General features: G+C 68.1%; 52 protein-coding genes and 1 pseudogene (1 of these 53 running past the window's edge). 24 read left to right on the top strand and 29 right to left on the bottom strand.

Features of this window, described 5'->3' with window-relative positions; genetic code table 11:
* Positions 1 to 554: 554 nt before the first annotated feature.
* On the bottom strand, positions 555 to 2,039 hold the full coding sequence (gene cysS, locus H9Q09_RS18515) for a cysteine--tRNA ligase (RefSeq protein ID WP_187392247.1): 1,485 nt from the start codon (positions 2,037 to 2,039) through the stop codon (positions 555 to 557).
* Between the two features lie 339 nt (positions 2,040 to 2,378).
* Between cysS and H9Q09_RS18510 the strand changes: the two genes are divergently transcribed.
* A complete protein-coding gene (locus H9Q09_RS18510; RefSeq protein ID WP_187392246.1) occupies positions 2,379 to 2,567 on the top strand; it encodes a hypothetical protein in 189 nt (62 codons plus the stop codon).
* Between the two features lie 17 nt (positions 2,568 to 2,584).
* Here the strand turns inward: H9Q09_RS18510 and H9Q09_RS18505 are convergent, their stop codons facing one another.
* From H9Q09_RS18505 to H9Q09_RS18495, 3 genes are read right to left on the bottom strand one after another with little or no spacing between them, the layout of a single operon-like run.
* The gene (locus tag H9Q09_RS18505) at positions 2,585 to 3,205 is read right to left on the bottom strand and encodes a LysE/ArgO family amino acid transporter (RefSeq protein ID WP_187392245.1); all 621 of its coding nucleotides are present in this window, start codon (positions 3,203 to 3,205) and stop codon (positions 2,585 to 2,587) included.
* 38 nt (positions 3,206 to 3,243) lie between these two features.
* A complete protein-coding gene (locus H9Q09_RS18500; RefSeq protein WP_187392244.1) occupies positions 3,244 to 4,281 on the bottom strand; it encodes a M42 family metallopeptidase in 1,038 nt (345 codons plus the stop codon).
* Between the two features lie 24 nt (positions 4,282 to 4,305).
* Positions 4,306 to 5,055 (bottom strand): SOS response-associated peptidase, encoded by a 750-nt coding sequence (locus H9Q09_RS18495; protein ID WP_187392243.1) that lies wholly within the window; start codon positions 5,053 to 5,055, stop codon positions 4,306 to 4,308.
* A gap of 83 nt (positions 5,056 to 5,138) precedes the next feature.
* Between H9Q09_RS18495 and H9Q09_RS18490 the strand changes: the two genes are divergently transcribed.
* The 4 genes from H9Q09_RS18490 (at position 5,139) to H9Q09_RS18475 (ending at position 7,469) form a co-directional block, all read left to right on the top strand.
* A complete protein-coding gene (locus tag H9Q09_RS18490; protein WP_187392242.1) occupies positions 5,139 to 5,567 on the top strand; it encodes an NUDIX domain-containing protein in 429 nt (142 codons plus the stop codon).
* Between the two features lie 121 nt (positions 5,568 to 5,688).
* A complete protein-coding gene (locus H9Q09_RS18485) occupies positions 5,689 to 6,126 on the top strand; it encodes a TIGR02301 family protein (RefSeq protein ID WP_187392241.1) in 438 nt (145 codons plus the stop codon).
* 104 nt (positions 6,127 to 6,230) lie between these two features.
* Complete coding sequence (locus H9Q09_RS18480) at positions 6,231 to 6,491, top strand: hypothetical protein (RefSeq protein ID WP_035694394.1); 261 nt, start codon at positions 6,231 to 6,233, stop codon at positions 6,489 to 6,491.
* A gap of 66 nt (positions 6,492 to 6,557) precedes the next feature.
* Entirely contained in the window at positions 6,558 to 7,469 is a 912-nt protein-coding gene (locus H9Q09_RS18475) for a hypothetical protein (protein WP_187392240.1), read from the top strand.
* Between the two features lie 4 nt (positions 7,470 to 7,473).
* Here H9Q09_RS18475 and H9Q09_RS18470 read toward each other — a convergent pair whose 3' ends face one another.
* Positions 7,474 to 8,031, bottom strand: a complete 558-nt coding sequence (locus tag H9Q09_RS18470; protein WP_187392239.1) for an ankyrin repeat domain-containing protein — start codon at positions 8,029 to 8,031, stop codon at positions 7,474 to 7,476.
* 95 nt (positions 8,032 to 8,126) lie between these two features.
* Positions 8,127 to 9,491, bottom strand: coding sequence for a dihydroorotase (locus H9Q09_RS18465; protein ID WP_187392238.1), 1,365 nt, complete (start codon positions 9,489 to 9,491; stop codon positions 8,127 to 8,129).
* Positions 9,492 to 9,565: 74 nt separating this feature from the next.
* Between H9Q09_RS18465 and H9Q09_RS18460 the strand changes: the two genes are divergently transcribed.
* From H9Q09_RS18460 to H9Q09_RS18450, 3 genes are read left to right on the top strand one after another with little or no spacing between them, the layout of a single operon-like run.
* The gene (locus H9Q09_RS18460; protein WP_187392237.1) at positions 9,566 to 10,432 is read left to right on the top strand and encodes a folate-binding protein YgfZ; all 867 of its coding nucleotides are present in this window, start codon (positions 9,566 to 9,568) and stop codon (positions 10,430 to 10,432) included.
* The gene (locus tag H9Q09_RS18455) at positions 10,429 to 11,082 is read left to right on the top strand and encodes an HD family hydrolase (RefSeq protein WP_187392236.1); all 654 of its coding nucleotides are present in this window, start codon (positions 10,429 to 10,431) and stop codon (positions 11,080 to 11,082) included. The genes H9Q09_RS18460 and H9Q09_RS18455 overlap by 4 nt, the downstream gene beginning before the upstream one ends.
* Positions 11,083 to 11,114: 32 nt before the next feature.
* Positions 11,115 to 11,630 carry a tyrosine protein phosphatase gene (locus H9Q09_RS18450; RefSeq protein WP_187392235.1) on the top strand — a complete coding sequence of 172 codons (516 nt, stop codon included), beginning with the start codon at positions 11,115 to 11,117 and terminating at the stop codon, positions 11,628 to 11,630.
* 15 nt (positions 11,631 to 11,645) lie between these two features.
* On the opposite strand, the gene panB is transcribed toward H9Q09_RS18450, so the two are convergent.
* Together panB and panC are read right to left on the bottom strand one after the other, a co-directional pair.
* Positions 11,646 to 12,464, bottom strand: a complete 819-nt coding sequence (panB, locus tag H9Q09_RS18445) for a 3-methyl-2-oxobutanoate hydroxymethyltransferase (RefSeq protein WP_187392234.1) — start codon at positions 12,462 to 12,464, stop codon at positions 11,646 to 11,648.
* Positions 12,461 to 13,342, bottom strand: coding sequence for a pantoate--beta-alanine ligase (gene panC / locus H9Q09_RS18440; protein ID WP_187392233.1), 882 nt, complete (start codon positions 13,340 to 13,342; stop codon positions 12,461 to 12,463). Before panC ends, panB begins: the two co-directional genes overlap by 4 nt.
* 204 nt (positions 13,343 to 13,546) lie before the next feature.
* Between panC and H9Q09_RS18435 the strand changes: the two genes are divergently transcribed.
* Positions 13,547 to 14,773 carry an MFS transporter gene (locus H9Q09_RS18435; RefSeq protein ID WP_187392257.1) on the top strand — a complete coding sequence of 409 codons (1,227 nt, stop codon included), beginning with the start codon at positions 13,547 to 13,549 and terminating at the stop codon, positions 14,771 to 14,773.
* Positions 14,774 to 14,792: 19 nt separating this feature from the next.
* On the opposite strand, the gene recO is transcribed toward H9Q09_RS18435, so the two are convergent.
* The 8 genes from recO to rpoZ all read right to left on the bottom strand — a co-directional run bounded on the left by recO (position 14,793) and on the right by rpoZ (position 22,174).
* Positions 14,793 to 15,524, bottom strand: a complete 732-nt coding sequence (recO, locus tag H9Q09_RS18430; RefSeq protein ID WP_187392232.1) for a DNA repair protein RecO — start codon at positions 15,522 to 15,524, stop codon at positions 14,793 to 14,795.
* 65 nt (positions 15,525 to 15,589) lie between these two features.
* Positions 15,590 to 16,525 carry a GTPase Era gene (era, locus tag H9Q09_RS18425; protein WP_187392256.1) on the bottom strand — a complete coding sequence of 312 codons (936 nt, stop codon included), beginning with the start codon at positions 16,523 to 16,525 and terminating at the stop codon, positions 15,590 to 15,592.
* A 23-nt stretch (positions 16,526 to 16,548) separates the two neighbouring features.
* A complete protein-coding gene (gene rnc, locus H9Q09_RS18420) occupies positions 16,549 to 17,271 on the bottom strand; it encodes a ribonuclease III (RefSeq protein ID WP_029702499.1) in 723 nt (240 codons plus the stop codon).
* On the bottom strand, positions 17,259 to 17,993 hold the full coding sequence (gene lepB, locus H9Q09_RS18415; protein WP_187392231.1) for a signal peptidase I: 735 nt from the start codon (positions 17,991 to 17,993) through the stop codon (positions 17,259 to 17,261). The genes rnc and lepB overlap by 13 nt, the downstream gene beginning before the upstream one ends.
* Positions 17,994 to 18,099: 106 nt before the next feature.
* A complete protein-coding gene (locus tag H9Q09_RS18410) occupies positions 18,100 to 18,702 on the bottom strand; it encodes a DUF2062 domain-containing protein (RefSeq protein ID WP_024348679.1) in 603 nt (200 codons plus the stop codon).
* 103 nt (positions 18,703 to 18,805) lie between these two features.
* Positions 18,806 to 19,384: an orotate phosphoribosyltransferase gene (gene pyrE / locus H9Q09_RS18405; protein ID WP_187392230.1), complete on the bottom strand. Its 579-nt coding sequence runs from the start codon at positions 19,382 to 19,384 to the stop codon at positions 18,806 to 18,808.
* A gap of 57 nt (positions 19,385 to 19,441) precedes the next feature.
* Complete coding sequence (locus H9Q09_RS18400) at positions 19,442 to 21,658, bottom strand: bifunctional (p)ppGpp synthetase/guanosine-3',5'-bis(diphosphate) 3'-pyrophosphohydrolase (protein WP_187392255.1); 2,217 nt, start codon at positions 21,656 to 21,658, stop codon at positions 19,442 to 19,444.
* A gap of 111 nt (positions 21,659 to 21,769) precedes the next feature.
* Positions 21,770 to 22,174: a DNA-directed RNA polymerase subunit omega gene (gene rpoZ / locus H9Q09_RS18395; protein ID WP_187392229.1), complete on the bottom strand. Its 405-nt coding sequence runs from the start codon at positions 22,172 to 22,174 to the stop codon at positions 21,770 to 21,772.
* 271 nt (positions 22,175 to 22,445) lie between these two features.
* Here rpoZ and H9Q09_RS18390 point away from each other — a divergent pair, with 271 nt between their 5' ends.
* Both H9Q09_RS18390 and H9Q09_RS18385 read left to right on the top strand, forming a co-directional pair.
* The gene (locus tag H9Q09_RS18390) at positions 22,446 to 23,051 is read left to right on the top strand and encodes an NYN domain-containing protein (protein WP_187392228.1); all 606 of its coding nucleotides are present in this window, start codon (positions 22,446 to 22,448) and stop codon (positions 23,049 to 23,051) included.
* A 46-nt stretch (positions 23,052 to 23,097) separates the two neighbouring features.
* A complete protein-coding gene (locus H9Q09_RS18385) occupies positions 23,098 to 23,769 on the top strand; it encodes a uracil-DNA glycosylase (protein WP_187392227.1) in 672 nt (223 codons plus the stop codon).
* Positions 23,770 to 23,772: 3 nt separating this feature from the next.
* Here the strand turns inward: H9Q09_RS18385 and H9Q09_RS18380 are convergent, their stop codons facing one another.
* From H9Q09_RS18380 to dapA, 3 genes are all read right to left on the bottom strand, one after another.
* Positions 23,773 to 24,333 carry a peroxiredoxin gene (locus tag H9Q09_RS18380; RefSeq protein WP_187392226.1) on the bottom strand — a complete coding sequence of 187 codons (561 nt, stop codon included), beginning with the start codon at positions 24,331 to 24,333 and terminating at the stop codon, positions 23,773 to 23,775.
* 16 nt (positions 24,334 to 24,349) lie between these two features.
* A complete protein-coding gene (gene smpB, locus H9Q09_RS18375; RefSeq protein WP_009208946.1) occupies positions 24,350 to 24,823 on the bottom strand; it encodes an SsrA-binding protein SmpB in 474 nt (157 codons plus the stop codon).
* A gap of 89 nt (positions 24,824 to 24,912) precedes the next feature.
* Positions 24,913 to 25,794: a 4-hydroxy-tetrahydrodipicolinate synthase gene (gene dapA, locus H9Q09_RS18370; RefSeq protein WP_187392225.1), complete on the bottom strand. Its 882-nt coding sequence runs from the start codon at positions 25,792 to 25,794 to the stop codon at positions 24,913 to 24,915.
* 427 nt (positions 25,795 to 26,221) lie between these two features.
* Between dapA and H9Q09_RS18365 the strand changes: the two genes are divergently transcribed.
* The gene (locus H9Q09_RS18365) at positions 26,222 to 28,348 is read left to right on the top strand and encodes a lytic transglycosylase domain-containing protein (protein ID WP_187392254.1); all 2,127 of its coding nucleotides are present in this window, start codon (positions 26,222 to 26,224) and stop codon (positions 28,346 to 28,348) included.
* Between the two features lie 41 nt (positions 28,349 to 28,389).
* On the opposite strand, the gene H9Q09_RS18360 is transcribed toward H9Q09_RS18365, so the two are convergent.
* The 4 genes from H9Q09_RS18360 to H9Q09_RS18345 form a co-directional block, all read right to left on the bottom strand.
* The gene (locus H9Q09_RS18360; RefSeq protein ID WP_187392224.1) at positions 28,390 to 29,361 is read right to left on the bottom strand and encodes a hypothetical protein; all 972 of its coding nucleotides are present in this window, start codon (positions 29,359 to 29,361) and stop codon (positions 28,390 to 28,392) included.
* Between the two features lie 476 nt (positions 29,362 to 29,837).
* The gene (locus H9Q09_RS18355) at positions 29,838 to 31,067 is read right to left on the bottom strand and encodes a porin (RefSeq protein ID WP_024348687.1); all 1,230 of its coding nucleotides are present in this window, start codon (positions 31,065 to 31,067) and stop codon (positions 29,838 to 29,840) included.
* Between the two features lie 398 nt (positions 31,068 to 31,465).
* A complete protein-coding gene (locus H9Q09_RS18350) occupies positions 31,466 to 34,114 on the bottom strand; it encodes an AAA family ATPase (RefSeq protein WP_187392223.1) in 2,649 nt (882 codons plus the stop codon).
* A gap of 3 nt (positions 34,115 to 34,117) precedes the next feature.
* Positions 34,118 to 35,266 carry a DNA repair exonuclease gene (locus H9Q09_RS18345; RefSeq protein ID WP_210315421.1) on the bottom strand — a complete coding sequence of 383 codons (1,149 nt, stop codon included), beginning with the start codon at positions 35,264 to 35,266 and terminating at the stop codon, positions 34,118 to 34,120.
* 224 nt (positions 35,267 to 35,490) lie between these two features.
* Here H9Q09_RS18345 and H9Q09_RS18340 point away from each other — a divergent pair, with 224 nt between their 5' ends.
* The 4 genes from H9Q09_RS18340 to H9Q09_RS18325 all read left to right on the top strand — a co-directional run bounded on the left by H9Q09_RS18340 (position 35,491) and on the right by H9Q09_RS18325 (position 40,933).
* Positions 35,491 to 36,456: a Ku protein gene (locus H9Q09_RS18340; protein ID WP_187392222.1), complete on the top strand. Its 966-nt coding sequence runs from the start codon at positions 35,491 to 35,493 to the stop codon at positions 36,454 to 36,456.
* 12 nt (positions 36,457 to 36,468) lie between these two features.
* Positions 36,469 to 39,099, top strand: coding sequence for a DNA ligase D (gene ligD / locus H9Q09_RS18335; protein ID WP_187392221.1), 2,631 nt, complete (start codon positions 36,469 to 36,471; stop codon positions 39,097 to 39,099).
* A 73-nt stretch (positions 39,100 to 39,172) separates the two neighbouring features.
* Positions 39,173 to 39,730 carry a gamma carbonic anhydrase family protein gene (locus H9Q09_RS18330; RefSeq protein WP_187392220.1) on the top strand — a complete coding sequence of 186 codons (558 nt, stop codon included), beginning with the start codon at positions 39,173 to 39,175 and terminating at the stop codon, positions 39,728 to 39,730.
* Positions 39,731 to 39,820: 90 nt separating this feature from the next.
* Positions 39,821 to 40,933 (top strand): pyridoxal phosphate-dependent aminotransferase, encoded by a 1,113-nt coding sequence (locus tag H9Q09_RS18325; RefSeq protein WP_187392219.1) that lies wholly within the window; start codon positions 39,821 to 39,823, stop codon positions 40,931 to 40,933.
* A 67-nt stretch (positions 40,934 to 41,000) separates the two neighbouring features.
* Here the strand turns inward: H9Q09_RS18325 and H9Q09_RS18320 are convergent, their stop codons facing one another.
* Complete coding sequence (locus H9Q09_RS18320; protein ID WP_187392218.1) at positions 41,001 to 41,273, bottom strand: hypothetical protein; 273 nt, start codon at positions 41,271 to 41,273, stop codon at positions 41,001 to 41,003.
* Positions 41,274 to 41,665: 392 nt separating this feature from the next.
* Between H9Q09_RS18320 and H9Q09_RS18315 the strand changes: the two genes are divergently transcribed.
* From H9Q09_RS18315 to H9Q09_RS18295, 5 genes are all read left to right on the top strand, one after another.
* Positions 41,666 to 42,010 (top strand): DUF2147 domain-containing protein, encoded by a 345-nt coding sequence (locus tag H9Q09_RS18315; protein WP_187392217.1) that lies wholly within the window; start codon positions 41,666 to 41,668, stop codon positions 42,008 to 42,010.
* 165 nt (positions 42,011 to 42,175) lie between these two features.
* Positions 42,176 to 42,517 (top strand): DUF2147 domain-containing protein, encoded by a 342-nt coding sequence (locus tag H9Q09_RS18310; protein ID WP_187392216.1) that lies wholly within the window; start codon positions 42,176 to 42,178, stop codon positions 42,515 to 42,517.
* 162 nt (positions 42,518 to 42,679) lie between these two features.
* Positions 42,680 to 42,868: a hypothetical protein gene (locus tag H9Q09_RS18305; RefSeq protein WP_024348697.1), complete on the top strand. Its 189-nt coding sequence runs from the start codon at positions 42,680 to 42,682 to the stop codon at positions 42,866 to 42,868.
* Positions 42,869 to 42,913: 45 nt separating this feature from the next.
* Positions 42,914 to 44,416, top strand: coding sequence for an AMP nucleosidase (locus H9Q09_RS18300; protein ID WP_024348698.1), 1,503 nt, complete (start codon positions 42,914 to 42,916; stop codon positions 44,414 to 44,416).
* Between the two features lie 5 nt (positions 44,417 to 44,421).
* On the top strand, positions 44,422 to 45,465 hold the full coding sequence (locus H9Q09_RS18295; protein WP_187392215.1) for an endonuclease/exonuclease/phosphatase family protein: 1,044 nt from the start codon (positions 44,422 to 44,424) through the stop codon (positions 45,463 to 45,465).
* A gap of 123 nt (positions 45,466 to 45,588) precedes the next feature.
* On the opposite strand, the gene H9Q09_RS18290 is transcribed toward H9Q09_RS18295, so the two are convergent.
* Positions 45,589 to 45,984, bottom strand: a complete 396-nt coding sequence (locus tag H9Q09_RS18290) for a lysozyme inhibitor LprI family protein (RefSeq protein ID WP_187392214.1) — start codon at positions 45,982 to 45,984, stop codon at positions 45,589 to 45,591.
* Positions 45,985 to 46,043: 59 nt separating this feature from the next.
* Positions 46,044 to 47,717, bottom strand: a complete 1,674-nt coding sequence (locus H9Q09_RS18285; RefSeq protein WP_187392213.1) for an electron transfer flavoprotein-ubiquinone oxidoreductase — start codon at positions 47,715 to 47,717, stop codon at positions 46,044 to 46,046.
* Positions 47,718 to 47,948: 231 nt separating this feature from the next.
* Here H9Q09_RS18285 and H9Q09_RS18280 point away from each other — a divergent pair, with 231 nt between their 5' ends.
* From H9Q09_RS18280 to H9Q09_RS18270, 3 genes are all read left to right on the top strand, one after another.
* On the top strand, positions 47,949 to 48,278 hold the full coding sequence (locus H9Q09_RS18280; RefSeq protein WP_040325405.1) for a multidrug efflux SMR transporter: 330 nt from the start codon (positions 47,949 to 47,951) through the stop codon (positions 48,276 to 48,278).
* Positions 48,279 to 48,321: 43 nt separating this feature from the next.
* Complete coding sequence (locus tag H9Q09_RS18275; RefSeq protein WP_348646329.1) at positions 48,322 to 49,236, top strand: uracil-DNA glycosylase family protein; 915 nt, start codon at positions 48,322 to 48,324, stop codon at positions 49,234 to 49,236.
* 121 nt (positions 49,237 to 49,357) lie between these two features.
* Positions 49,358 to 50,815: an MFS transporter gene (locus H9Q09_RS18270; protein WP_187392211.1), complete on the top strand. Its 1,458-nt coding sequence runs from the start codon at positions 49,358 to 49,360 to the stop codon at positions 50,813 to 50,815.
* Between the two features lie 161 nt (positions 50,816 to 50,976).
* On the opposite strand, the pseudogene H9Q09_RS18265 reads toward H9Q09_RS18270, so the two are convergent.
* From H9Q09_RS18265 to H9Q09_RS18255, 3 genes and pseudogenes are all read right to left on the bottom strand, one after another.
* Positions 50,977 to 52,961: pseudogene (locus H9Q09_RS18265) on the bottom strand (PhoX family phosphatase).
* A gap of 142 nt (positions 52,962 to 53,103) precedes the next feature.
* Positions 53,104 to 54,054, bottom strand: coding sequence for a DMT family transporter (locus tag H9Q09_RS18260; protein ID WP_050767453.1), 951 nt, complete (start codon positions 54,052 to 54,054; stop codon positions 53,104 to 53,106).
* Between the two features lie 110 nt (positions 54,055 to 54,164).
* Positions 54,165 to 54,874 carry the end of a xanthine dehydrogenase family protein molybdopterin-binding subunit gene (locus tag H9Q09_RS18255; RefSeq protein WP_187392210.1) on the bottom strand. Its footprint extends 1,588 nt past the window's final position, so only the last 710 of its 2,298 coding nucleotides appear in the window; its start codon lies off the right edge, out of view; the stop codon is at positions 54,165 to 54,167.

Raw genomic sequence — 54,874 nt, 5'->3', positions numbered from 1 at the left:
TGACGAAAGGCGGGCGGCGAACCTTGCTCGGGCACGGTCTCCAACGACCAAGGATGACACGGTGCGCTGCCCGCCGATCAGCCTCTCCAATTGCAAGAGGCCGTCAACAGACAAGGATGACGCCGTGGGTGGGGTGAGTGTCGTGGATGGATGGCGGGCGTTGATGGGGTATGCGCAGTGGATGGGTGGCAGACGTGATCGTGGCGCTTGAATGGATAACCGACGCAGTCGCCAGCACGGCACTCCCAGCAACCCGCACCCTCACCACAAAGCGCGCCCGACCTCCCAGCTGCGTCATCCTCGGGCTCCGACCCGAGAACCCATGCCAAACCGCTCCCACCGCCGCCACGGCAACGGGCGCCCCTCCCCGACGGCGGCGATGTGGCGATGCGGAGGAATGGGTCCTCGGGTCAAGCCCGAGGATGACGCCGTGGGTGGGGTGAGTGTCGTGGAGGGATGGCAAGCGGGAATGATGGCGCCTTGAATAGATGGCCAGCGCAGTCGTCAGCTAGCGGGTCCCTGCACCCCAGGCGCCGCGCCGCCCCCCGCCGCTGCTAGCGCTTCATCTCCCAGGTGGTGGTGCGTTCGCCGGTGTCGGGGTCCTTGCCGTCCTTGAGCTGGATGCCCTCGGCGAGCAGGTCGTCGCGGATGCGGTCGGCCTCGGCGAAGTTCTTCGCCCGCAGGAGATCGAGGCGCTCGGCGATCCGGGCGGCGATGGCATCGGCCGGCACCGGCGCGGCCAGGTCCGACGTCGCGGCGAGATAGCCGGCCACGTCGATCCCGATCAGGTCGAGGCCGGCGCGCAGCGCGGCCGGGTCGCCCTTGCGCAGCGCGTGCAGTTCGGCGATGGCGGCGGCACTCGCCAGATCGTCGGACAGGGCGGCGAGGAAGCGCTCGCTCGGCGCGGAGGGCGCGACGTCTGCCACGGCCCGCGCCCAGCCGGCCAGCGCCTCCTCGGCCTCCTCCAGACGCTTCACCGAGAAGTCGATCGGCTCGCGATACTGGGTCATCAGCATGGCCAGCCGCAGCACGGCACCCGGCCAGGACCGCCGGCCGAACCTGTCCGTGTGCAGGAGGTCGTGGATGGTGACGAAATTGCCGTCCGACTTCGACATCTTGCGGCCCTCCAGCTGGAGGTAGCCATTGTGCATCCAGAGCTGCGCCATCGCCGCGGTGCCATGGGCGCAGCGGGACTGGGCGATCTCGTTCTCGTGATGCGGGAAGATCAGGTCGAGCCCGCCGCCATGAATGTCGAAGGTCTGGCCGAGAAAGGCCTCGCTCATCGCCGAGCATTCGATATGCCAGCCGGGACGGCCCTTCGGCGTGCCGGTGCGGCCCGCCGCTTCCCAGGCCTCGCGGCCCCAGGGCGCTTCCCAGCCGGGCTCGCCGCGTGACGACAGCTTCCACAGGACGAAGTCGCCCGCATTGCGCTTGTGGCCTTCGACCGCGATGCGCGCGCCGGCCCGCTGCTCGTCCAGCCTGCGGTTCGACAGCTGGCCGTAATCGGCCATCGAGGTGACGTCGAACAGCACCTCGCCGCCCGCCTCGTAGGCATGGCCCTTCTCGATCAGCGTAGCGATCATCGACACCATGTCGTGGCCGTCGCTGCGCCCGGTGACGAAATCGGTCGCCCGCGGCTCGTGATCGGGCGGCAGGCAGCCGAGCGCCGCGACGTCGGCATGGAACTGGTCGGCGGTCGCCTGTGTGACCTTCGCGATCGCCGCGTTCAGCGGCAGGTCCGGATAGTCCCGCGCCGCCCGCCGGTTGATCTTGTCGTCGACGTCCGTGATGTTGCGCACATAGGTGACGTGATCGGCGCCGTAGAGATGGCGCAGCAGCCGGTAGAGCACGTCGAAGACGATCACCGGCCGGGCATTGCCGATATGGGCGTAGTCGTAGACGGTCGGCCCGCACACATACATGCGCACATGCCGGTCGGCCTCGGCCTTCCCCGGATCCTGCCAGTCGAGCGGCCGGAACTCCTCCTTGGCGCGCTTCATGGTGTTCCAGAGCGTCAGCCCCCGAAAGCCGTCGTCCATCACTCGTCCCCGGTCGTCTGCATGGTTGCGGAGGCTCTCGCTAACGCCATTCGGCCCGGCTGACAAATCGCGGCGGAGACCCGCGCCGACGGACCCCACGATTCATGACATTCGGACATGCGGCTTGATCGAAAACGGAGGGCGAAATTTTCATTCGCAAAGCGTACCAAACTGGAAATATTTCAATCGCCTGGAACCCTTTCACTGTATCGCGATTGCCACTGCATGCCCCAAACGAAGGTGGCGCACCGAGGTTGTGATTTCGGTTTAGAATTTGCCGCTAATCTGGCGCAATCGGGGTCATTGGTTGCGGTCCCATCCAGCCGACGAGACATGGCAATGAGCAGCAGCAACAGTATCGAATTTCGTTCCAAGAGCGAGCGTGAGCGCGACATCCATCTGGAGCGCAATTACCGCGAGATCGGCAATCGCGCGATTGCCGCGGCGAGCCAGTCCTGCTGCAAGCAGAAGCGCGTCGAGACGCGCCGGGACAGCTATGCCGGCGCCGACCTGACCGCCGCCCACTAGGGCGACGGACGCGGACCTCAGAAATCCGCGCTCATCAGCAGCGTGATGGACAGAAGCGCCATCACCGCGGCGATCGAAACATCCAGGATCCGCCATGCGGCGGGTCTGACGAAGACGGGCGCAAGCAGCCGCGCACCGTAGCCCAGCGCCACGAACCACACCGCCGAGGCGATCATCGCCCCGCCGGCATAGGCCGTGCGCGCGCTCGCCTCGCCATAGCGGGCCGACAGGCTGCCCAGCAGCACCACCGTGTCCAGATAGACATGCGGGTTGAGGAAGGTCAGCCCGAGCACCACGCCGATCGCGGCCCGCCGGCTCATCAGCCGTGCGCCACGGACCGCCATCGCGTCCGGATGGAACGCCCGGCGCAGCGCCAGCACCGCATAGACGGCCAGGAAGGCCGCGCCGCCCAGCGTCACCAGCCGCACGATCTCCGGCGCACCGGTGATCAGCGTGCCGAGCCCGGCGACACCGGCGGCGATCAGCGCCGCATCCGCCAGCGTGCAGACCAGTACCACCGCCAGCACGTGATTGCTCGCCAGCCCGCGCTCGAGCACGAAGGCGTTCTGCGCCCCGATCGCCACGATCAGGCCGAGACCCAGCGCAAAGCCCCGCGCCCCGGCCGCAAGCAGTTCCATTCAGCTATCCGTCACCGATCGAGAGCAGGAGAACCGCCTCAATGGGCGGCGATGAACGCGGTCAGGATCTCGCGCGCGGCGAGAAGGTCGCGCTTGTCGATCATCTCGGCCACCGTGTGGATGTAGCGCGTGCCGACGGCGATGCCGACCGCCCGCGCTCCCGAGGCCGCCTGCTGGACGGCGGCGCCGTCCTGTCCGCCGCGGGCGAGGATGGTGCGCTGGAAGGCGATGTCCTTGGAGCGCGCCAGCGCCTCGATCTCGCGCACGAGATCGATGTCGGCGATGAAGGACCCATCCTTCAGATGCAGGCCGAAGCCCTTGCCCTGCACCGTCGTGCGGTCCTTCTCCGGCACGCCCGGCGTGTCGCAGGCGAGCGTCGTGTCGACGCCGATGCCGATGTCCGGCTGCACGCCGAAGGCCGCCGTCTTGGCGCCGCGCAGGCCGACTTCCTCCTGGGCGGTGAAGGCGACCGTCAGTTCGCAATCATGGGTCTCGCCCGCCTCGACCAGCTTGCGCACGGCTTCCAGGCCGAGCCAGCAGGCGATGCGGTTGTCCAGCGCCTTGGAAACGATCTTCTCGCCCATCTCCTCGAAGGGCTCGTTCATCACCACGAAGTCGCCGACCTGCACCATGTCCTTGGTCGCCGCCCCATGGCCGATGTCGACGAAGAACTCGTTCGGCTCCGGCATCTTCTTGCGCTCTTCGGCCGACTGGATGTGGATCGGCTTCCCCTCGGCGTTCATCACGCCCTTGAAGTCGCCGTCGTCGGTGCAGACGAGGACGCGGCGCGAGAACAGATTGCGCGGATCGAAGCCGCCGACCGGGTCGACGTGGATGAAGCCCTTGTCGGTGATGTGGCTGACGAGGAAGCCGATCTCGTCCATGTGGCAGAGCAGCATGACCTTCTTCGGGGTCTCGCCCTTGCCCTTGCGGGTGCAGATCAGCGAGCCGAGCGTATCGACGCGGATCTCGTCGAACAGGCCCTCCGCCTCCTTGGTGATCAGGTCGCGCACGCGGTGTTCGCGGCCGGGCACGCCGGGGGTTTCGCACAGACGCTTCAGAAGATCGGTGTTCACGGGGCTATCGTCCTGTTGGAAATGTCAGAAGAGCGAGGGCTGGATCGGGCCGTCGGCCGCGCCGTCGTCCGGCTCGGACGCGGTCTCCACCGGCAACTGGATATCGGGGCCGGTATTGGCAACCTTGTTGACCTCGTCCGACACCCGCACCGGCTCGAAGAAATCGTCGTTCGCCGCGGTGAGAATGTCGCCGACCGAGGCGGGATCGTGGGTGCGGCAGTCCAGCCAGCGGTCGTGATCCTGCGGCGCCACGACGACCGGCATCCGGTGGTGGATCGGCGCGATGCCGGGATTGGCGGCCGTGGTCAGGATGGCGGCGGTGTCGATCTCGCTGCCGTCCGGCGCCAGATAGGTCTCCATCAGCCCGGCAAAGGCGAAGGGCCGGCCATCGGCGGGACGCAGGAAATACGGCTCGGACTTGGCCTTGCCCTGCCGGCGCCATTCGTAGAAGCCGGTCGCCGGCACGAGGCATCGCCGGTAGCGCATGGCGCCGCGAAAGGCGTTCTTCTCGCTCGCGGTCTCGGCGCGGGCGTTGATCAGCAGCGGAAACGCCTTCACATCCTTGACCCAGGACGGGATCAGGCCCCATCGCACGATCAGCGCCGTGCGGTTCGGCAGATTCGCGCCGGGCCGCTCGGGCTGGCCGCCGATGGCGATCAGGATCGGCTGGGTCGGCGCGATGTTGTAACGTGGCGGAAACGGATCGAGCTCCGCCAGCGCCAGCAGCGCGGCGACGTCGTCCGGGGGTGCCGTGAGAGTGAAACGTCCGCACATGCGGGTTGTTGAGCCGCAGCGCCGGCGTCCTGTCAAGCGGGTCGCGGCCGATCCGGCAGGCGGAGCGAAGAGAACCCTTGCCCATGTCAGAGACCAGCCCCCGCCCGCTTCTCGGAGTCTCCTGCGGCCTCGTCGCCGAGGGCCGCCTGCTTCTCGTCGAACGCGGCCGGCCGCCCTTTGCCGGCAAGCTCAGCCTGCCCGGCGGCAAGCTGCGCTTCGGCGAAGCGGTCGCGGCCGCCGCGCGGCGCGAACTGGCCGAGGAAACCGGTGCGGTGGCGGACGATCTCGCCTTCGTCACGCTGCACGAGGCGATCGATCCGGATTTCCACGCGGTGATCGCGGTCTTCGGCGGACAGCTGTCGGCCGGCAGCGAGCTGGCGGCGGCCGACGACGCGGCGGCACTGCACTGGCTGCCCCTCGCCGACATCGAGGCCGCCGACGCGGCGGGCCGCACGACGCCCGGTCTTTACGATGTCGCACGGAAGGTCCTCGCCACCTGCGCGGAAAACTGACACACCGGGGCAACGAACGGCGCGCGATTCCTGTTGCCCGAAAGGCGCAGGCCCAGGAGATAAGCGGCCGGGCATCGGACCGATCGTTGCAATTGTCTTAACGAAGGACGAAACATCGGCCATGCGTCGAATGATGATAGCCGCGACGGCCGCACTGGTGGTCTCTTTCGCCGGTTCCGTGGCGGGCGATCACCGGGCGCTGGCCCAGGAGAGCGCCCCGGCGGAGACCGCGCCGGAAGCTGCAGCGCCCCGTGGCGAGGCGGCATTCCTGAAGCCGCTCGGACGGCTGGCGTCGATCCTCGGCTCCATCCACTTCCTGCGGACCCTGTGCGGCGACACCGACGCGGCGATCTGGCGCCAGAAGATGGAAGAGCTGCTGGCCGAGCAGGCGCCGGGGGAGGCCGACCGCCGCTATCTGATCGGCAGCTTCAACAGCGGCTACCGGGCGTTCGAATCGACCTATCGCGAATGCACCCCCGCCGCACGGGTCGCGGTGAACCGCTATCAGGGCGAAGGGGTCACTCTGGCACGCGAAATCAGTGCCAGATACGGAAATTAACCGATGATTAACGGTTCGGAAAAACGGCGAGACTGTTCGCGCCCGGATCGTGCTAGGACCTTAACGGGACGTGAAGCCGCATGGCTGGAATTGAGGGAATCGGAATGATCGATTTGCAGAGCGCCGAACTGGACGAAATGATCCAGGCCGAAAAGAAGCAAGTCGCATTCGAGTATCACAACGAAGCCTGGGCCGACGGCATCTCCGACGGCATCGAGGCCGAGATCCTCGCCGAGACCGCCATCGCCACCGCCCTCACCGAGCTGGTGCGCCGCCATGGCGAGGACGATGTCCTCGAAATGGTCGAGACCCTGCGTCAGCGCATCGAATATGGTGAATTCCGTCCCGACCGGATCATCCAGTAGTCTCTGCCCTCCCCGCGGTCCGGATATTCCACCGCACCCCATCGTCCAACGCAGCGGAGGTCCGTCGTGCCGACGCGCCTGACCCTTGCCCTCAGCACTGCTCTCTTCGCGCTGGCGACCCTCGTCGCCGGCGACGCGCTGGCGTTGTCGCAGATCGATCCCGTCGAGGGCCGCTCCGGCTCGCGTGAAGGCATCATCGCGGTGCCGCTGCCGCCGCTGACGGATGCGCCGGCCAGCGAGACGGAGACCGGCCGTCCGCAGGGACCGGGCGAAGGCACCGATGCCGGCGAAGTGCCGCTGTCGCCGGAAGACGAGGTCGAGCCGGGCGACACAAGACCGGCGCCCGCCGAAGGGCCCGAACGCCGGCGTGAACCGAGGCCCGCCGGCGAGGCGCCGGCCGATGCCACCGATCGTCCCGGCCCCGGCACCCCGCGTCAGGACGGGGCGCGGGCAAGACCGGATGGCGCAACCACCAATTACCAGACCGAACGGGCGCCGAGCGCGGCCCTCGCCTCGGAAGTCGCCTATGGCGATGCCGGGCTGCCGCGCCCGGTCCGCGACCTGCGGGCCCGGCTGATGGCCGTGGCCAGAAGCGGCGAGATCGAGAAGCTGGCGCCCTATATCGAACGCGGCGACCACGGCACGGTCCTGTCCTTCGGCCAGGGCGGCGAGGACCCGATCGCCTTCCTGAAATCGGCCTCCGGCGACGGCGAAGGGATCGAGATCCTCGCCATCCTGTTGGAAGTGCTGCAGTCGGGCTATGCCCGGATGGAGCCGGACACCGACAACGAGATCTATGTCTGGCCCTATTTCACCCAGCAGCCGATGGATTCGCTGACCAAGCCGCAACTGGTCGAGCTGTTCGAACTGGTGACCGCCGGCGACTACCGGAACATGCGCGAATTCGGCGCCTATAATTTCTACCGGGTCGGCATCTCGCCCGAGGGCCGGCTGGAATTCTTCGTCGCCGGCGACTGAGCCTTTAGCGTTCCTGGCCGGCTTGGCCGGCTTTCGCCGCCATCAGCCGTTCGAGCTGCGCCGCCGTCTCCTGCGCCCCCATCGCCTTGGCCGCGCCCAGCGCGTCGACGCCGTCCGCGGCGCGGGCGTTCAGATCGGCGCCGCGCTCCAGGAAATAATCGACCATCTCGGTGCGGTTGAACATCGCCGCCATCATCAGCGGCGTGCGCCCGTCCGGGCCGCTGCCGTTGATGGCCGCGCCATGGTCGAGCAGCAGCCGCGCGATCTCCGCCTCGCCCTTGAAGGCGGCCCCGGCCAGCGGTGTCTGGCCCCGGTCGTTGACCAGCGAAGGATCGGCGCCGCGTTTCAGCAGCAGTTCCGTCAGCTCGACATGGCCGTGATAGCTCGCCAGCATCAGCAGGCTGTCGCCCTTCTCGTTGCGCAGATTGGGCGGCAGGCCCTTGTCGAGGAAGTCGGCCATGGCAGCGGCGTCGCCGCCGCGCGCCGCCTGGAAGACCATGGCGGCCAGCGCCAGCGTCTCCTCGTCGAATTGTGGGGCGGGGCCGTTCGCCTCGTCCTGCATGGCCGTCTCCTTGATCCGTGGCGTCTGCACCGTGCGGACTTAGGAAGTCGCTGGCAGATGCCAAGCCATGGGACGACAGACGGCCGCCCTCCGCCTCAGCCCTGGCGGCCGAGCGGCGCCAGGGTCTCGACGAACTCGACCGGCTCGCCGGTGGACGGGGCAACGAGCTCGCCCTCCCACATGGCTCGACGGCCGCGCACCAGCGTGCCCACCGGCCAGCCGGTGACCGCCTTGCCGTCATAGGGCGTCCATTGCGAGCGCGAGCCGATCCAGTCGTCGGTGATGGTGGCCTCGCGCTTCAGATCGACGACGGTGAAGTCGGCGTCGTAGCCGAGCGCGATGCGCCCCTTGCGCGACAGGCCGAAGATCCGCTGCGGGCCGGCCGAGGTCAGGTCGACGAAGCGGGCAAGCGACAGGCGGCCATTGGCGACATGGTCGAGCATGATCGGCACCAAGGTCTGCACGCCGGTCATGCCGGAAGGCGACTTCGGATAGATTGCGGCCTTTTCTTCCAGCGTGTGCGGCGCATGGTCGGAGCCGAGAACGTCGACGACGCCGGCCGCGATGCCGTGCCAGATGCCGTCGCGGTGCCGCGCCTCGCGCACCGGCGGGTTCATCTGCAGCTTGGTGCCGAGCCGACCGTAATCGTCGGCGGTCATGGTCAAATGATGCGGCGTCGCCTCGCAGGTGACGTTGCGCTTGTGCCCGGCGAGATAGACGATCTCCTCGGCCGTCGAGATGTGCAGGACGTGGATGCGCGCACCCACCTCCTCGGCAATGCCGACCAGCCGCTCGGTGCATTGCAGCGCCGCCACCTCGTCGCGCCAGACCGGATGCGAGGCCGGGTCGCCCTCGACCCGCAGATCGGCGCGGTCGCGCAGCCGAAACTCGTCCTCGGAATGGAAGGCGGTGCGGCGGCGGGTGCGGCGCAGGATCTCGCGCACGCCGTCATCGTCCTCGACCAGCAGCGAACCGGTCGAGGAGCCCATGAACACCTTGATGCCGGCCGCGCCCGGCAGCCGTTCCAGTTCGGCGACGTCGGCGGCGTTCTCGCGGGTACCCCCGACCCAGAAGGCGAAGTCGCAATGCATCCGGTGGCGGCCGCGCGCCACCTTGTCGGCGAGCGCCTCCTCGCTGGTGGTCAGCGGATTGGTGTTCGGCATCTCGAAGACGCAGGTGACGCCGCCCAGCACCGCGGCGCGCGATCCGGTCTCCAGATCTTCCTTGTGGGTGGCGCCCGGCTCGCGAAAATGCACCTGGCTGTCGATGACGCCGGGCAGGATGTGCAGCCCGGTGCAGTCGATCACCTCGCCGGCCGATGCCGCGTCCAGCGTGCCGATCGCGGCGATGCGGCCGTCGACGATGCCGACGTCGCGCGCACCGGCGCCGTCCTGGTTGACGACGATGCCGCCCTTGAGAACCGTGTCGAAGGTCGCGGCGTTGCTGGCACTCGTTCCCATGGCGTCGTTCCGTGCTTGTCCCTCTGGAGTGCCCGGCTTACGTAAACAGGCAGGATCACACAAGCGAGCCGTCCATGCCCTATGCCCGCCTGCCGGAGCGCAGCCTCCTTGCCGTCACCGGGGAGGCCGCCCATCATTTTCTGCAGAACCTCGTCACCGCCGACCTAGACAGTCTGGCCGAAGGCGAGATGCGTCCCTGCGCGCTGCTGACGCCGCAGGGCAAGATCCTGTTCGAATTCCTCATCGGCAAACAGGCCGACGGGCTGCGCATCGATGTCGCCGCCAGCGCCGCCGCCGATCTGAAGAAGCGCCTGACCCTCTACCGCCTGCGCACCAAGGTGGGCATCGAATCGCCCGACCTGTCGATCCATGCGGTGTGGGAGGAGCCCGACCTCACCGCCGCCGACCTCTATGCCGATCACCGTTTCCCCGAGGGCGAGATGGCGCGGCTCTACGGCGCCCCGCCGGAAGGGCTCGCCGAGGCCTCCGCCGACGATTACCGCCTGCGCCGCATCCGCGCCGGCATCGCCGAGGCCGAGACCGACTATCCCGGCTCCGACGTCTTTCCCCATGACGTCCTGTTCGACCAGAATGGCGGCGTGTCCTTCCGCAAGGGCTGCTTCGTCGGCCAGGAAGTCGTCTCGCGCATGCAGCATCGCGGCACCGCGCGGCGGCGGCTGATGCTGCTGGCCGGCGAACGGCACCTGACGCCCGGCTCCAACATCGAGGCCGGCGGCAAGACCATCGGCACCGTCCTGTCGGCCGACGGCACCGAGGGCTTCGGCTTCCTGCGGATCGACCGGCTGGCCGGCGCCTTGTCGCGCGGCGAGGATCTGTCGGCGGACGGCGTGCCGGTGACGGCGACGATCCCGCCCTGGGCCGGTTTCGCCCTGCCCGAACCCGCCGGCGCCGACAGCGAGACCGCCGGAAGCGAGGCATGAGCCGCACGGACGCGAAACCGCAGCGTGTCTGGCAGCGGATGCTGTCGGGCCGCCGGCTCGACCTGCTCGATCCCTCCCCGCTCGACATCGAGATCGAGGACGTCGCCCATGGTCTGGCTCGCGTCGCCCGCTGGAACGGCCAGACCCGCGGCGATCACGCCTTTTCCGTCGCCCAGCATTCGCTGATCGTCGAGGCGATCGTCGCGCGCCGGGAGCCCGATCCGCGCTGGCGTCTCGCCGCGCTGCTGCATGACGGCCCGGAATATGTGATCGGCGACATGATCTCGCCCTTCAAGAGCGTCATGGGCAGCGACTACAAGCTGGTGGAAAAACGCCTGCAGGCGGCGCTGCATCTGCGCTTCTCCCTGCCCGCGACGCTGCCCGCCGCCGTCGAGAAGGCGATCAAGGCTGCCGACCGGCTGTCGGCCTATCACGAGGCGACGCTGCTCGCCGGCTTCGACGAGCGCGAGGCAGCGCAGTTCTTCGGCAAGCCCGGCGCGGCGCTGCTCGATGCCGCGGATTTCGCCCCCGTCCCGACCGCGGCGACGGAAACGGCCTTCCTGAAGCGCTTCGCCGAACTCGATGCGGCGCTGGCCGTCGCGGCCGGCTCGGGCGAGCGGGCACCGGCCAAAGCGTCGCGGCAGGGGTGACAAGCTTGCCTGCCGGCGCGATATGTGGACCCATGTCCTATCTCGTCGTTTCGTCCCTCGCCGAACTGCCCGCCACGGTCGCCAGCCATGGTGCCCAGGATCTGGTCACGCTGATCAACGCCGACACGCGGGTCGACCGGCCGTCCGGCATCGCGCCCGACCGGCATCTCTTCCTCGGCTTCAACGACATCGCCGAGCCGATCGAGGGGCTGACGGCCCCGACCGTCGACCATCTCGACCAGTTGCTGGAGTTCGGCACGCGCTGGCGCCGTGACACGCCGCTGGCGGTGCATTGCTGGGCCGGCATCAGCCGCTCCACCGCCGCCGCCTATATCCTGGCGCTGTCGATCAATCCGGATCTTCAGGAAGAGGCGCTGGCGAACGAGCTGCGCAGGCGGGCACCGTCCGCCACCCCCAATCCGCGCCTCGTCGCCCTCGCCGACGACAAGCTGCAGCGCGGCGGCCGCATGGTCTCCGCTATCCGCGCCATCGGCCGCGGCGAAGACGCCTTTTCCGGCACGCCCTTCATCTTGCCGCTGACGCTCTGATCGGCGACGGCGGCCTCAGCCCCGCGGCTTGTAGACGTGGTCGGGGCCCGGGAAGCTGCGGCTGCGCACCTCGTCGGCATAGTCCGCAATGGCCTGGCTGGCGGCCTCGCCGAGCGCACCGTAGCGCTTGACGAAGCGCGGCACGCGCGGCGTCAGGCCGAGCATGTCCTCCAGCACCAGGATCTGGCCGTCGCAGGCCGCCGAGGCGCCGATGCCGATGCTGGGCGCCGCGATCTTACCCGTGATCGTCTCGGCCAGCGGCTCGACGATGCCTTCCAGCACCAGGGCAAAGGCGCCGGCCTCACTGACCGCCTTCGCGTCGGCGAGAATGCGGTCGCGCGCGGAATCGTCATGGCCCTGGCTGCGAAAGCCGCCCATGGCGTTCACCGCCTGGGGCGTCAGCCCGACATGGGCCATCACCGGAATGCCGCGCTCGACGAGGAAGGCGATGGTCGGCGCCATGTGCTGGCCCCCTTCCAGCTTGATCGCGCCGCAGCCGGTCTCCGCCATCACCGTCGCGGCCGCGCGAAACGCCTCCTGCGGGCTCGCCTCGTAGCTGCCGAAGGGCATGTCGACGACGATCAGTGCCTTCTCCGTCGCCGAGACCACGGCGCGGCCATGGGCGATCATCAGCTCCAGCGAGGCGCCGAGGGTGGACGCCATGCCGTGTTCGACCATGGCGAGGCTGTCGCCCACCAGGATGAAATCCACATGCGGATCGACCAGAGCCGCCATGGTCGCGTTATAGGCGGTCAGGGCCACGATGGGGGTGGCGCCCTTGCGGCTGCCAATGGCAGGCGCCGTCAGGCGGGTGGTGCGAACCGGCGTGCTCATGCGGCCTTTCCTCCCGTTGCGCTCCCTTGCGCCTTCTCCGCGACACGCTGGTCGATCAGCAGCACGTCGCCGAAGCGGGCGGTCACCAGGATCACCACCGGCCGGTCGTCGATCACTGTTACCGCGTCGAGGGTCGCCGCGTCGCGAATGTCCAGCGAGGCGAGATCGGCGCGCGGTTCGGCGGCGATGATCTCCCGCATCGCGTCCAGCACCGGCTCCGGCTCGGCGGCACCGGCGCGCAGCAGCGCCTCGCCCCGGTCCAGCGCCCGCGCCAGCACCACGGCCGCGTCGCGGTCCTCCGGCGTCAGCCGCACATTGCGCGACGACATGGCAAGACCGTCCGCCTCGCGCACCGTCGGCACGCCGACAATGGCGACTGGCGACGACAGGTCGGCGACCATGCGCCGGATCACGGTGAGCTGCTGGTAGTCCTTCTCGCCGAAATAGGCGCGGTCCGGCTGGACGATGTTGAACAGCTTGGTGACCACCGTCGCGACGCCGCGGAAATGCCCGGGCCGCGCCGCGCCGATCAGGATATGGCCGAGCGGCGCGAGATCGACGGATGTCTGCAGGGGCTGCGGATACATCTCTGCCACCGTCGGCGCGAACACCTGGACGCCGGCGAACGCCCGCAACTGCGCAAGGTCGCGTTCCAGATCGCGCGGATAGGCGTCGAGATCCTCGTTCGGCCCGAATTGGGTCGGGTTCACGAAGATCGTCACCACCACGACGTCGTTCTCGGCGCAGGCCCGTTCGACGAGCTTCAGATGGCCGGCATGGAGATAGCCCATGGTCGGCACGACGCCGACGCTCTCGCCCCGGGCGCGGCAGTCCGCCAGCGCCGCCCGCATCGATCCGATCTCGCTATGTACCTGCACGCAGTCCTCCCCACCGTCTGGCCGCGGCTTTTATCGTCTGCGGCGCGCGAGCGAAAGCCGTCGCAACCGGTTGCGGGACCGGACTTGTGGGCGACCGATCAGCAAGGGTGATCGCTGTGATCACGGAAACGCGGTTTCACGGGCGATGCGCCGGGTCTAGTAATGGCGGCGAACCGATGCGGGGATGACGAGATGAGCGCGACGATGACGACCGCGAGCGCCGACCGGACGCCATGGCTGGCGATTGCCGCCGGCTGCCTGATCGCGCTCCTCACCTTCGGGCCGCGCTCGGCGATCGGCTTCTTCCAGATCCCGATGCTCACCGACAATGGCTGGAGCCGCGAGGATTTCGCCATCGCCATCGCCATCCAGAACCTGTTCTGGGGCGCCGGCCAGCCGCTGTTCGGCGCTATTGCCGACCGCTTCGGCACCGCCAAGGTGCTGGTCCTGTCCGGCTTCCTCTACGCCGCGGGCCTGGCCATCACCGCCGTCGCGCCGACGCCGCTCTGGCTGACCATCGGCTCGGGCGTCCTCGTCGGGCTGGGTGTGGCCGCCGGCTCCTTCGGCATCGTCCTTGCGGCCTTCGCGCGGCGGGTCTCGGCCGAGCAGCGCTCCTTCGTTTTCGGCCTCGGCACCGCCGCCGGCTCGGCCGGCATGTTCGTCTTCGCGCCGCTCAGCCAGGGGCTGATCGACCGCTTCGGCTGGTCGGATTCGCTGCTGGTCCTGTCGGCGATGATGCTGCTGGTGCCGCTCTTCGCCTTTGCCCTGCGGGGCAACAGCCGGACGACGCGCGGCCATTCCAGCCTGGTGGCGGAGATCGAGCAGACCATGGGCGCCGCCCTGCGCGAGGCCTTCGCGACCAGGAGCTACGTGCTTTTGACCACCGGCTTTTTCGTCTGCGGCTTCCAGGTCGCCTTCATCACCGCCCACTTCCCCGCCTATCTCGCCGACAAGGCCATCGCCCCGGTCTGGGCGGTCACGGCGCTGGCGCTGATCGGCTTCTTCAACATCATCGGCTCGATCGCCTCGGGCCTGATCGGCCAGCGCTATTCCAAGCCGCATTTCCTGGCGCTGATCTATGTCGGCCGGTCGATCGCGGTGACGATCTTCCTGCTGACGCCGATCACGCCGCTGACGGTGGTGGTCTTCGCCGTGGTCATGGGCCTGTTGTGGCTGTCCACCGTGCCGCCGACCAACGCCCTCGTCGCGATCATGTTCGGCACACGCTATCTCGGGCTCCTGGGCGGCCTGGTCTTCCTGTCCCACCAGATCGGCTCGTTCCTCGGCGTCTGGCTGGGCGGCTATCTCTATGCCGTCGCCGGCTCCTACGATCCGGTGTGGTGGCTCGGCGTCGGGCTGGGTCTCGTCGCGGCGCTGGTCCACTGGCCGATCCGCGAGGCGCCGGTGGTGCGGACGCCGGTTCCGGCCTGAGCCAGCCCTCGGGCCGCGACTAGGCGGCGATTCCGATCTTGCGCAGCGCCGACAGGAAGCCGGCGCGCGCATCCGGCACGTCGATCCCGCGCGGCTCGTAGACGTGACGGCCGAGGAAATAGCCGGTCAGGCGGTACCCCGCCGCCAGCGATTCCGCGTCGCTGGCCGTGGCGGCATCGGCGAGGAAGGCGGGCAATGTCAGCAGCTTGTCGTGCCACGGCGCCCCGGCGTCGCGGCTGACCGCCCGGCCGGTGCGCGGCGAGACATAGGCGAGGTTGTCGCGCTGTCCGGTGGCCGCACAGCGCTCCAGATCGAGGCCGAAGCCCAGCTCCTCCAGCAGCGCGATCTCGAAGCGCAGCATCAGTTCGGCGACGAGTTCGGGCCGGTCGAGATGATCGACGATGATCTGCAACCCGTCATAGAGCCGCGCATGGGGATCGCGCTCGGCCAGAAGCCGCAAATGCGCCGCGACGAGCTGCACGCCGTTCAGCCCGACGCCGGATTCCATCAGCCGGGCGGCGCGTAGTTCTAAGGGTTCGAGGACGAAGGCGCCCATATGCTCGTCGAGCCGGGCGCGCCAGTGGACGGCGACGGAATTGCCCGGCTGCAGCACCGGCTGCTGCTTGCGCGAGCGCCCGCCCCGCACGAGGCCGAGATGCCGGCCGCGCGCGCGGGTCATCACCTCGGCGACGACACTGGTCTCGCCGAGGCGCCGCACGCCAAGCACAATCGCTTCCTCACGCCATTCCATGTCACATCAGCGCCGCAGCGCACTCTGGACCGGCCCGCCGCGACGGCGGTAACGGCCGCAGGCGGTCAGCTGGAATAGTCCAGCCCCATCTCGCGGTAGCGCTCGGGATCGTCGCCCCAATTGCCGCGCACCTTCACGAAGAGGAACAGATGCACCTTCTGGTCGGCCGCTTCGGTGATCTCCTTGCGGGCCGCCGATCCGATCGCCTTGATGGTCTCGCCATTGTGGCCGATCACGATGCGCTTCTGGCTGTCGCGCTCGACATAGATGGTCTGCTCGATCCGCACCGATCCGTCCTGGCGCGTCTCCCAGAGTTCGGTCTCCACATGCGAGCTGTAGGGCAGCTCCTGGTGCAGGCGCAGATACAGCTTCTCGCGGGTGATCTCGGCGGCGAGCTGGCGCAGCGGCAGGTCGGTGATCTGGTCTTCGGGGTAGTACCAGGGCCCTTCCGGCAACGCCTTGGCCAGATAGTCCATCAGGTCGCCGCAGCCCGAGCCGTTCAGCGCCGAGATCATGAAGATCTCGTCGAAGGCGACGCCGCGCTCGGTGATCTGTTGGGTCAGGCCGAGCAGCCGGTCGCGGCGCATCTGGTCGACCTTGTTGAGCAGCAGGACCTTGGGCTGCTTCACATCCTTGAGGCGTTCGAGAATGGTCTCGACCTCCTCGTTGATGCCGCGGTCGGCATCGATGATCGCCAGGACGATGTCGGCGTCGCGGGCACCGCTCCACGCGGTGCGCACCATCGCCCGGTCGAGCCGGCGCTTCGGCGCGAAGACGCCCGGCGTGTCGACGAAGACGATCTGCGTGCGATCGCGCATGGCAATGCCGCGCACGAGAGCCCGGGTCGTCTGCACCTTGTGGGTGACGATCGACACCTTGGTGCCAACGAGCTGGTTGACCAGCGTCGACTTGCCGGCGTTGGGGGCGCCCAGCAGCGCCACGAAGCCCGAGCGCGTCGGTCCTTCTGCGGCGGGTGTCGCGCCCGTCTCGGTCGCGTCGATGCCGGTCGTGTTGTCGTCTTCGGTCAATTGTCGTCCTTCCAGACGGATTCGCGAATGAGCACCGCCGTGGCGGCCTCCTGTTCGGCAATGCGGCGGGACCGGCCCTGCCCGTCCGCGGGAGCAACGTCCGGGATCGAGACCCGCACGGTGAACAGTGGATCATGGTCGGGGCCGGAGCGCTCGACGATCTCGTATTGCGGCGTCACGGGCCCGCGCGTATGCGCCCATTCCTGCAGCGCCGTCTTGGCATCGCGGCGTGCGGCGACACTCTTGCCAAGCCGCCCGCCCCAGTAGCGCACGATGAAGTCGCGCGCCGTATCGAGCCCCTCACCCAGATAGATAGCCGCGATCAGCGATTCCACCAGATCGGCGCGAATGCTCTTGGTGCGATCGCTCTTCAGCTTCTTCAGGTCGCCGCCATGGCGGACGAACTCGTAGAGACCCAGCTCGTCGGCGATCTCGGCGCAGGTATCGGCGCTGACCAGCGAATTCAGCCGCAGCGACAGCTCGCCCTCGTCGGCGCCCGGAAACATGTCGAACAGCTTTTCGGCGACGACGAGGCCGAGCACCCGGTCGCCAAGAAACTCCAGCCGCTCGTAGCTGCGTTCGCCCTCGCCCTTGCCGCCCTTGCTGGAGCGCAGGCTCGAATGGGTCAGCGCCCGCTCGAACCGCGCCTTTTCATGGAACGTGATGCCGATCCGGCGTTCGAGCTCCTCGAGCGGCTTGTCCGCCTTCAGCCGAGCCATGTCAGGATGCGGCCCGGCCGCAGGTCGGTCGGCCATTTCCAGATTTCCAGCGGGGACACGTCGCCCTCCACGGAGAAGAAGATCACCTGGGCCTTGCCGACGAGATTCTCGAACGGCACGTAGCCGACGTCGAAGCGGCTATCGAGCGAGTTGTCGCGATTGTCACCCATCATGAAGTAATGCCCCTCGGGCACCACGAATTCACGGGTGTTGTCGCCGGCCGAATTCGGGCTGAGGTCGAGCGTCATGTAGCTGACGCCGTTCGGCAGCGTCTCGCGGAAGCGCGGCACCGGCGTGCCGTCCTCGGCGACGAAATCCTCGACCTTCTCGCGCTCGACCGGCTTGCCGTTGATCGACAGGACGCCGTCGATCACCTGGACGCGGTCGCCCGGCAGGCCGACCAGCCGCTTGATGTAGTCGACGTCTTCCTCGCGCGGCTTGCGGAACACCACCACGTCGCCGCGATCGGGCTGTGAGGCCATGACCCGGCCGTCGAACAGCGGCGGCGACAGCGGCATCGAATATTGCGAGAAGCCGTAGCTCCATTTCGACACGAAGAGATAGTCGCCCACGAGCAGCGTCGGCATCATCGAACCCGACGGAATCGAGAACGGCTGGAACAGGAACGTGCGGATGACGAGGGCGAGCAGGAGCGCCTGCACGATCACCTTGAGGGTCTCGCCGATCCCCCCGGATTCCCTACGTTCGGCCTTCTCGACCATGCTTCGCCTTTCGTCGCCCCATCGCAGCGCGGCAAAGCCGCCCGCGCCTTCTACCGGCTCGCCCCGACAGGAGCAATCCGCTCTGCGTCAAACTTCGCGGCGCCCGTCAGGCCGCCCGTCCCGCGTCGCCACCGGCCGCATCCGGGTCGCGCAGACCGCGCGGCGGCCGGCCGGCGATGATCTGGCGGGCGCGGCGTCGCTGGAAGCTGCGCGCCGTGAAGAACACCAGTGCGTAGCTGGCCAGCCCGGCGATCAGACCCAGCGGCAGGCAGCCGACCAGCATCGGCTTCACCACAGGGTCCCAGATGGCGATGAAATCCATGTGGCCGAGAGCCGTGCCGAGTCCTTCGGGCGACTTCTCGTGTACCGGCGGCGCATGCAGCATGAACTGGCCGGTTTCGTAGGTGATGCCCCAGATCAGCGGAAAGGTCAGCGGATTGCCGGCCGCCGTTCCCAGCGCCGCGGCCGCCATGTTGCCGGCGATGACATAGGCGATGGCGAAGGCCAGCAGAAAATGGAAGCCGATGAACGGCGTGAACGAGGAGGCGACACCTGCCGCCACACCGGCGGCGATGGCATGCGGCGTCGCGTTCAGCCGCAGCACCCGCTTGCGCAGATAGCGGAAGGAGCGGCGGAACGAGCGGCGCGGCCACAGGATCGTGCGGATCCGCGCTGCTAGATTCTCCGGCTGGCGCCGCCTGAACAACATTCCGGTCGCATTCCCCAATCCGCGTCAGATCGCGGCGATCAGTCTTGCCTGCGCCCGGTGCGGAAGGGTCGCACGGTCGCTGGCGATGGTCCCGCCCGGTCGGCTACAGGTTGCGGCTACCGGGCTTGACCGGCGGAATTGCGGCCAGTTCCGGCGGCAGGGCATCGGCCGGATAGGCCGGCACCTCGTATTCGGCCAGCGCGATCAGCGGCACGCCGACATCGACCTTGCCGGCCGAGCGGTCGATGATGCAGGCCGCCGCCAGCACCTCGGCGCCCAGGCCCCGCAGGCATTCGACGGTCTCGCGGATCGACAGGCCCGTGGTGACGATGTCCTCGACGATCACCACGCGGTCGCCCGGCGAAATCTCGAATCGCCGCAGCCGGAACACGCCGTTCTCGCGCTCCACCCAGATCGCCGGCGCGCCGAGATGGCGGGAGGTCTCATAGGCCGGGATGAGTCCGCCGATGGCCGGGCCGACGACATAGTCTGGCGCCGGCGACACCTCTTCCCGAATGCGCTCGGCCAGCGCCTTGCACAGGCGCTCGGTCAGATGCGGATGCATGAACACCCGGGCCTTCTGCAGGAAGACCGGACTGCGCAGTCCCGAGGTCAGGATGAAGTGGCCTTCCAGATAGGCGCCGGCCTCGCGGAATATCGCGAGCACTTCCTCACTGGTCATGAACGGGTCTCCTCGGCTGCTGTTGCAGCGGTTCGATACGCTGGCTGGCCGCCCGGCTCAACCGTTGACCCGCACGACTTCCGAGACGCAGGGCTTGGCGCGCAGCTGACGCAGGGTCTGGGTCAGGTGCTGGACGTCCCAGACTTCCAGTTCCAGCACCATCTTGGTGAAGTCCGGCGCCGTGTTGACCATCGTCAGATTGTGGATGTTGGCATCGTTCGCGGCGACCGTCTCGGCAATTTCCGCCAGCGAGCCCGGCTCGTTGATCGCCGAGATCATGATACGGGCCGGAAAGCGCTCGTTCATCGCCTCGTCGATGTCCCAGCGCACGTCGATCCAGCGGTCCGGCTCGTCGTCGAAGGCGATCAGCGCCGGTGACTGGATCGGGTAGATGGTGATCCCCTTGCCCGGCTCGATGATGCCGACGATGCGGTCCCCCGGCACCGCGCCGTCCGGGCCGAAGCTCACCGGCATGTCGTCGCCGGCGCCGCGGATGGGGATCGCCTTGCCGCCCTTCTTCGACTTCTTGGAGCGGCCGGGCACCCGGAAGATCATGCCGGCGGCGGTGCGCAGATTGACCCAGCCATCCTCTTCCCGGTGCGGCGACTTGCGGGTGACGCGGCTGTCCTGGAAATCCGGATAGGCCGCCCGCACGACATCCGCCGAGTTCAGTTCGCCCCGCCCCACCGCCGCCAGCGCGTCCTCGACCTCGCGCTGGCCGAGCTTGGCCAGAAGCGGCTTCAGCGCATCGCGCGAGAAGGTCTTGCCCGAGCGGGCGAAGGTGCGTTCGAGGATCTGCTGGCCAAGGCCCGAATATTGCCGGCGGATGGCGGCGCGATTGGCCCGGCGGATCGCCGAGCGCGCCTTGCCGGTCACCGCCAGGTTCTCCCAGGCCTGGGGCGGCGTCGCGCCCTTGGCCCGGATGATCTCGACCTCGTCGCCATTCGACAATTCGGTGACCACCGGCATGATCCGGCCGTCGATCTTGGCGCCGACGCAGCTGTCGCCGACATCGGTATGCACCGCATAGGCGAAATCGATGGGCGTCGCGCCGCGCGGCAGCGCGATCAGCCGGCCCTTGGGCGTGAAGCAGAAGACCTGGTCCTGGAAGAGTTCGAGCTTGGTGTGCTCCAGGAACTCCTCGGGATTGTCGCCCTCGGCCAGAAGCTCGATGGTGCGCCGCAGCCAGCCATAGGCGTTGGAATCCTTGGAGAGATGGACGCGCTGGTCGGCGTCGCCTTCCATGTCCTTGTAGAGCGTGTGGGCGGCGACGCCGTATTCGGCGACCTCGTGCATCCGGCGGGTGCGGATCTGCAGTTCGACGCGCTGGCGCGACGGGCCGACGATGGTGGTGTGGATCGAGCGGTAGTCGTTCTGCTTCGGGGTCGAGATGTAGTCCTTGAAGCGGCCCGGCACCATCGCCCAGCTGCGGTGGACGATGCCCAGCGTGCGGTAGCACTCCTCCTCGGTCTCCACGATCACCCGGAAGCCGAAGATGTCGGAGAGCTGCTCCAGCGACAGCGCCTTGCGCTGCATCTTGGAGAACACCGAATAGGGTTTCTTCTGCCGGCCGCTGACCGTCGCGACGATGCCGTTCTCGCGCAGGCGGTCGGTCAGGTCCGTCTCGATGCTGGCGATCCGCGCCGCATGGCGCTGGTTCAGCTCTTCGAGGCGTGCCGAGATCGTCTCGTAGGCTTCCAGATTGACATGCCGGAACGCCAGGTCCTCGAGCTCCTCGCGCATGTCGTGCATGCCCATGCGCCCGGCGAGCGGCGCATAGATGTCCATGGTCTCCTGCGAGATGCGGGCCCGCTTTTCCGGCGCCATGTGGCCGAGGGTGCGCATGTTGTGCAGGCGGTCGGCCAGCTTGACCAGGAGGACGCGGATGTCGTCGGCGATGGCCAGAAGCAGCTTGCGCAGGTTCTCCGCCTGCGCCGCCTTCTTGGAGACGAGGTCGAGGCGCTTGAGCTTGGTCAGCCCCTCGACGAGCTGGCCGATCTTGGGGCCGAAATGCTGGTCGATCTCCTTGCGGGTGGCGTCGGTGTCCTCGATCGTGTCGTGCAGCAGCGCGACGGCGACGGTCGCCTCGTCGAGATGCATGTCGGTGAGGATCGCCGCGACCTCCAGCGGATGCGAGAAATACGGATCGCCGCTCGCACGCTTCTGCGCGCCATGCTTCTGCATGGCGTAGACATAGGCTCGGTTGAGGAGCGCTTCATCGAGATCGGGCTTGTAGGCCGCCACCTTCTCGACGAGTTCATATTGCCGCATCATGGGATTGGGCATCGGGTCCGCAAAGAGAAAGGGGCGCGCCGTCAACGACGGCACGCCCCTCAATATAAGACTGTGAGGCCGCCGACCGAAAGTGCCGGCATTCCCAAAAGCTTAATAATCGTCGGTCTTTTCCGGCGGGACCAGGCCCTCGATGCCGGAGAGGAGCTCTTCCTCGGACATCCGGTCGAAGGAAACCGGCTCGTCGTCGCCGGCCTCGGCGGCAGCGGCGATGCTGCGGGTCTCGGCCGGGGCCGAGGCGGGCTGCGGTGCCGGCTCCGGCTCGTCGACCTCGACATGCTTCTGCAGCGAGTGGATCAGGTCTTCCTTGAGATCGCCGGGCGACAGGGTCTCGTCGGCGATCTCGCGCAGCGCGACCACCGGGTTCTTGTCGTTGTCGCGATCGATGGTGATCGGCTGACCCTGGGAGATCTGCCGGGCGCGATGGCTGGCGAGCAGGACCAGCTCGAACCGATTGTCGACCTTATCGACGCAATCTTCTACGGTGACGCGGGCCATGCCTGTCTCCTGAGTATCTGAAATTCGAAGAGATGAACGCGTCGCATATACCGTTTGGTTGCGTACGGCAAGGGTCGGACGCTGCGCTATCCCCTGCCCTCGTTGACAGCGCCGCGGCGGCCAGAATAAGCGAAACGCAACTCACCGGCCTTCGCCGACCGGTGCCGGCCCCGGCCTGAAACGGCCGGCCCGCAGACCCTCGTGCCGCCTGCGCTCATCCTGTCGAGCCTTGCGGATGCGTGCCCTCCCTCATGCGAGAAAGCAGCCATCCATGTTCGATCAACGCGAAAAGATCGCTCTCTTCATCGACGGGGCCAATCTCTATGCGGCCTCGCGGGGGCTGGGCTTCGACATCGACTACAAGAAGATGCTGCGCAGCTTCGAGGCCCGCGGCTATCTGCTGCGCGCCTATTATTACACCGCCCTCGTCGAGGACAACGAATACTCCTCGATCCGGCCGCTGATCGACTGGCTCGATTACAACGGCTACCGCGTCGTCACCAAGCCGGCCCGGGAGTTCACCGATGCGAGCGGCCGCCGCCGGATCAAGGGCAACATGGACATCGAGCTCGCCGTCGACGCGATGGAGCTGGTCGATACCGTCGATCATTTCGTCCTGTTCTCCGGCGACGGCGACTTCCGTTCGCTGGTCGCGGCCCTGCAGCGCAAGGGGCGCAAGGTGTCGGTCGTCTCCACCCTGACCAGTTCGCCGCCGATGATCTCCGACGATCTGCGGCGCCAGGCCGACCATTTCATCGAGCTGGCGAGCCTGAAGGCCGAGATCGGCCGCGACCCGGCCGAGCGCGAGGCGCGGATCGCCCGCCGCATCGAGGCCGAGGAAGCCGCCGCGGCCGTCGAAGAGGACGACGACTATTGAGCGCCGCCATCGCGCCGCGCCGCCCGTCCACGTTCCGGATCGAAGAATGAGTTCAACGCCCGCGCCCGAAAACCTGCCGGCGGAGCCCTCCCGCGACTGCCCGCTCTGCCCGCGGCTCGTCGCATTCCGCGAGGAATGGCGGGCAAAGGAGCCCGACTGGCACAATGCCCCGGTGCCGACCCTGCTGCCGCCAGAGGGGGCCGGTGCGGTGCGGCTGCTGATCGCCGGTCTGGCGCCGGGACTGCGCGGCGCCAATCGCACCGGCCGGCCATTCACCGGCGACTATGCCGGCGACCTCCTCTACGCGACGCTGGCGCGCTACGGCTTTGCCAATGACCGCTTCGCCGCCCGCACCGACGACGGGCTCGAACTGATCGACACGGCGATCGTCAACGCCGTGCGCTGCGTGCCGCCGCAGAACAAGCCGGTCGGCGCCGAGATCAACACCTGCCGCCAGTTCTTCTCCGGCCGGATGGCGACCTTTCCGAGGCTCGCGGCGGTCGTGACCTTGGGCCGCATCGCGCATGACTCGACGGTCCGCGCGCTGGGCGAACGCCCCTCGGCGGCCCCCTTCGGGCACAACGCCCATCACATGGTCGGCGGCATCGCGGTGTTCTCGAGCTATCACTGCTCGCGCTACAACACGAATACCGGTCGGCTGACCGAAGCGATGTTCCACGACGTGTTCGAGAATGCGGCGGCGTTCCTGAAGCGCTGAACGTCAGCGCCCGGCGGACAGCCAGGCGACGACATCGGCCGCGTTCCGGTCGGGCGGGAACACCGGATAGAACACCTTGTCGATGCGCCCGTCGGTGATGACCATCGCCATGCGCTTCAGATACAGCCCGCCGTCGAGTTCGAAGAACGGCAGCTCGAGGGCGCGGCGCAGGTCTCCCGCGGCATCCGACAGAAGCGGATAGGGCAGATGCAGCCGCTCGGCCGCCTCGCGCTGCTCGTCAATCGTCTGGGTGGACAGGCCGAACACCCGTGCGACGCCGAGCGCCTGCAATTCGGCATGGTGATCGCGGAAGCTGCAGCTCTGGGGCGTGCAGCCGCGTGCGCCGGGAAATTCGTTCCAGCCTTCGGGCAGCGCCGCATGCGGCCGGCCGGTCATCGGATAGACATAGAGGACGAGGCGGCCGGGCAGACGCGACAGGTCGACCTCTGTCCCGTCCGTTGCCGGCAGCGGCACCGCCGGAAGGCGCGTGCCTTCAAGATGCGCAGCCCCGCCGTCGTCGGTCGGCGGCGTCAGATCATCCGGCAGTCTCGACACGTCGACCATCCGCCTCACCTCCGGCTCAGGCTTCCTTCAGGATCCGCTGCTTCTGCCGGTTCCAGTCGCGTTCCTTCATGGTCTGCCGCTTGTCCGGCGCGTTCTTGCCGCGCGCCAGCGCCAGCTGCAGCTTGGCCACGCCGCGATCGTTGAAATAGATCCGCAGCGGCACCAGCGTCATGCCGTCCTTCTGGATCGCGCTCGCCAGCCGGCTGAGCTGGGTGCGATGCACGAGAATCTTCCGCCGCCGCTTCGGCACATGGTTGAAGCGGTTGGCCTGCAGATATTCCGGCAGGTTGGAGTTGATCAGCCAGAGCTCGCCGCCCTCTTCGCTGGCGTAGGACTCGGCGATCGACGCCCGCCCCTCGCGCAGCGACTTCACCTCGGTCCCGGTCAGGACGAGGCCGGCCTCCAGCGTGTCGAGGATCTCGTAATTGAAGCGGGCCTTGCGGTTCTCCGCCGCAACGTTCGAGCCTGCCGATTTCTTCTTCTTCGCCATTCAAACCTCGCGCGCGGCCCGGCCGCGCTCCTCTCGCCCCATGATATAGGGGCGAGACGGCATGGTTTCGACCGCCGTGCGACGGCAGATCAGCCGGTCAGGCCGGCATGCTTCAGCGCCGCGTCGATCGTGCGCTCGGTGGATTCGTCGATCGGCACCAGCGGCGAGCGCAGGCGGTTGCCCAGCTTGCCGAGCTTCGACAGGGCGTATTTCACGCCGGTCGGGTTCGGCTCGATGAACAGCGCCTTGTGCAGCGGCATCAGCTTGTCCTGGATCTCCAGGGCCTTGGCGTAGTCGCCGGCAAGGCAGGCCGACTGGAATTCGGCCCCCAGCTTCGGCGCGACATTCGCCGTCACCGAGATGCAGCCCTGGCCGCCATGGGCGTTGAAGCCAAGCGCCGAGGCGTCCTCGCCGGACAGCTGCAGGAAGTCGGGGCCGCAGGTGATCCGCTGCTCCGACACGCGCTCGACGCGGCTGGTCGCGTCCTTGACGCCGATGATGTTGGAGAAATCCGCCGCCAGCCGGCCCATCGTCTCCGGCGTCATGTCGATGACCGAGCGCCCGGGGATGTTGTAGATGATGACAGGCAGCGACACCGACCGGGCGATGGCGGCGTAATGGGCGTAGAGGCCCTTCTGGTTCGGCTTGTTGTAGTAGGGCGTGACGACCAGAAGGCCATCGGCGCCGGCCTTTTCGGCGAACTGCGCGAGTTCGATCGCCTCGACCGTGTTGTTCGAGCCGGCACCCGCCACCACCGGCACCCGGCCGCGCGTCGTCTCGATGCAGATCTCGACGATGCGCTTGTGCTCGCCATGGGTCAGCGTCGGGCTCTCGCCCGTCGTGCCGACGGGCACCAGACCGTGCGAGCCCTCGCCGATCTGCCATTCGACGAAGGCCGCGAACGTCGCCTCGTCCAGCGATCCGTCTTCGGCGAACGGCGTCACCAACGCCGGCAGCGAACCCTTGAACATGCTCTCTCTTTCTCCCCACATGCCGGTCATCGAACGGCGGCACGCGCTTCGTCTCGTGAATGTCATCTGGCCGACGACCGTCGCCCGCTGGACCACCCGAAGATGGCGTGCCGGAAGCTGCAATCGGTCCGGGATCGCGGCACCATATTGAAGCGGTCGGGGCGAAACAAGCAGCGCCCGGAGGCCGTCCCGCCCGAAGCCTCGTGACTGTTGCCGGTAACGGCGCTTTAATCGTGGTCGTGAGAGATTTGCAAACCATTCCGGCAATCCGCCATGCCCCGATCGCGACGGTCACAGGCAGCGGCGATTGCGAGCGGAAGTGGCGGGGCCCGGCAGTCCATCTGCCTCGGTCCGGACGTCCAGAAGGTTGGCCATGACAGCACAGAATCTTGCGCAGCGGCTCGTGATTGCAGCGGTGATCTCCGCCATGACGGCCACGTCCACACTGGCCCAGGAGGCCGTGTTGCCCCTGCTCGGCCCGTTGCCGACGTCGCGGCCCGCCGTCCATGCGGCCGGCGTTCCGATGGATCCGTGGCGCTTCGGCCGAACGGTCACCGCGCGCCAGAGCCCGGCCCTCGCCCAGGCCGCCCCCGCGGCCACCCCGGCCGGCGCCAGCGCCTTCACCGCCTCGATCGCGGCAATGACCCCGCGCCTCGGTTCGGTGCAGCCGATGCGCGGCGAACTGAAGGACGGCCTGCAGGCGCTCTCCGACCGCAACGCCCAGAAGGCCCGTGCCATCCGCGAGGGCATGGTGCCCGGCTCGCTCGACCGCCACATACTCTCCTGGGCGATCGGCCTGACCGGCGGCAAGGACGTGCCGGCCGCCGAGATCGCCCGCACCGCCACCGAGCTCGCCAGCTGGCCCGGCACCAAGACGCTGCGGATCAACAGCGAGAAGGCGCTCTATCGCGAGCAGCTGCCGGCGGGCGAAGTGATCCGCGCCTTCGGCAACGGCAAGCCGGAAAGCCCCGAGGGCGCGATGGCGCTGGCCCGCGCCTATCTGGCCGCCGGCGATGCCGGCCGCGCCAAGGCGCTGGTGTCGCGGGTCTGGCGCGAGGAACGCCTCGACAAGGATGTCGAGCGCCAGTTCCTGGCGAATTTCCAGTCGCTTCTGTCGCGGGCCGACCACAAGCGCCGCATGGACATGCTGCTCTATGCCGAGCGCGTGACCGATGCCGGGCGCGTCGTCGGCATGGCCGGCGCCAAGGCGCTCTACGCCGCGCGCGCCGCGGTGATCCGCAACGAGGGCAATGCCGCCAAGCTGTTGTCGGCGGTGCCGAAGGCCGAGCGCGCCGATCCGGGCTACCGCCTCGCGTTGATCGAGTACAACCGCAAGCACGACAAGGTCGAGGAAGCCGCGCAACTCCTCATCGACGCCCCGCGAGATGTCGATGCGCTGGTCGATCCCGACGCCTGGTGGAACGAGCGCCGCATCGTCGCCCGCGATCTCCTCGATCTCGGCAAGCCGAAGCTCGCCTATCGCGTCGCCGCCATGCATCTGGCCGAAAGCCCCCAGGAACAGGTCGAGGCCGAGTTCCACGCCGGCTGGATCGCCATGCGCTTCCTCAACGACCCGGTGACGGCGCAGCGCCATTTCGCCCAGATCGTCCAGATCTCCAGCATGCCGCTGTCCCTGTCGCGCGGCTATTACTGGCTCGGCCGTTCGGCGGAAGCTGGCGCGTCGGGCTCGGCGGCCAGCTATTATGCCAAGGCCGCGCATTATCCGGCGACCTATTACGGCCAGCTCGCGGCCGCGCGCCTCGGCCGCAAGCCGGAAGCGATCAGCTTTCCCCGGCCGAGCGACGCCGAGCGCCGCCGCTTCGAACAGCGCGAGGCGGTCCGCGCGATCCGGCGCCTTGAGGAGATCGGCTCCGACTGGCGCGCCGACAGCCTCTATCGCGCGCTCGCGGACGAACTGGAGAGCCCGGGCGAACTCGCGCTTCTCTCGGTCATGGCGGAGCGACGCGGCGACCATCACCTGGTGCTGCAGGTCGGCAAGCTCGCCTATTGGCGCGGCATCGACGCCCCGGCCCTCGCCTTCCCCATCGGCGTGATCCCGGCGAGCGCCAACATCTCGGCGGCGGGCAAGGCGCTGGCCTACGCCATCGCGCGTCAGGAAAGCGCCTTCAACCCGAAGGCCCGCTCATCGGCCGGCGCGCTCGGCCTGCTGCAGCTCATGCCGAACACCGCCAAGAGCGTCGCCCGCAAGGTGGGCGTCAGCTATTCGCCGGACCGGCTGACCAGCGACCCCGGCTACAACGCCACCCTCGGCGCACATTTCCTCGGCGAGCAGATCGCCGATTTCGGCGGCTCCTACGTGCTCACTTTCGCGGCCTACAATGCCGGCCCGCGTCGCGCCCGCGAATGGATCGAGCGGTTCGGCGATCCGCGTGGCAAGCCGCTCGATCAGGTCGTCGACTGGGTCGAGCGCATACCCTACACCGAGACCCGCAACTACGTGCAGCGGATCATGGAAAATTACGGGGTCTACAAGATGCGCCTCGGCGCCGGCTTCGACATCGAGCGCGACCTGCGCTTCGGCCGCGGCGGCTGACGGCCGCCGCTTGAAGCCCTTACATGGTGGGCGCGCCGGCCTCAGCCAGCCGCCTTGCCCTGGGACAGGGCACGGGCCTGTTCGACCCAGGCCTCCCGGCCGATCCGGCCGCTGAAGCCGATCGCCGCTTCGATTGCCGCGATCTCGCTCTCGCCGAGTGCCGCGATCTGGTCGAAGCGGAAGATGCCCTGCTCGAACAGGAGACGCTCCACCGTCGGGCCGATCCCCTTGATCTGCGTGAGATCGTCCGGCGCGTCCGCGCCCTGTCCGTTGTCAATCACCGACGCATCGGCGGCTGCGGCAGCAGGCGCCGCCTCGACACCTGCATCCTCGCCGCCCGCACTGGCTGAACTTCCGCCGTCCGGGTCCGGCTCCATGTCCGCGCTTGCCGGCGCGCCGCGCAACGGCGCCGGCCCTCCGGCGGTGCGGAACGCGGCGACATAGGACCCGTCATCGGCAGGCACCGGCGTCAGGGCCGGCGGCACGGCACTGCCGTCCTCGACCATCCCGGGCGCTGCTTCGCCGCCATCGAGATTGGCATAATCCACCGTCCGGAAATCCTGGTCGAAACGCTCGGAACGGTGCTTCACCGCCAGCGGGTCGGCCGGTATGCCTTCACGATCGGCGAGATCGGGCGTCGGCGCATCGGGATGCGGCCCGGAGAACGCGATCCGTTCGCCCGGAAGCTGCGGCATGGGATCGGGAACGCGCCCGGCCTCGCCACCGCGGATCACCTCCGCCGCGATGACGCTGCCGCCGAAATTCGAGAACACACCCGACTGGCTGGGTTCGGCTGGTCGCCTCTGGTCCGGCGGTGGCGGGCTCCAGGTCGAGTGCATGCGCCGCTGACGCGCGCGATCCTCAGCGATCGTCGCCCGGTCCTGCGACAATCGGGTGTAGTCCACCGAGCGGAAATTGCGGTCGAAGGGCGCGGCCCGGTGCTTGACGGCGAGCGGGTCTTCCGGCGGGACCGGTGCCGCAGATTTTGGCGCGGCGGCAGGCTTCGCCGCCACCTCTGCCTTCGCGGCGTCTGCGCCCGCGGCGTTCGATGCGGACGACGCGTCCTGATCGGTAACGCCCGGCGCGTCGGCCTTGGGCGCAGCAGGTCCCTCCCCCGCCGCAGCATTGTCGACGGCCTCGGCCGCGTCTGTTCGCGCGGGGGCCGGTGTTTCAGCAGGTTGGGAGGTCTTGGCGTCCCTGGTCCCCCGGGTCCCTGCCCGGCCGCTGTCGCCGCGAAGAAGGCTGGACAGTCGGGTGAGACCCGCGGTCGTGGCGGCAAGCACGATCAACTTGCCAAGGAAGGACGTCATCTGGCCGGCTCCGCAGTCGATGAAGATGCGGGACTAGCTAGTGGGAGTGTGCAGCGCGGCAACCGCCGGTCGACAGGACCGTCGATCCGCCGGACGGACGTCTTGCGCTGACAGTCACGGCCGCAAACAAAAAGAGCCCGGCGCGAACGCCGGGCTCTCTAGACGATATGTCTGCTCTATTAGAAGGAGCGGACGAAGCGGAGGAAGCCCGCCGTCTGGTCGATCGAGTTGTCAGCGAAGCCGTTGTCGCCGTTGAAGTCGAGGTTGGCGTAGGAGATCTCAGCCAGCATGTCGAAGTTGTTGGTGATCTCGTAGCCGACGTTACCGACCAGCTTGTAGTAGTCGCCGTTGCCACGGTTCGTGAAGGCGGTGGCAGTGGTGAAGCCGTAGGTGTCGAAGGTCTCACCGTAGACGCCGGACACGGCGATGCCGAGCTTGCCGAACTGCTGAGCGTAACCAGCACCGATCTGCCACTCGACCGGCAGGGTACCGGTGAACAGGTCGATCTGCGTGCCGAGCGTAGCGGCATTCGAGAACAGGCCGATCGTGGAGTAGCTCGACGGGTCGAAGGCGTAGGAACCCTCGATCTTCAGCTCGGAGTCGGCAGCGATCAGGTCCGTGAGGGACAGACCGGCCTTCAGAGCGAAAGCACCATCGTCTTCGCGCGGATCGAAGCCGACGACGAACGGTGCGAAGGACGCACGGTTGATCAGGCCCGTAGCGAAGTCGACTTCCTCGTCGTACGAACCGGCGAGGTAGATCGAGCCCCAGCCACCGGCATAGGCCAGGCGACCAACGACGTCCGGAGCAAAGTCGCCCGTGCCATCGTCTTCGAGCGACAGAGCGGCGGTAAAGCCGTTTGCAGCGTAGGTGTAGGAGACGCGGTTGGTCTGGTAGTCACCGACCGGCAGGTCCGTATCCGTCAGCAGGCCGTCGCCTTCGGTCCAGAGGCTGTCCAGGTAACCCATGGTCAGGCCACCGAGCTGGATGAAGCCCATGTCCATGCGGTAGTTGGCGTCGTTGCTGTAGGCGCCGAAGGCGTTCTGAGCCTGGACGCGAGCGAAGGCGCGCAGGGTGCCGAGCTCGGTCTCTTCACGAGCGTCGAAGTTCAGGCGGACGCGGACGGCGGAGCCGGCCTGGTAGTTGTCGCCTTCGAGGTTCGTGAGGTAGTCGTTGCCGAAGTCGTCCTCGATGCCGCCAGCGACGTTGTACTGGAAGCGTACGTAGCCGTTGATCGACAGGCAGGTCTCGGTGCCCGGGATGTAGTAGAAGCCCGTGCCGTAAACGTCGCAAACGCGAACGTAGTCGACCGGCTCCGGAGCAACCGGCATAATGACGTCCGCAGCGCGGGCGCCGGAGACTGCGACGAGAGCCGCAGCGGAGCCGAGAAGAAGGCTCTTAATGTTCATGTCCTGACCTCCAGTCATTTTTTATAGGTTAGGGTTGGGCCTTATACGAAGGACAGCCTTCCCTGCCCCATCCCCTGTGCGAAAGTCCGAAGCGAATGCCCCCTCGATCTCTCTGTGGCGACAATATCCACCAGCGTTCTGGATGCAATCGCCTAAATGCCACATTGGGGCTTCTGGGGTGCTTTGGACACACCCCTGTTGCGGGGATGCCACTTTTTCATTCACCACTTGTTAAGAATCGCCGGTTTGCAGGGGTTTGCGGCCGCCGCTGACGGCCTTCGCCCGGAGCCTTGCCGGGCCCCGGACCGCGCGGAACAGGCCCTCCAAACGGCTTTTGCCCCTTCGAGGCCCGAAATGCGGCGCGGGTGATTCCCGCCCCGAAGCAGCCGTCCAGCGGGTCAGAGTCGGAAGATCGGCGCCCCGAGATCGCGGAAGTCCCGCTCGCGGCAGGTCAGGACGATGATCTGCAGATCCTCCGCCGCCTTCTGCAGGACGAGATGCATCCGCTCCAGGCGCTTCTCGTCCGTATTGACCAGCGCATCGTCGAGGATCACCGCGGCCGGATGCCCGCCCTTCTTCAGGACGTGGGCGAGCGCGATGCGGGTGACGACGGCGACCTGTTCCCGCGCGCCCGCCGACAGGCGGCGGAAATCTTCCGCGACGCCGGCCCGGTGCAGGCTGCGGATTTCCAGCGTGGTGTCGTCGAGCTCAATCTCGGTGCCGGGATGGATCAGCTTCAGATAGGGCGCGACCTGGGTCTTGATCGGCCCCAGCCAATGTTCGCGCGCCTCGCGCTGGGCGCCGATCAGCGTGGTGTGCAGCAGGCGCGAGGCGTCGGCTTCGAGCCTGAGGCGCGAAAGCCGCGTCTCCAGCGTGCCGATCTCGCCCTCGAGACGGGCGATCTCCTCGCCGAGGCCGGTGGCGCCCTGGGCCCGCAGCTCGCCTTCCAGCGTCAGCGCTTCGTCCTTCAGCGCCGCCATGTCGCGGCGGATCGATTCGAGCGCCTTCCTGCGTGTCGTCAGGGTGAGGCGCACCGTCTCCGGATCGGCATTGTCGCGTTCGCGCTGGCGCATCGCCGCAACGGCGGCCTTGGCCGAACGCTCCAGCTCCGCCGCCGCCAGATCCTCGGCCAGCGCCGTGCGCGGCCGCACGGCTTCGGCTTCGGCGAGTTCGCGGCGCAACCGATCGGCCTCGGCCCGCCGGAACTCGGCCTCCGATTCTGCCGCGGCGATCCGGGCGAGACTGCCGGATGCCGCCCGGCGCACCTGCTCCAGTTCGGCGCCAGCCGCATCGAGGCGCCGCCGCGCTTCCTGGCGAATCTGCCGGATGCGCTCGCCATCGGCCGCAAGCGGCTCGGCGCTTTGCTCCCCAGCTTCCGGCGATGCGGCTGCAAGCCGCGCAAGGCCGCTTCGCAGCTCGTCGAGCGTCGACACCGTGGCCGTCACGCCCTCGGGCAGAAGCGCTGCCAGCTGCCGGGTCAGCGCGGCCGCCTCGATCCGGCGCTCCTCGGCGACCCTTGCGCGGGCGCGCGCCGCGTCGGTCGATTCGACGCCGAAGCGTTTCAAGAGCGCCGCGCGCTCGGTTGCTGCCGCTTCGCTGTCATGGCGGAGGGTTTCCGCGTCACCGCCGGGCGCCACCACGATCCGGCCGAAGCCATCGAGCGTGAAGCCGGTGGGGACCGTCACCCGAACGGCAGCGCCGGGCGCCACGGCCTGCCCGGCCGGGTCGGTGACGCCGGCGCCACCGTCCGGCTCGAACCGGATGGTCGGCGCGGCCACCGACAGGCGAACCGCGGCGTCCCGTACCCGCTGGTCGGCCGCATCGAGCGCCTTGATGGCCGCCGCGTCGATCGCCGGCGCGCCGTCGGGCCGGCGCAGTTCGGCGAGGCGCGCATCCAGCGTCCGGCCTTCCGTCAGGCGGCGCTCCAGCGCGGCGATCTCGTCGGTCAGGCGCTTCACCTCGGCGCGCGAACGCTGCGCCTCGTCGGCGGCGTCGGCCTGTTCGGCGGCCAGCCGCGCGGCCTCGCGCGCCGCTTCCGCCCGCTCCAGCCCGACCCGTTCCTCGACGCCTGCCGCCCGCAACTCGTCGAGCGTGGCCGCGCTCTCCCCGGCCACCCGCGCCGCCTCGGCCACCGTCGCCACCAGCTTGTCGCGCTGGGACAGCCGCTCGGCCGCCGCGTCACGCCGCGCCAGCGCATGCTGCACGTCGCGCTCGGCCTCGCCGCATTCCCGGTCGAGGTTTTCCGCCCGCACCGCCGCCGCTTCGGCCGCCTCCAGGGCCTGCTCGGCCTTCGGCAGGGCGGCGTCGCGCTCATAGGCGCGCAGCTTGCGCCGCCGCTCTTCCAGCCGGTCGAGCCGGTCCTGGAAGTCGCGCCAGAGCGCCGTCTTGGCGGACAGCTCGTCGCGCAGCTCCGCCAGACGCTCTTCCGTCTCGCGCACCGGCGACGAGCGGGCGACCTTCAGCGTCTCGGTAAAGAAACGGTCCTGCAGCGCCTTGGCGCTGGCGATCAGGCTGCGCCCGCGCTCGCCGCCGAGAATCTGTCCCACCTCGCCTTCCAGCGAAGCCGTCACCGCGTCGCGGCCGACACCGACGTCGAGACCGCCGGTCGAACGCCCCTGCTCGACCCACAACAGGCCGAAAGCGCCCTGGTGCTTGTCGAGTTTCGGCTCACCCGCGCCCGGATGAGTGAAGCGGAACAACTCGGCGAGATGCTCCTCCACCGCGTCGCCGGACAGCTTGCCGCCGGCCCAGACGAGCTCGGCCGCCGGCCGCTGCAGGAAGGCCTTGGTCAGCGTGTAGCTCGTCCCGTCGATCTCGAAACCGACCTCGACTTCGGGTCGTGCCTGCCGGTCATAGGGACCGAGCGCCTTCACCGCCTCGCCGCCGGCCCGGTGCTTCTGGAAGAAGGCGGCGCGCAGCGCGGTCAAGAGCGTCGACTTGCCGGCCTCGTTGTCGCCGACGATGACATTGAGGCCCGGCTCGATCAGCGGCAGTTCGGCCGAGCGGATGCCGGCGAAATCGGTGAGGCGCAGCGACTTCAGATACATGGCTCAGCCCTTCGCCGTGCCGGAGCCGTCGGCCGCGGTGCCTAAGAGCCGGCGGTGCTCGACATAGGCCATGCGCAATGCCAGCTGCGCGGCGGCGCGCTCGGGGTCCTGCGGATCGGCCGCCCGTTCGCGCAGCTTGTCGATGGCCTCGCGCACGAAGCCGCCGACATCGATCAGGTCGAGATCCTCCGCGTCCGGCTCGTCGATCAGTCCGGCGTCCCGCAGCCGCAGATCGAAGAGCCGCGCCGACCACTCGCCCAGCGCCGCGTCCAGCCGCACCCGTTCGCGCAGCGGCAGGCTGCCGGTCAGGGTGAGGTCGAGCAGGGTCTCGCCGGGACGGGTCAGTTCCGCCAACGCCGCGTCGAGGCCGTCGATGGCGCCGTCGAGCCTGAGGTCCATCGCGCGCCAGTCGAAGCGGGCGGTGCGCACCCGCTCGATGCGCGGCGCCGCGCCCGGCGCGTCGATCTCGACGATCGCCACATGGCCGGGCTCGTTGGCGGGGTAGCGGTCCGGCTCGGGCGTGCCGGCATAGACCGTGCGCGGCGCGATCTCGACGAAGCCGTGCCAGTCGCCGAGCGCCAGATAGTCGAGCCGCGCCCGTTCGGTGCGGTCGTCGGCGATCGGATTGCCGGATTCGGCCTTGGCCGGCAGCCGGTTGGCGACCGAGCCGTGGGCCAGCCCGATGCGCACGGTGCCGGCGGGCGTCTCGGAATGGTCGAACCAGGCCGTCAGATCGGCGCCCTCGTGGCGGCGGGTCAGCGGCGCCGGCAGGATCGCCGCCGCGCCGTCCTTCAGATCGATCGGCTCCGGCCGGTCGGCGATGATCACCGCAGCCTGGCCGCTGCGCCGGCGCAGCCGCGTCCAGACGGATTCGCTCAAGGCCGCGTCGTGATTGCCCGGCAGCATGATCCACGGGCCGGAAAAGCCCGCCATCGCCTCCAGCGTCCGGTGCAGATCGCGATCGGACACCGTGTTGTCGTCGAAGGCGTCGCCCGCCACCAGCACCGCGTCGCAGCCGCGCGCCTGCGCCAGCGCGGCGATCCGCGCGACCACGGCGAAACGCTCGGCCCGCAGCTCGCCGCGGCGGTCCGGCTCGAACTGGCCGAAGGGCTTTCCGACCTGCCAGTCGGCGGTATGGAGAATCCGGATCAAGGGCTTGGCGCGGTCGGTTCGGTTGCAGGGCGAGGATGGCGTTTGCAGAACGTGCTGCCCGAGTGCCGGCCGATACGCAAGGTTGCGGCGGCACAGCCCTTAGCCATCAACCACTTTTCGCCGTGCGCCAACGCGCGCAGGGCGACGGGGTGACTCAACGGGAACGAGTCGCCGCCCGCGTCCGTTCTACCGGCGCGGCAGTCTGTCTTGTCTGGAGTATGTGAATGGCGCCTCGTCCCATCTGGAAAGGCCAGATCCGGCTTTCCCTCGTCTCGATCCCGGTCGAAATGTTCTCGGCCACCCAGTCCGGCGCCTCGATCAGTTTCCGCCAGATCCATCGCGAGAGCGGCAAGCGCATCCATTACGACAAGGTGGTGGAAGGCATCGGCCCGGTCGACAAGGACGAGATCGTCAAGGGCTACGAGGTCGGCAAGGACGACTACGTGCTGCTCACCGACGAGGAGATCGAGGACGTCAAGATCGAGACCAAAAAGACGCTGGAGCTCGTCCAGTTCGTCGACACGTGCTCGATCCCGCCGCTCTATTTCGACAAGCCCTATTATGTCGTGCCCCAGGACGAGCTCGCCGAGGACGCCTTCCGCGTCGTGCGCGACGCCTTGCGCCAGGCCAAGAAGACCGGGCTCGGCCAGCTGTCGCTGCGCGGCAAGGAATATCTCGTGGCGCTGCGCCCCTGCGGCACGGGCCTGCTGCTGGAGACGCTTCATTACGAGGACGAGATCCGCAAGTCCGATACGATCTTCTCCGACATCTCCGATGCGGAGACCGACGGCGATCTCCTCGACGTTGCGACCCAGCTCATCGAGAAGAAGACCGCCCCCTTCGACGCCTCCAATTTCAAGAACCACTACACAGCGGCCCTCAAGGCGCTGATCGCCGAGAAGCGCAAGAAGGGCGGCAAGGCCCGCGTCACCGTCGAGGACGACGAGCCGGCACCGGCCAGCAAGGGCAGCAATGTCGTCGACCTGATGGCGACCCTGAAGAAGAGCCTCGAAGGCGGCGGCGGCGACAGCGGCGAGAAGAAGAGCGGGGCCAAGTCCGGCGCGTCGTCCGCCCGGGGCAGCAAGGCCAAGACCACGCCGAAGTCGCGCAGCACCAAGGCGAGCGACAGCAAATCGACCAAGTCCGGCTCGGCTGCGAAGGCCACCACCAGCCGGCGCAAGAGCGCCTGACGGGTCGCGGTCATGGCAGCAAAGAGCGACGCCCTGCTCGAAACCTACCGGCAAAAGCGCGACTTCGCCAAGACGCGCGAGCCCAGCGGCTCGGAGGCCGAGGAGATCGCCGGCGACGGCCTGTTCTTCTGCGTCCAGAAGCATGACGCGACGCGCCTCCACTACGATTTCCGCATCGAGTGGGAAGGCGTCCTGAAGAGCTGGGCGGTCACCAAGGGGCCCAGCCTCGACCCCGCCGACAAGCGCCTCGCGGTCCGCACCGAAGACCATCCGATGGACTACGGCACCTTCGAGGGCACGATCCCCAAGGGCGAATATGGCGGCGGCACGGTGATGCTCTGGGACCAGGGAACCTGGGAGCCGCTGGAGGATCCCGACAAGGGCTTCGCCAAGGGCAGCCTCAAGATGCATCTCGAAGGCGAGCGCATGCGCGGCAACTGGGCGCTCGTGCGGATGAAGCCGCGAAACGGCGAGAAGCGCGAGAACTGGCTGCTGATCAAGGAGAAGGACGAGGCGGTCGATCGCCGGCGCAATCTCCTGAAGGCCGACAAGAGCGTGAAGACCGGGCGCAGCATGGCCGCCATCGCCAAGGGCGACGATGTCTGGGACACCGACCGCACGGCCGACGACGAGAGCGACGATACGAGCGGAAAGAAAAGTCAGGCGTCCTCGACCGAGGCGAAGACCACCGCGAAGGACAAGAAGCCGTCGGCCAAGCCCGCCAAGGGCAATGCGGGCAAGCCGTTGCCGATGCCCGCCTTCTCCCCGCCGCAGCTCGCCACCCTCGTCGATACGGCACCGGCCGGGCGCGACTGGGTCCACGAGATGAAATATGACGGCTACCGCGTGCTGATCGCCATCGGCGACGGCAAGGTCAGCTGCTGGACCCGCAACGAGCAGGACTGGACGGAGCGCTTCACCGGCATCGCCGAGGCCGCCGCGACCCTGAACTGCCGCAGCGCGCTGATCGACGGCGAGGTGGTGGCCTTCGACGACGATGGCGGCACCGATTTCTCCACCCTCCAGAAGCATCTGTCGGAGGGCGGCCCCCTCTCCTGCTTCTGTTTCGACCTCCTGCATCTCGATGGCGAGGATCTGCGCGATGAGCCGCTCACCGACCGCAAGGCGGCGCTGCGCGATCTCCTCGACGGCCGCGAGAGCCAGACGCTGCTCTACAGCGAGCACATCACGGGCAGCGGCGAATCCGTCTTCAAGAAGGTCTGCGCCTCCGGCCATGAGGGCATCATCGCCAAGCGCGCCGACGCGCCCTATCGCGGCGGCCGCTCGCGCAACTGGCTGAAGGTGAAATGCACCCGCCGGCAGGAATTCGTCATCGGCGGCTGGAAACCGTCGGACAAGAAGAGCCGGCCATTCTCCTCGATCCTGCTCGGCGTGATGGACGGCGACACGCTGGTCTATCGCGGCCGTGTCGGTTCGGGCTTCGACGAGGAGGCCATGGCCGATCTGAAGGCCCGCTTCGCCGATCTGGCGCGCAAGACCTCGCCCTTCGCCGAACTCGCCTCCGATGTGAAGCGCGCAGCACGCTTCGTCACGCCCACTCTGGTGGCCGAGATCGAGTTTGCCGAGATCACCGCCGACGGCTCGATCCGCCACGGCGTCTTCAAGGGACTGCGCGAGGACAAGGAGGCCGGGGACGTGACCGACGTACGCCCGACATCCGCTCCGGCGTCGGGGCGCAAGGGCGGCAAGTCCGCCGCGAAGGCGACGCCGTCGCCGCAGGGCACCGGCGCTGCGCCCGATCGCGTCGCCGCCGTGCGGCTGACCCATCCCGGGCGCGTCGTCTTCGAGGGCCAGGGCGTCACCAAGGGCGACCTTGCTCTCTATTACGAGAAGATCGCCGACCGCATGCTGGCCCATGCCGGCAACCGGCCGCTGTCGCTGGTCCGCTGCCCGCAGGGTGGTGACAAGCGCTGCTTCTTCCAGAAACACGACAGCGGCGGCTTTCCCGACGCGGTCGAGACCGTCGCCGTCACCGAGAAGGACGGCAGCAAGGCCGACTATCTCACCGTCGGCAGCGCCGCCGGCCTCGTCGGCGCCGTGCAGATGAACACGCTCGAATTTCACATCTGGGGCGCCCACAACGACAGGCTGGAAAAGCCCGACCGGCTGGTCTTCGACCTCGATCCCGACGAGGGCCTCGATTTCGGCGACGTGAAACAGGCCGCCTTCGACCTGCGCGACAGCCTCGCCGATCTCGGTCTGACGACCTTCGCCATGGTCACCGGCGGCAAGGGCGTCCACGTCATCGCGCCGCTGGAGCGCCGCCAGGGCTGGGACGATCTGAAAGCCTTCGCCCGCGGCTTCGCCCATCTGCAGGCGCGCGAGGAGCCGGACCGCTACGTCGCCACCATGTCCAAGGCCAAGCGCACGGGCAAGATCTTCATCGACTGGCTGCGCAACGAGCGCGGCGCGACCGCCATTGCCCCCTATTCCACTCGCTCGCGCGCCGGCGCGCCGGTGGCGACGCCCGTCACCTGGGACGAACTGGCCGAGCTCGACGCCGCCAATAGCTTCACCCTCGACACCGTCGCCGCCCGCCTCGACGAAGCCGATCCGTGGGCCGACTACGCTTCGGTGCGCCAGTCGCTGACCAAGGCGATGCTCAAGGCGGTGGCGGAATGAGGCGCCGCCGCCGCGCTTGATTCCCGCCCCCCGCTGACGCAGTTTCGCTGCGCATCAGCTCGGGAGGTTGCCCATGCCCATTTACGCGCTCGACGAAGACCGGCCGGAACTGCCGGACGATAACAGCGTATTCGTCGCGCCGGGGGCGCATGTCATCGGCCGGGTGCGGCTCGGCCGCAATGTCGGCATCTGGTTCGGCGCCGTGCTGCGCGGCGACAACGAATGGATGACCATCGGCGACGACACCAACATCCAGGACAATTGCACCCTGCACAGCGATGCCGGCTTTCCGCTGACCATCGGTGCCGGCTGCACCCTCGGCCACGCCGCCATCGTCCATGGCTGCACCATCGGCGACAATTCGCTGATCGGCATGGGCGCGACGGTGCTCAACGGCGCCAAGATCGGCCGCAACTGCATCGTCGGCGCCAATGCGCTGGTGACCGAGGGCAAGGAATTCCCCGACAATTCGCTGATCGTCGGCGCGCCGGCGCGGGTCGCCCGCACGCTGGACGAAAAGGCCGAGGCCGGGCTCAGGCTGTCGGCCGAGCATTACGCCCGCAATGCCCAGCGCTTCGCCAGGGGCCTCGTGCCGATCGAGCCGGGCAACGCCAAAGCGCCGAAGGCCTGACCCCACGGCCCGGCCATCGCCGCTGGGCCGCATGCCTGCCGCGTCGCCCCGCGCTGCGGCGGCTCTTCCCATTCCCGTCCGGAGTTCCCCATGCCGCTCTTCACCGATCTCGTGCGATCGCTGCCCGCTTCGGTGCCCTTCGTCGGGCCGGAAGCGCTGGAGCGGCAGACCGGCGTGCGCTTCAAGGCCCGCCTCGGCGCCAATGAAAGCGTCTTCGGTCCGTCGCCGAAGGCCGTCGAGGCGATGACGCGGGCCGCCGCCGATAGCTGGGGCTATGGCGATTCCGCCAATCACCATCTGAAGGAGGCGCTGGCGTCGCATCTCGACCTTGCGCCGGACAACATCATGGTGGGCGAAGGTATCGACGGGCTGCTCGGCCTGCTGGTGCGCCTCACCTGCGAGCCCGGCGACCGCGTCGTCACCTCCCACGGCGCCTATCCGACCTTTAACTACCATGTGGTCGGCCACGGCGCGGCGCTGGACTTCGTGCCCTATCGCGACGACCGCGAGGACCTCGACGCGCTGATCGCCCGCACGCGCGAACTGAAGCCGAAGCTGCTCTACGTCTCCAATCCCGACAATCCGACCGGTTCCTGGTACGAGGCGGCGGAGATCGAGCGGCTGATCGACGCCGTGCCGGCGGAGACGATCCTCGTTCTCGACGAGGCCTATGCCGACATGGCGCCCGCCTCGGCCCTGCCGGCGATGAGCGTCATGCGCCCCAATCTTCTGCGCTTCCGCACCTTCTCCAAGGCCTATGGCCTTGCCGGTGCGCGCATCGCCTATGCCATCGGCGAAGCCGGGACGATCGTGCAGTTCGAGAAGGTCCGCAACCATTTCGGCATTTCGCGCGTGTCGCAGGTCGGCGCGCTCGCGGCGCTGCGCGACCAGGACTATCTGCGCCGGACGGTGGAGAAGATCGTCGCCGCCCGTGGCAGGCTGGCGCAGATCGCCACGACGGCCGGGCTGATCCCGCTGCCGTCGGCGACCAATTTCGTCGCCATGGATTGCGGCGGCGACGGGGCCTATGCCCGCGCGATCCTGGAAGCCGTGATCCGGCGCGGCGTGTTCATCCGCATGCCGGGCGTTGCGCCGCTCGACCGGATGATCCGCGTGACCGTCGGCCGCGACGAGGATCTGGCGATCTTCGAGACCGCGCTCGGCGAGGCGCTGGCGGAGGTGGGCCGGCCCCGGACGGCCTGACGGCAGCCGCGTATGTCAGAGGCGGGGCGCCGATGCGCCCGATGCCGTGGAGACGCGTCGCCGGTGATCAGTGACGGGTCATCCACTGGCGCGCGGCGCGCAGCGCGGCGGCGACCTCGGCCTTCGACATCTGGCTGGCAACGTCCTGCCGGTGATAGGCGGCCGCGTTTGAACCCTTGCGATCGGCGAGGTTGAAATACATGTGGGCGGCGACGAAATCGACCGCGCCGTCATGGCCGCAGGCCGCGCGCATGCCGAGGTCGAAGAGGATGTCGGCGTCAACGAACACCGCGCCGCTGGCCGAGATGTCGTCGTAGTTCTGGAAGTCGATGCGAGCCATTGTCTTTCGCGTCCCTGTCGCTGTTGATCGGCTGCTGTCCGATGGGTCGAGAATGACCGCGACGACTGAAGGGGTGCTTAAAGTTTTCGATTAATTCGAGATAAATGCGTGTGAGCATTTGGTTCGGGAAAGTGCGCGTAAACCGCTGAACCATAGATATAATTGGATCTGCGGACAGGCTTATGCCGCATCGGAAGATTCACGCCCCGCTAACCGTGCCGTCGCATTCCATGCCTTTGCGGCAGATTTTCCGTCCTCGTGCTCATCGCCGAATTCGCGCGTCCGGCAGGGACGCGAGCATTGCCATTTGCGGCGTCTCGTTTACTCTTACGTGAAGGGAAGCGTCACGGTGTCGAGGAGGACGCCGGCTTGCCCTGATGGGGAGCGAGAACATGAAGCGACTGATACTGGCGGCCGCCCTCGGCCTTGGCATGGGCGGCATCGCGCACGCCGATCCGATCGAGGGCAACTGGAAGATGCCATCCGGCTACAATGCCAAGATCACCAGCTGCGGCGGCGCCTTCTGCCTGACCTACACGACCGGCCCCCACAAGGGGAAAACCTTCGGGCAGATGCAGCCGACCGGCAAGGGCAAATATGCCGGCACGGTCACCGACTACACCAAGGGCGGCAAGGAATATTCCGGCAAGGGCGCGCTGTCCGGCAACACGCTGTCGGTCTCCGGCTGCGTCCTCGGCGGCCTGATCTGCCGTTCGCAGAGCCTCACCCGCCTCTGATCCGGCCCGGCGGGCAGGCCTCCCTGCCCGCCCGTTCCGCGCATCACTTGGCGCGCACCGGCCCGCATTCGGCCTTTCGTCGATGGCGACATATCGACTGCGGCAACCCTTGGCGCGGCAGCGGCGTTCTGTCTGTTCGATCCTGAACAGACCACGGAGCCCGCCATGAAGACGATCCTCATCGCAGCCGCCGCCGCCGCCATGGCGCTCGGCACCTCCGCATGGGCCGCCGAGCCCATCGTCGGCAAATGGCGCGCGCCGGGCGGCGGCATCGTGCAGGTGTCGAGCTGCGGTGGCGCCTATTGCGCCGAGGTGATCTCCGGCCAGCACAAGGGCAAGTCCGTCGGCCGCATGACCGGCAGCGGCGCCGATTACGAGGGCGAGGTGACCGATCCCCGCGACGACCGCACCTACAGCGGCAACGCCGTGGTCAAAGGCGGCAAGCTGGAGCTCACCGGCTGCGCCCTCAAGATCTTCTGCAAGACCCAGACCTGGGTGAAGCTCTGAGCCACGCCGCCTGACCGGCACCGCTTCGCCCCAACGCTCGCCCCGTCCGCGGCCCCGCACCCACTCTCGCCCGGCCATCCGAGCCGGGCGCGTGTCAGCCTCGCTTCAGCGCCATGTGCAATTGTGGCGAAAATGCTGTAGGGCGGCACCATGATGACACGAATGACCGCGCTGACGGTCCTGATCGCCGGGATCGGCACTGTCCTGAGCTTCCTGGTGCAGGACATCGGCGAGCGCCCCGGCAGCGCCTTCGGATCCCTGACCGGCGACGATTGCGATTATCGCCGCGGGATCGTCTGCCCGCTGGTCCGCGATCCGATCGTTCTTCAGAACACCACCGGCGGTTTTTGAGACCGGGCGTCTTCTCGCTGCCGTGACAGCCGGTTAGACAGGGGCATGACCGAGATCGTTCCCGCCCCGGCCGAGAGCCGCATCGTCACACCCGAGACCGCCGAACGCCGCCCGTACTGGGATGCGCAGGAGGCCGTCGCGGAAGTCATCCGCCTCTATGGCCGCTCCGTCGCTTTCCTGTCCGACAGCTTCGACGCGGTGCTGAAGGATGGCGATCTCGACCATCGCTACCGCGCCTATTATCCGGAAATCTCGCTGGCCACGACGACCCATGCACGGGTCGATTCGCGCCTCGCCTTCGGCCATGTGCCGCGCCCTGGCCGCTACGCGACGACGGTGACCCGGCCGGACCTGTTCGAGCGCTATCTTGTGGACCAGATCGCGCTCCTGATCCGCAATCACGGCCAGCCGGTGCTGGTCGGCGATTCCACCACGCCGATCCCGCTGCATTTCGCCTTCGGCGAAGGCACCTATGTGGACGGCAGCATGGCCGAACGGCTCGACCGGCCGCTGCGCGACGTCTTCGACGTGCCGGATTTGGAAGCCACCGACGACCGCATCGTCAACGGCAACCACGAGACCGGCCCCGGCGAGGAGATGCCGCTGGCGCCCTTCACGGCCCAGCGCGTCGACTATTCGCTGCACAGGCTGTCGCACTACACCGCGACCCATCCGGCGCATTTCCAGAACTTCGTCCTGTTCACGAACTACCAGTTCTACATCGACGAATTCTGCATGATGGCGCGCGAGATGATGATGCGCGGCGGTGATGGCTATGTCGAATTCGTCGAGCCGGGCAATGTCGTCACCAGCCCCGGCGAGGCCAAGCCGCATCAGGGCGTCGCCCCGTCCCGGCTGCCGCAGATGCCGGCCTATCACCTCAAGCGCGCCGACGGCCACGGCATCACCATGGTCAATATCGGTGTCGGCCCGTCCAACGCCAAGACGATCACCGACCACATCGCCGTCCTGCGCCCCCATGCCTGGCTGATGCTCGGCCATTGCGCCGGCCTCAGAAACAGCCAGGAGCTGGGCGACTACGTCCTCGCCCATGCCTATGTGCGCGAGGATCACGTCCTCGACGCCGACCTGCCGGTCTGGGTGCCGATCCCGGCCCTGGCCGAAGTGCAGGTGGCGCTGGAGAAGGCCGTCGAGGAGGTCACCGGCCTGTCCGGCTACGAGCTGAAGAAGATCATGCGCACCGGCACGGTCGCCACCATCGACAACCGCAACTGGGAACTGCGCGACCATCGCGAACCGGTCGAGCGCCTGTCCCAGTCGCGGGCCATCGCCCTCGACATGGAATCGGCGACCATCGCGGCCAACGGCTTCCGCTTCCGCGTGCCCTACGGCACCCTCCTCTGCGTCTCCGACAAGCCGCTGCATGGCGAGTTGAAGCTGCCGGGCATGGCGACGGAATTCTACAAGCGCCAGGTGGCCCAGCATCTGCGCATCGGCATGCGGGCACTGGAGCTGATGTCCGAACTGCCCTCCGAGCGGGTGCATTCGCGCAAGCTGCGCTCCTTCTTCGAGACGGCGTTCCAGTAGGCACCATGGCAGGAACCGGAACGACAGACGCGCCGGCGCGCGGGCGAACCGGCGGTCGCCGCTGGCTGCGGTGGACGCTCGCGGCCCTGGCGCTGGCCTGCGCCGTGGCGATCGTCGCCGGCTTCTTCGGCGATCGCGTCGCCGCCTTCGATTCCGTTGGGCATTTTCGCGCCCATCTGTCGGTCGCCGCCCTGCTCGTCGGCATCGCCGCGCTGATCGCCGGCCCGGCCATCCCGCGCATCGCCGGCGCCGCGGCACTCGCCGCAGCCCTCGCCGGCTTCGCGACCGTGGCGCCCTATGTCCTGCCGGACAGCACCCCGATGGCCGCCGACGCCGTCGAGGGCCGGCCGGCCTATCGGCTGCTGCAGATGAATCTGCGCTACGACGTCGCCGAGCCGGCCGAGGCCATCCGCCGGATCGCCGCCGAAGCGCCCGACATCGTCACGCTGCAGGAAACCGGGCGCGACTGGCAGGCGCGGCTCGAAACCCTGTCGGCCACCTATCCGCATCAGTTCTACTGCAGCGGCCCCTTCGCGCAGGGCAACGTCGCCATCCTGTCGAAGCGCCCCTTCGTCGACGAGGCCGGATATTGCGACGTGGTGAACGGCTTCACCGCGCGGCGCATCGACTTCAACGGCACCGTCGCGACCATCGTTTCCCAGCATTTGCAATGGCCCTGGCCCTTCGGCCACTGGCGCCAGCTGGACGAACTGCAGGAGACGCTGGGCCTGCTCCGCGGCCCGGTGCTGGTCGCCGGCGACTTCAACGCCGCACCGTGGAGCACCGCACTGGAAACCTATGCGGCGGCCAGCGGCACGACACCGATGACGGGCATCGGCTTCACCTGGCTCCTGCGCGCCCTGCCGGGAGCATTGGCGCCCTATATCGGCCTGCCGATCGACCACGTGCTGGCGACACCCGGCATCGTGATCCGGCAGCTCGGCACGCTGGCGCCCACCGCCTCCGATCACCTGCCGATCGCCGCGACCTTCAGCTTGCCGGCCCCGGCGCCGGCCGCCCCGGATACCCCGCTGGCCGCCGCGCTGTAGCTCTGCGGCCGTTCCGGCTTCGATATTATCGGATAGACCGGGCACTCGTCGCCCTGAGGCGGCACCAGGTTAATGCTCTGGTTCGGATCGTTGGTGGCCTCGGGGATCCTGGATCGATCCCCCTTACTGCGGCGCGACCGACACCAGGATCTCGTTCAACGCCTGCGTCCGCTGCGCGATGACGAAAGCCCGGCAGGACGGATAGGACAAATGGCGGCCGATCGAACAGTATGTGGCCGGATCCAGGTAGAACAGGCAGGTCTGGTCGCGATAGGTGAGCCATGCCCGCTGCTCGTCCCGCAGCATCTCCTGGCTCTCCTCGGGAAGCTCCGCCAGGAGCGCCTGCCACGCCTCGTTGAGGCGCGCATCCTCGCGCTCGATCCAGGCACCGCCGCAGTCCCCCATCTCCCGCATGCTGGCATCGGCCCCGCGCAGGCACGCATCATAGGCGTCGTCGGCGCGCGCCGGCAGCGCCAGCAGCTGCAGAGCCAGGACAATCAGCGGCAAAGCCAGGTGCATGGCGGTCTCCCCTTCACGACACGACGTGCAACGCTGCGCCGTTCGGCGCGACGCGGCTCCTACATCACCTGATAGACCGGCCCCTCGCCACCCTGCGGCGGCACCCAGTTGATGTTCTGGTTCGGGTCCTTGATGTCGCAGGTCTTGCAGTGGACGCAGTTCTGGGCGTTGATCACGAACTTCTCCTCGCCGCCCTCCTGCACCCATTCGTAGACGCCGGCCGGGCAGTAGCGCTGCGACGGCCCGGCATAGACCGCGAATTCGGAATCATGCTGCAGCTGCAGGTCCTTGACCTGCAGATGGACCGGCTGGTCCTCCTCGTGATTGGTGTTCGACAGATACACCGAGGAGACCTTGTCGAAGGTCAGCACGCCGTCGGGCTTGGGATAGTCGATCTTCTTGTGCTTGGCCGCCGGCTCCAGGCAGGTATGGTCGGGCTTGCCGTGCTTCTGGGTGCCGAAGAAGGAGAAGCCGAACAGCGAGTTGGTCCACATGTCGAGGCCGCCCAGCCCGATGCCGAGCAGGGTACCGTATTTCGACCAGAGCGGCTTGACGTTGCGCACCGGCTTGAGATCGCGGCCGATCGCCGAGGTGCGCCATTCATCGTCATAGGCCGACAGCACGTCGTGGGCACGCCCCGCCTTGATCGCCTCGGCGGCCTTCTCGGCGGCCAGCATGCCCGAGGTCATGGCGTTGTGGACGCCCTTGATCCGCGGCACGTTGACGAAGCCGGCCGAGCAGCCGATCAGTGCGCCGCCCGGGAAGACCAGCTTCGGCACCGACTGCCAGCCGCCCTCGGTGATGGCGCGCGCGCCATAGGCGATGCGCTTGCCGCCTTCCAGGAGTTCGGCGATGTCGGGATGCGTCTTGAAGCGCTGGAATTCCTCGAAGGGCGACAGATACGGGTTCTTGTAGTTCAGGTGGACGACGTAGCCGACATAGACCTGGTTCTCGCCCAGATGGTACAGGAACGAGCCGCCGCCGGTGCCGCTGTCCAGCGGCCAGCCGAAGGAGTGCTGCACCCGGCCCGGCTTCGACTTGGCCGGATCGATCTCCCACAATTCCTTCAGCCCGATGCCGAACTTGCCCGGCTCGCGCCCCTCGTCGAGGCCGTAGCCGCGGATCAGCTGCTTGGCCAGCGAGCCACGCACGCCCTCGCCGATCATCACATATTTGCCCATCAGCGCCATGCCGCGCTGATACATCGGGCCGGGCTCGCCGGTGCGGGCAACGCCCATGTCGCCGGTGGCGACGCCGATCACCGCATTGCTCTCGTCGTAGAGAATCTCGGAGGCCGCGAAGCCCGGATAGATCTCCACGCCCAGCGCCTCGGCCTTCTCGGCCATCCACTTGCACACGAGGCCCAGCGACACGACGAAATTGCCGTGATTGTTCATCAGCTTCGGCATCAGCGCATTGGGCAGGCGAAGCGAGCCGCTGGCGCCGTAGAGATAGAACCGGTCGTCGGTAACCTTGGTCTTGATCGGCGTCTCTTCCTCGCGCCACTCCGGCAGCAGGATGTCGAGGGCCGAGGGATCGAGCACGTTGCCGGACAGGACATGGGCGCCGACCTCCGCGCCCTTCTCCAGGACCACGACGGAGAGCTCCGGGTCGATCTGCTTCAGCCGGATCGCCGCCGACAGACCCGCCGGCCCGGCGCCGACGATCACCACGTCGAATTCCATCGACTCGCGTTCGGGCAGGGTCTCGGTCTGGCTGGCGGTATCGCTCATCGTCTCTGGGTCCTTTCGGTGGCGCGGGCAGACGCCGCGCATCCTCGTACACGTTCGCACCGTGTGCCGTCGTTCCAAGACTAGGGCACGGGCCTGTTTGGACGAGTTCTAGCCTGATTGACCTTTCCGTCAAACAGCCGACGTCGTGCGGATCGTCGCGGACGTCCCCGGCCCTTGACGCGCCGCCCGCGGGCGGATCAGACAGGCCCGGCCCGACACAAGGAGACCGGCTTGAACGCGCTCTATCTCGGCATCGCGATTCTCTGCGAGATCGTCGGTACCACCGCCCTGAAATCCACCGAGGGCTTCACCCGGCTCGCACCCTCGCTGGTCACCGTGGCGACCTATGTGCTCGCCTTCTACTTCCTGTCGCTGCCGCTGCGCACCATGCCGGTCGGCATCGTCTATGCGATCTGGTCGGGCACCGGCATCGTGCTGCTGGCCCTGATCGACATCTTCTGGTTCCGCGTCACCCTCGACCTGCCGGCCCTTCTCGGCCTGGCGCTGATCGTCGGCGGCGTGCTCGTCATCAACCTGTTCTCCCAGTCCCTCGGACACTGACGCCGCCGTCGCGCCGCGCGGAAAAATCGGCTAGGGAATGGCCATGAACGCCGAGCCCCACCCCATCGACCGCGAGGCGGCCATCGCCCTCCTCGAATGGTACCGCGCCGCCGGCGTCGATGCGGTGACCGGCGAGGCCGCGCGCGACCGCTTTGCCGAGACGCAGGCCGAGATCGCCGCCCGCAAGGCCCGGCGCGGCCAGCCGGCGGGCGCCGCGCCGCCAGCGACCGGCGACGCCCCGCGTCCGGCGCAGGAGACGAGACCCGCCCCGGCCAGGACGCCGCAGCCGGTCGAGGAGCCCGGCTTCCCCTCGCCGCGCATCGCGGTGCCGGACGATATCGCTGTCGCCGATGCCCGCGAACGGGCGCGCTCGGCGACGACCCTGGCCGAATTGCGGGCCGCGCTCGACGATTTCGACGGCTGCAATCTGCGGATCTCGGCCCGCTCGACGGTGTTCGGCGATGGCAGCGAGACCGCCGATCTGATGCTGGTCGGCGAAGCGCCCGGCCGCGAGGAGGACACCGCCGGCGTGCCCTTCGTCGGCCGCTCCGGGCAGCTCCTCAACCGCATGCTGGAATCCATCGGGCTCGAGCGCGAGGCGGTGCGGGTAACCAACACCGTGCCCTGGCGCCCTCCCGGCAACCGCCCGCCGACGCCGGCCGAGACGCAGATCTGCCTGCCCTTCGTCCAGCGCCATATCGAACTGGTGGCGCCGAAGATCCTGGTCTGCCTCGGCTCGCCCTCGGCCAAGGCGATCCTGGGGGCGCAGGAGGGCATCCTGCGGGTGCGCGGCCGCTGGACCACCTACAGCTTCGGGCTGGAACAGTGCGACGCCATCGACGCCGTGGCGATGCTGCATCCGGCCTATCTGCTGCGCCAGCCGGCCCAGAAGCGCCTCGCCTGGCGCGACCTGATCGCCCTGCGCGAGCGTCTGGCGCAGAAATCGACGGCGGGCTGACGCGGGAGCGGGCCGCCGCACGAATCGGCGGCGAAAAGGCACTCGCCAAATCGGTCCGAAACGCCTAGCTCTGCCCGCGAGGCAACGCGCCGCATCGACCACACCGTTCCAGGGCCGTCCCATGCCACTGCAGATCCTGCCGATCGCCGCACTGCTCGCATCGACCTTCTTCCTGATGGCCGGCGCCGGGCTGATGGGCATTCTCCTGCCGGTGCGCGGCTCGATCGAGGGCTGGTCGAGCTACCAGATCGGCGCCTTCGGCACCTCCTACGCCATCGCCTTCACGGTCGGCTGCTTCGTCATGCCGGTGATCGTGCGCAGCGCCGGCCATGTGCGCACCTTCGCCAGCCTCGCCGCCCTCCTGGCGATCTCGGTGCTCCTCAGCGGCGTCCTCATCGATCCCATCGCCTGGATCGTCTTCCGCGCCATGGCCGGCTTCGCGCTGGCCGGCACCTACATGGTCGTCGAGAGCTGGCTCAACGAGCGGGTGACCAACGAGAGCCGCGGCAAGATCTTCTCGATCTACATGGTGGTCACCATGGCGGCGATGATGGGCGGCCAGTACGTCATGCCGCTCAGCCAGCCCGAGCTGACCATTCCCTTCATGCTCTGCGCGATCCTGTTTGCGCTGGCTGTGATCCCGACGGCGCTGTCGCGCGCCGCCTCGCCGAAGCCGCTGACCAGCGTGAAGATCGATGTCGGCCTGATCTTCCGCAATTCGCCCGTCGCCGCCGTCGGCGTGCTCCTGGCCGGCATCATGTCCGGCGGCTGGAACAACATGGCGCCGGTGTTCGGCCAGAAGATCGGCCTGTCGACCACCGAGATCGCCACCCTCGTCGTCGTCGCCATGGCCGGCGGCATCGTCTTCCAGGTGCCGCTCGGCCGCTTCTCCGACCGGATGGATCGACGCTACGTGATGACCGCGGCCGGGCTGATCGGCTTCATCGCCGCCGTCCTCGGCGTCTATGTCGATGCCATGCCTTGGGGCGCGACGGTCTATTTCGTCGTCGCCTTCATCCTCGGCGGCATCGTCTACCCGTCCTATTCGCTCGCCGTGGCGCATGCCAACGACTACGCCGCCGACGAGGACTTCGTGAAGATCTCCAGCGGCCTCCTGATCCTCTACGGCGTCGGCACGATGGTCGGCCCGATCTACGCGGCATTCCTGATGGAGAGCTTCGGCCCCGAAGGCATGTTCCAGGCGGTCGGCACCTCGGCCGTCGCCTATGCCGCCTATTCCTACTACCGGACCTACCGCCGCGAGGCGCTGCCAGTGGACGAGCGGGCCGACTTCCAGACCGTGCCGCTGGCCCGCACCCAGACGCCGACCAGCTTCACGCTGGATCCGCGCGCCGAAGCCTCGATCACCGCCGAGGAGGAACTGGCCGCCAGCGATGAGGCCGAGGCAGCCGAAGCGCAGGCCAGTGCGGAGGCCGAAGCAGAAGCGGCGCAGGCCAGTGCCGATGCAGAGACAGCAGCTGAGGCAGAGGCAGCAGCGGACCGAACCGACCGCGATGCCGCCGCCGCGCGCCCGGCCAACCCGGTGACCCCGCCGGACGACAAGGCCGGCGGTATCTGAGCGGCTGGCACAGACGCCAGCTCCCTCCCCGGCCTCAGGCGATCATCCGCGCCCTTCGCGAAAGCCGGGACCGGTCGAACGTCTCCGGGTCTTGCAGCCCGCACAAACGAAACGGGCGGCCGTGATGGCCGCCCGTTTCGCGTTTCGGACCCGTCCGGCGGTCAGCCGATGCGGCCGCCGCCCTGCTTGGTGATGGCCACCACCGACGGACGCACCGGCATGTCGTCCTTGAAGTCGGGCCAGCGGGTGGAGAGATCCTCGTAATAGGACGGCCGGCCGAAGCCTTCCCAGTCCTCACCGCCATCGGCCGGATGCTGGACCGCCACGAAGGCCGTCTGCATGTCCGGCAGGATCAGCGGACCGCACATCTCGGCGCCCACCGGGACCCGGAAGAACAGCTTCGACGTGCCGCGGGCCGCGCCCTCGGTATCGACGGCGAAGAGGCCGTCGGTGCGCCCCGTCGCCTTCGGCGAATTGCCGTCGGTAGAGACCCACAGCCGGCCCTCGGCATCGACCGCGCAATTGTCCGGCATGCCGAACCAGCCGTTCTTCGTCGTTTCCGTGGAAAAGGCGCGCCGACATCGGCGACCGCCGGGTCGCCGCACTTCAGCAGGACTTCCCACGTGCCCTTGGTGGCGGCGAAGTCGCCCCCGTCCTCGGCGATCTCGATGATGTGGCCGAAGGCGTTCTTGGCGCGCGGATTGGCGGCATCGGCCTCCTCGCGCTTGGTGTTGTTGGTCAGCATCACGTAGACGCGGCCATTGGTGCCGTTCGGCTCGATGTCCTCCGGACGGTCCATCTTGGTCGCCTCGAGGAGATCGGCCGCGCGCCGGGTCTCGATGACCACGTCGGCCTGGCTCTCGAAACCGTTCTCGGCGGTCAGCGGGCCTTCGCCGAAGACCAGCGGCATCCAGGTCAGCGAGCCGTCGTCCTCGAACTTGGCGACATAGAGCGTGCCCTCGTCGAGAAGGTCCATGTTCGCGGCCCGGTCGTCGGGATTGTAGGTGCCCGCGGTGACGAACTTGTAGACATAGTCGAAGCGCTCGTCGTCGCCGAGATAGAACACCACCCGGCCATCCGCCGCGACGATGGACTCGGCGCCTTCATGCTTGAAGCGGCCGAGCGCGGTGCGCTTCTTCGGCACCGAGTTCGGGTCCTCGACATCGACCTCGACGATCCAGCCGAAGCGGTTGGGTTCGTTCGGCTCCTTCGACACGTCGAACCGGTCGTGGAAATTGCCCCATTCGTAGCTGCCGTCCGGGACGCCGTAGCGCTCGTAATTCTGCGCTTCCCGGTGATCGGCCGGCAGTTCGCCGACGAAATAGCCGTGGAAGTTCTCCTCGGCCATGATGTAGGTGCCCCACGGCGTGACGCCGCCGGCGCAATTGTTGATGGTGCCGAACACCTTGGTGCCGGACGGATCGGCTGTCGTCTGCAGCCGGGCATGGCCGGCGGCCGGGCCGCGCAGCTCCATCTCGGTCCCGGCGGTGATGCGGCGGTTCCTGGCGCCGTCGGTCACCACCTGCCACTTGCCGTTCTCCTTGCGGATCTCGACGATGGTGCCGCCATGGGCCGCCATCTCGATGTCGACCCGCTTCCGGTCGGCCGCGGCGACCGTGAGCTTGTCGCCCTCGACCTTCACGATGCCCGGGAACATCAGGTGTTCGTTGGTGTATTCGTGATTGACGACGAGCAGGCCATGCTCCGACGAACCGTCGATCGGGATGAAGCCGACATAGTCGTTGTTGTAGCCGAACTGGCGCGCCTGGGCTTCCGGCGTCTGGTTCGCCGGATCGAACTCCGGTGAATCGGCAAAGACCGGATCGCCCCAGCGCAGCAGCACGTCGGCATCGTAGCCTTCGGCGATGTGGTGCATCTCGTCGACGCCGGCCTCGACCTCGGTGAAGTCGAATTTCGAGCCAGCGGCGCCTTCGGCATGGGCCTCGTCGGCGGCCATCAGCGCCAGCGGGCTCACGGTGGCGGCGATCGCCGTGGCGGCCATCGAGCCGCGCAGGAAGTCGCGGCGCGAGAAGCGCGTCGCGATCACGTCGCCCATGGTGCGGTTGTCGCTCGGGTTCAGACCGTCGCCATCGGCCTCTTCGAGCTGGCTGGTGCGGAATACCGCACGGCTTGCATGTTCGTTCATCGACGCCCCCTGATCTTGCGAAATCCGGCACCGTCCAACTTTTGGAACGGTTCCAGCATCGCATAATCAGGCAAGGTCACAAGCCGATGACACGCCACTGTGATGGCAGCGGAAGCCGCGCAGGCCTGCGCCGGCGGGCGTTTCAGCCCGTCGGCGGGGTGACGCGGCGGGCCCGCGAGCGCTCCAGGCCCAGCCGGTGCTCGCGCCAGATGATGAAGATGCCCGCCGACACGACGATGGCCCCGCCGAGGATCGTCGTGCCGCTCGCCGCCTCGTCGAAGATCACGTAGCCGATGATGATGGCGAGGATCAGCGATGTGTATTCGAAGGGCGCGATGGTCGAGGTGTCGGCATAGCGGTAGCACGCGGTCAGGAGCAGCTGGCCGACGCCGCCGCACAGGCCGGCGAGGATCAGGAAACCGGCCTGCTCCCATGTCGGCACCACCCAGCCGAAGAAGATCGACAGCGCCGCCAGCGCCGACGAGGTCAGCGAGAAATAGATGACGATGGTGGCGGTCTTCTCGGTGTGGACCAGCCGGCGGATCTGGATCATCGCGATGGCGGCCACGGTGGCCGAGACCATCGCCGCGGCAATGCCGATCGCCTCGCCGTCGGCCAGCCCGTCACTGCCGAGCGACAGTTTCGGCAGCGTCACGACCATGATGCCGATCAGCCCGACGAGCACCGCCGACCAGCGGTAGAGCCAGACCACCTCTTTCAGGAAGATCGCGGCGAACACCACGGTCAGCAGCGGCGCGCCATAGGTGATGGTGATCCATTCGGGATAGGGCAGCCGCGTCAGGGCGAAGAAGCCAAAGCCCATCGAGGTGACGCCGATGACGCCGCGCCAGACATGTCCGCCGAGATGCGTCGTCGTCAGCGCCGTGCGCAGATCGCCGAGCCAGGCCAGGTAGATGACGACGGGCACCAGCGCGAAGAACGAGCGGAAGAACACGATCTCGCCGGCCGGAATGCCCTCGGCCCCCGCCTTGATGGAGGTCTGCATGCCGACGAAGACCACGACGGAGATGCATTTGAGCATGATGCCGAGCATCGGATTGGGCGAGGCCGCGTCGCCGGGCACCTGTGGCATTCGTCCCCTCTGACCGCCGCGCCCCTTCAAAGGCGCCGGCATCGTCGATCGTGCGTTTCTGTCATCGCCCGGCCGAACGTCTCGCGGACGACCGGGCGACGTTCGGGACCCTAGCGGGCGGCCTGCAGCGCTTCCCAGACCCGCAGCGGCGTCGCCGGCATGTCGATATGGGCCACGCCCGCCGGCCGCAGCGCGTCGACGACGGCATTCATCACCGCCGGGGCCGCACCGATCGTGCCGGCCTCGCCGGCGCCCTTGATGCCGAGGGCGTTGGTGGTGGACGGCACGTTGCGTGTCTGGAAGTCGAAATACGGGAAGTCCCAGGCCCGCGGCATGGCGTAGTCCATGAAGCTGGCGGTCACCAGCTGGCCGGTCTCGTCATAGACGGCGTTCTCGATCAGCGCCTGGCCGATGCCCTGCGCGACGCCGCCATGGATCTGGCCGGCCAGAAGGATCGGGTTCACCGTCACGCCGAAATCGTCGCAGATCGTGTAGGACAGAAGCTCGGTCATGCCGGTCTCCGGATCGATCTCGACCTCGCAGACATGGGTGCCGTTCGGATAGGTCGCCTCGTCCTGCTTGAACTCGCCGACCGCCTTGCGATCGTCGTCGGACTTGGCCGCCGCCGCCAGCGCGGCGAAATCGATGGCCCGGTCGGTGCCGACGATCCGCGCCTCGCCACCTTCCAGCTCGATATCGGTCGCGGCGGCCTCCAGCTCGTCGGCCGCCAGCTTCTTCAGCTTCTCGGCCAGCGACTGGCTGGCCCGGCGCACCGACACCGCGCCCAGCGGGATCGAGCGCGAACCGCCGGTGCCGCCGC

This window comes from Aurantimonas sp. DM33-3 (assembly GCF_014334315.1).
GTDB lineage: Bacteria > Pseudomonadota > Alphaproteobacteria > Rhizobiales > Rhizobiaceae > Aurantimonas > Aurantimonas coralicida.
Note: the sequence above shows the minus strand (reverse complement) of the source record. Positions and strands in the feature narration are given on the sequence as shown.

Coding starts and splice junctions, on each gene's coding strand:
- cysS (WP_187392247.1), bottom strand. CDS start 2,039: ATGGACGACGGCTTTCGGGGGCTGACGCTCTGGAACACCATGAAGCGC.
- H9Q09_RS18510 (WP_187392246.1), top strand. CDS start 2,379: ATGAGCAGCAGCAACAGTATCGAATTTCGTTCCAAGAGCGAGCGTGAG.
- H9Q09_RS18505 (WP_187392245.1), bottom strand. CDS start 3,205: ATGGAACTGCTTGCGGCCGGGGCGCGGGGCTTTGCGCTGGGTCTCGGC.
- H9Q09_RS18495 (WP_187392243.1), bottom strand. CDS start 5,055: ATGTGCGGACGTTTCACTCTCACGGCACCCCCGGACGACGTCGCCGCG.
- H9Q09_RS18490 (WP_187392242.1), top strand. CDS start 5,139: ATGTCAGAGACCAGCCCCCGCCCGCTTCTCGGAGTCTCCTGCGGCCTC.
- H9Q09_RS18485 (WP_187392241.1), top strand. CDS start 5,689: ATGCGTCGAATGATGATAGCCGCGACGGCCGCACTGGTGGTCTCTTTC.
- H9Q09_RS18480 (WP_035694394.1), top strand. CDS start 6,231: ATGATCGATTTGCAGAGCGCCGAACTGGACGAAATGATCCAGGCCGAA.
- H9Q09_RS18470 (WP_187392239.1), bottom strand. CDS start 8,031: ATGCAGGACGAGGCGAACGGCCCCGCCCCACAATTCGACGAGGAGACG.
- H9Q09_RS18465 (WP_187392238.1), bottom strand. CDS start 9,491: ATGGGAACGAGTGCCAGCAACGCCGCGACCTTCGACACGGTTCTCAAG.
- H9Q09_RS18460 (WP_187392237.1), top strand. CDS start 9,566: ATGCCCTATGCCCGCCTGCCGGAGCGCAGCCTCCTTGCCGTCACCGGG.
- H9Q09_RS18455 (WP_187392236.1), top strand. CDS start 10,429: ATGAGCCGCACGGACGCGAAACCGCAGCGTGTCTGGCAGCGGATGCTG.
- H9Q09_RS18450 (WP_187392235.1), top strand. CDS start 11,115: ATGTCCTATCTCGTCGTTTCGTCCCTCGCCGAACTGCCCGCCACGGTC.
- panB (WP_187392234.1), bottom strand. CDS start 12,464: ATGAGCACGCCGGTTCGCACCACCCGCCTGACGGCGCCTGCCATTGGC.
- H9Q09_RS18435 (WP_187392257.1), top strand. CDS start 13,547: ATGACGACCGCGAGCGCCGACCGGACGCCATGGCTGGCGATTGCCGCC.
- recO (WP_187392232.1), bottom strand. CDS start 15,524: ATGGAATGGCGTGAGGAAGCGATTGTGCTTGGCGTGCGGCGCCTCGGC.
- rnc (WP_029702499.1), bottom strand. CDS start 17,271: ATGGCTCGGCTGAAGGCGGACAAGCCGCTCGAGGAGCTCGAACGCCGG.
- lepB (WP_187392231.1), bottom strand. CDS start 17,993: ATGGTCGAGAAGGCCGAACGTAGGGAATCCGGGGGGATCGGCGAGACC.
- H9Q09_RS18410 (WP_024348679.1), bottom strand. CDS start 18,702: ATGTTGTTCAGGCGGCGCCAGCCGGAGAATCTAGCAGCGCGGATCCGC.
- pyrE (WP_187392230.1), bottom strand. CDS start 19,384: ATGACCAGTGAGGAAGTGCTCGCGATATTCCGCGAGGCCGGCGCCTAT.
- H9Q09_RS18400 (WP_187392255.1), bottom strand. CDS start 21,658: ATGATGCGGCAATATGAACTCGTCGAGAAGGTGGCGGCCTACAAGCCC.
- rpoZ (WP_187392229.1), bottom strand. CDS start 22,174: ATGGCCCGCGTCACCGTAGAAGATTGCGTCGATAAGGTCGACAATCGG.
- H9Q09_RS18390 (WP_187392228.1), top strand. CDS start 22,446: ATGTTCGATCAACGCGAAAAGATCGCTCTCTTCATCGACGGGGCCAAT.
- H9Q09_RS18385 (WP_187392227.1), top strand. CDS start 23,098: ATGAGTTCAACGCCCGCGCCCGAAAACCTGCCGGCGGAGCCCTCCCGC.
- H9Q09_RS18380 (WP_187392226.1), bottom strand. CDS start 24,333: ATGGTCGACGTGTCGAGACTGCCGGATGATCTGACGCCGCCGACCGAC.
- smpB (WP_009208946.1), bottom strand. CDS start 24,823: ATGGCGAAGAAGAAGAAATCGGCAGGCTCGAACGTTGCGGCGGAGAAC.
- dapA (WP_187392225.1), bottom strand. CDS start 25,794: ATGTTCAAGGGTTCGCTGCCGGCGTTGGTGACGCCGTTCGCCGAAGAC.
- H9Q09_RS18365 (WP_187392254.1), top strand. CDS start 26,222: ATGACGGCCACGTCCACACTGGCCCAGGAGGCCGTGTTGCCCCTGCTC.
- H9Q09_RS18355 (WP_024348687.1), bottom strand. CDS start 31,067: ATGAACATTAAGAGCCTTCTTCTCGGCTCCGCTGCGGCTCTCGTCGCA.
- H9Q09_RS18350 (WP_187392223.1), bottom strand. CDS start 34,114: ATGTATCTGAAGTCGCTGCGCCTCACCGATTTCGCCGGCATCCGCTCG.
- H9Q09_RS18340 (WP_187392222.1), top strand. CDS start 35,491: ATGGCGCCTCGTCCCATCTGGAAAGGCCAGATCCGGCTTTCCCTCGTC.
- ligD (WP_187392221.1), top strand. CDS start 36,469: ATGGCAGCAAAGAGCGACGCCCTGCTCGAAACCTACCGGCAAAAGCGC.
- H9Q09_RS18330 (WP_187392220.1), top strand. CDS start 39,173: ATGCCCATTTACGCGCTCGACGAAGACCGGCCGGAACTGCCGGACGAT.
- H9Q09_RS18325 (WP_187392219.1), top strand. CDS start 39,821: ATGCCGCTCTTCACCGATCTCGTGCGATCGCTGCCCGCTTCGGTGCCC.
- H9Q09_RS18320 (WP_187392218.1), bottom strand. CDS start 41,273: ATGGCTCGCATCGACTTCCAGAACTACGACGACATCTCGGCCAGCGGC.
- H9Q09_RS18315 (WP_187392217.1), top strand. CDS start 41,666: ATGAAGCGACTGATACTGGCGGCCGCCCTCGGCCTTGGCATGGGCGGC.
- H9Q09_RS18310 (WP_187392216.1), top strand. CDS start 42,176: ATGAAGACGATCCTCATCGCAGCCGCCGCCGCCGCCATGGCGCTCGGC.
- H9Q09_RS18305 (WP_024348697.1), top strand. CDS start 42,680: ATGACCGCGCTGACGGTCCTGATCGCCGGGATCGGCACTGTCCTGAGC.
- H9Q09_RS18300 (WP_024348698.1), top strand. CDS start 42,914: ATGACCGAGATCGTTCCCGCCCCGGCCGAGAGCCGCATCGTCACACCC.
- H9Q09_RS18295 (WP_187392215.1), top strand. CDS start 44,422: ATGGCAGGAACCGGAACGACAGACGCGCCGGCGCGCGGGCGAACCGGC.
- H9Q09_RS18290 (WP_187392214.1), bottom strand. CDS start 45,984: ATGCACCTGGCTTTGCCGCTGATTGTCCTGGCTCTGCAGCTGCTGGCG.
- H9Q09_RS18285 (WP_187392213.1), bottom strand. CDS start 47,717: ATGAGCGATACCGCCAGCCAGACCGAGACCCTGCCCGAACGCGAGTCG.
- H9Q09_RS18275 (WP_348646329.1), top strand. CDS start 48,322: ATGAACGCCGAGCCCCACCCCATCGACCGCGAGGCGGCCATCGCCCTC.
- H9Q09_RS18270 (WP_187392211.1), top strand. CDS start 49,358: ATGCCACTGCAGATCCTGCCGATCGCCGCACTGCTCGCATCGACCTTC.
- H9Q09_RS18260 (WP_050767453.1), bottom strand. CDS start 54,054: ATGCCACAGGTGCCCGGCGACGCGGCCTCGCCCAATCCGATGCTCGGC.